We start from the raw sequence: 57,671 nt of genomic DNA on the forward strand, positions 1-57,671 counted from the left end.
ACCCAGTCTGGGGCTGCTTTTTTACTGCATCTACTTAATCACAATCAATCCCAGAATTCAAGCCCCGCAACAAATGTCACTTCTTATACCTATTCTGTTTCTGCTATTTTGATTAGCTATTTTTAACATTTTTACATAACAAGTTCGGTAGAGCCTTTACTATTAGCCATTAGTTGCTGACAGATAATGTTGTAATAATCCAATTACTAACTCAGGCTGCTCTAAATGCGGTAGAACTCCTGTTCCCGGAACTGGTTGAAACACGGAAATTGCTTGTTTATTTAGCCCAGCTAAACGCCGCCCCAGTCGAAGCTTAGTAAATTGCGCTTCCTCCCCCCAAAGAACGTAAGTAGGAACTGTCAGCTGTTGAATATATAGCGACAGGTCAAAATAAAGGTCGCCTCGCAAAAATGCTAATGCCGCATATTCTGCATTCGGCTGTTGCGCTGATGCCAAAAAAGCCTCTACCATATCTTGAGAAACTCGCTCTGGCTTGGCAAAGAGAAACCGTTCCAAAAAGTTCCTCACCGCCACTTCATTCGTCGCCCCAAGCGTATAAATCAACTTATCTAATATGGGAGTGCCAATTACCTGAAGCGGTAGTCTGCGCCCCGCATCTTGCCCAAAGTCAGCAAACCCAGACGGACAAATCAAAAACAGAGTCTTAAATAAATCCGGGCGTTGAATAGCAAGGCGAATAGTAATAGCAGCCGTCAGAGAAGAAGCTACCACCTGTAGCGGCGCAAAGCCTTGCTCTCCCGTCGAGATAGAAATCTTTTCCAGAAACTCGGTTAGCGTCTTCAGATAGTCTGCAACTTGGTAATCTCGGACTGGATGAGCCGACTGACCCCAGCCTATCAAATCTGGAGCTAAGACGCGGTAAGTGGTAGCAAAAGCTGGGTACACCTTCGACCACTCATAAGCAGACGACCCTCCACCAAAGCCATGCAGAAAGATTAACGGCGGCAAATCTGCACCTTGTCGGGGTAATGACCAAGGTTGGTCTAGTGCGCTGTAGTAAACCATTGACCCCAGTGAGGTTTCGATAACTTTTTGTTCAAAGCCGAGAGGTTGAAACTGAAGCATGGTTTGCAATGAATGATCTTACTGACATTTTGCCTCAGTAAGATAGCGATCGCTACCCCCAGAGTGCCAATTACACTTTTCTGTAGCTACTATAAAGCGCCGCGATGCAATTTTAAAATTAGTATCGCGAGCAAGCAAAATTGAAAAGAATTATATTTTAGACTTAACGGGAAATTGCAGCTGTGCAGTTAATTGTGGAAAGCGAAGCTACAGCGATTAACCGAGGCAAAGAGTTGATTTTGCAAGCGCGTGAGGAACTTGGGGATGAAGTAACCAGGCGAAAAATTTTAGAATTAATAGAGACTATTTTGTTGTACAAATTTACCCGGCTAAGCCGCGAGGAGTTGGCGCAGATGTTGGAAATAGACGACGAATTCAGGCAGACAAGGATGTATCAATCCATCAAGCAGGAAGGCAAAATAGAGGGTAAGTTAGAATCCGTGCCAGGGTTATTGGCATTGGGGTTGAGTATGGAACAAATAGCAGGCGTATTAGGTTTAACTGTGGAGCAAGTGCAGCAAGCATCCGATAATCAGTCTAGCTGATAGCGATCGCATCCATCTCCCAGCAGTTCAAAGATCAGCATCGCCATAGGTTTGTCGCCAGCTTTGGGCTTGCTGAAATTTTACGCCTGCTTTTGCAGCTGCTTCTCTGTCGTCACTGCGATCGCCTACCATTAAAACTGAGACAGGCGAATATTTTTGGATAACCAAATTTAGCATTCCTGGGTTTGGTTTGCGAAAATTTCCAGACTCGGGATGCTTGCTGTAATTAAGAACTTGGTTTTTCGTTACGCAAAAACACTTTTTACCATCAAAATCTGGACAAAAATAAATTTCTTCGATTTCTGGCAATAACTCCAGCGTGTACTGCTGTTCTTTGATGCAACTTTGGAGAGATTTTTTACCACTGGCGACACCAGCTTGATTGGTCACGCCGACAATTTTCCAACCAGTAGCGGCGAAATATGTGATCGCATTCTCAACACCTTCGATAATCTGCTGATCGCGCGGACGCTGGATAAACTTATTACTTGAGAGCGGTTGCCTCACAGTACCATCCATGTCCAATATTAATAGGCTTATATCTGCGGTTATTTCTCGATCTTCCTGCTCCATGCCTCAATCTTATCTGTTATCAAAAAGATATATGTGCATTTGAGAATAAAATGTCAAATCAAAACAATCGTTCTAAATGGGATTTTGGCAGATTTTGGCAAACCCTTGTCTATTTCGAGGTTATCCCTTTCCTCAGTTGTCTACAGCGGTTATTTCAAGGTGGTGCCAAGGATAATAAGGACAGACCTACTGGAGAAAAGCGCGTGGGAGTGATACTGGTAGCAGGGGCAACAGGCGGTGTTGGTAAGCGAGTAGTGCGACGACTGGTTGAGCGGGATTATAAAGTGCGATCGCTTGTCAGAGATACCCATAGAGCAAAGGAAATACTTGGCGACAACGTAGAACTGTTCGAGGGAGACATCACCATTCCAGAAACTCTCACTTCCGCAATGATGCAAGTAACAGCCATTGTTTGTTGCACGGGTGTCAAAGTGCAGCCAGTCGAAGGCGACACGCCAGATCGAGCTAAGTATTATCAAGGTATCAAATTTTATATGCCTGAAGTCGTGGACAAGCCCGAAATTGTGGACTATCAAGGCATTAAAAATTTAGTACAAGCCGCCTCTAGGCAATTTTCCTCCAATAATAAAGGAGGAGCTGACGAAAAACTGATATTTGATTTTACCAACCCATCGAATGACATCAAAAATACTTGGGGTGCAGTGGATGATGTCGTCATGGGTGGTGTGAGTCAGAGCGGTATCCAACTGGTTGAAAACACTGCACTATTTGCTGGAAACGTGTCAACCGAAAACTCCGGCGGCTTTGCTTCAATTCGGACGAAAAACTTCGAGTCACCGATTGATTTAGCTGGTTACGAAGGTATAGAATTGCGCGTCAGAGGCGACGGAAAACGATATAAATTCTTTCTCCGTACAGAAGCTAAATGGGATGGAGTTGCCTACAGTCATTCCTTCGATACCGTAGCAAATACTTGGATTAATGTTCGCGTACCTTTCGCGGACTTAATTCCTGTATTTCGTGCCAAAACTTTGACAGATGGAGAGCCAATCAATCCCACTAAAATTTGCTCGTTTCAATTCATGTTGAGCAAGTTTGAATACGATGGTGGGCTAAATCCAAAATTTTCTCCTGGTGGCTTTGCCTTACAAGTAGAATCCATCAAAGCTTACGGTGGTGAGACTTTACCTCAATTTATCATGATCAGTTCAGCGGGTGTAACTCGTCCCGGCCGCCCTGGAATTAATTTAGAAGAAGAACCGCCAGCGGTGAGAATGAACGAGCAACTGGGAGGAATTTTAACTTGGAAATTGCGCGGAGAAGATAGCGTCAGAGAAAGTGGAATCCCTTACACAATTATCAGACCTTGTGCGCTGACAGAAGAACCAGGAGGCAAGGAATTAATTTTCGAGCAAGGCGACAATATCCGGGGTAAAGTGAGTCGGGAAGATATTGCCGAGTTGTGCATACAAGCCTTAGAACAACCCAAAGCGTGTAACGTAACTTTTGAGGTGAAAGAGGGAGAAAATAGCGCTGACTCCCTAGACTGGCAAAATCTATTTTCCAGCTTGCAACCTGACAGATAGGAGATTACGACAAAATCTTCACAGGACTATTTCCTTCTATAGTTTCCTGTCTTTCGTCTGCCTTTTCAGCGCATGGAATGGCTCGTTTTTCTTGTAATCTAAACCTACCCACCCACAAAATCTCAACCCTCAAAAAGAAAACCCCAGGCTTATCGCCTGGGGCAAACATCAGGGTGCATCTACTAATCTTTGTTTCCATTAGCAAGGTAGTCTCCTCCGGAAAACTCCCGATTTATTTTTTGCAGATGGTTCACCGGATGCAGGAAATGGTTGCGCCTGCGGCTTGAATATAGCGGTAGTCTTATCCTCACCGTTTAAAGGGCTAGAAACCGCAGAGGATTGGGAGACGCTGGAATTATCCGTTTTTGGCTGGGAGTTGATTCCATATAAACCCAAAAATACTCCTTGCTTCTAAAAAGTCGTTAACCTTTAACGCCGCTGCCAGTATCTGTCGCCACAATGTAACGCTGCAAGAATAGAAAAACTAGCAGTACAGGCGCAATTGAAATAACACTCCCAGCGGCAATTAATCGCCAATCTAGAGAAAATGTCCCGGCAAGATTAGCAACACCCAACGGAAGAGTGTAATATTCGGGCCTATCGAGGACAATCAAAGGCCAAAGAAAGTCACTCCAAGAACCAATAAAAACAAAAAGAGCCAAGCAAACTAATGCTGGACGAATTGCTGGAAGCATTACGTGCCACCACAAGCCTAACTCAGAACAGCCATCCATCCGGGCAGCTTCTTCGAGTTCTTTGGGGACTCCTTGAAAAGCTTGGCGCAGTAGAAAAATCCCAAAGGCAGATGCGACGCTTGGCAAAATAACGCCCAAATAAGTGTTTCTTAAACCCAGTTGCACCGTCAAAATATACAGGGGAATCATCACTATCTGGAACGGAATCATGATAGTAGAGACAACTCCGGCAAAAATCATGTCGCGTCCCCGAAAGTTTAGCCGCGCTAATGGGTAAGCGGCGAGAGAGCAAAACAGCAAATTTAAGCCCACTGTCAGGACTGCAATTAGGGTACTGTTAAACAAATACTGCCCAAAGGGATTTGTTTGCCAAACTTGCACGAAGTTCTGGAATGTCGGTTGGCTTGGCACCAACTGGGGCGGAAATTGAAAGATGTTTTCTGATGGGGATTTCAGGGATGTGCTGATGAGCCAAATCAGAGGGAAAAGCATAATCAGCGCGATCGCTCCCAAGCTCCCATACATCCACACAGTTGTTATTTTTGAGTTCTTAGCTTGGTTCTTCGGTTTTTTAGCCTGGTAATTATTCATCTACAATTACAATTTATATTTCCAATTAATGGTCAATTTCTAAATTATCAACTATTGGGCATTTACTGCCGAGAAATCACCGCTCATTTTTCTACAAACCCTTGCAATTAACATTATTGTGTCATATTATGTGAATGTATTGGTCTAACCAAATGCTTGCTAAACGTAGTTGGTAGGAGCGCAGAGGACAATGTCCTCTGCGCGGAAATCAGAAATTTAGAGATTGGATTCATCGTATCATCCTCAAACCCGTTTCTGTACAAACGCCATGTAAGGGTTTATCCCATTCATCAATAGGTAATTCGGGCGAAAAAGCAAATTCAAATGCAATCCCTATAGTCGGTTTGTCCGCCCACAGAGATGAACTGAGCAAGCGATCGTAATAACCACCACCATAACCTAAGCGATATCCGCGAACATCACAAGCCACAGAAGGTACAAGAATTAAATCAACTTCATCTGCTTGCAAAATGGGAGCATCTGGGCGCGGTTCAAGAATCCCATAAGCTCCTTGGCTCGTCGATTCTCCAGGTGTGCAGATATGCCACATTAGGGAATCGCCAACACATCGGGGAAATCCCCATCTGCGATTATCTACAAATAAAGGGCTGAGGTCTGGTTCCTGTCGAAAGCTGAAGTAAGCGAGGACAGTTTTAGCGTGGATAAATAGAGGCGAGGATTGCAGGTAAGTGCAGATGCGATCGCTCTTTTCTCTCCATTCTGACACTGACATAAATTGCCGTGCTTTGAGAAGCAATCGCCGTAATTCCACTTTATCCAGTTGATTATCAACTTTGTTCACAAGTTCTATGGATAGGCTGGTTGTGAGATTATATTAGCTTCCATCTTAGTGTCTCCCTATCCCAGGAGGCTTGCTGTACGCTCGGTAAGAAGATTTTGGATACTAACAACACAAAAACCCGTTTTGTTAAACAAAACGGGTTTTTCACACTCAGATTTTTTTCAGACCTACTCTGCGTGTTGCCGATACCACTCAATAGTATTTTTTAGACCTTGCTTGAAGTCAACTTTGGCGGTGAAGCCAAATTCTCGGCAAGCTCGTTCGGTATCTAAACAGCGGCGCGGTTGACCATTGGGCTTATCTGTTTCCCAAACAATTTCGCCCTCATAGCCCATTAGTTCGCAAATCAGTTCCACCAACTCTTTGATGGAAATTTCATAACCTGTTCCCAGGTTCACGGGTTCTGTACCATCGTAGTCCTGCGTACCCATGACGATACCCAAAGCAGCATCAGTTGAGTACAGAAACTCGCGGGTAGGACTACCATCGCCCCATACAGGTAGATGCTTATCTCCCCTAATTTGAGCTTCGTGTACCTTGCGAATCAAAGCTGGGATAACATGGGAACTCTTGGGGTCAAAGTTATCTTCTGGGCCGTACAAGTTTACTGGCAACAGGTAAATGCCATTAAAGCCGTACTGCTGTCGGTAAGATTGAAGTTGGACTAATAAAGCTTTCTTCGCAACGCCGTAGGGGGCGTTGGTTTCTTCCGGGTAGCCATTCCAAAGGTCATCTTCTTTGAATGGCACTGGCGTAAACTTGGGATAAGCGCAGATGGTGCCAACACAGGTAAACTTTTGGACACCAGCTTGATAGGCGGCGTGAATCAGCTGAGCGCCCATCATCAAGTTGTCATAGAATAATTCAGCAGGTTTTACCAGATTCAAGCCAATGCCGCCAACGTGGGCTGCGAGGTGAATCACGACATCCTGGTGTTCGACAGCGCGTTGGCAAGCTTCAAGCGATCGCAAATCATAATCGCGCGATCGCGGTATCGTAATCTTCTCTTGGTCTGCTCCTGCTAACCTCAGCTGTTCCACCACCTGACGCCCCAAAAAACCAGCCCCGCCCGTAACTAGAATCCGTTTATTGCTCAAATCTAAAGTAGCCATATTTCTTACCATCCTCCCCTAAATTTTTGGATATCTGCTAAAAATTATGAGTTATGAATAAACTCATAACTCATAACTCATAACTCCTAACTTTTAACTCTCTAGTCGTGCCTACTACCGGCAGTCTGGCGAATCGTAGCCATATCCAGAGGGGAGTGGGAACCGTTACCGTTAGGTGAAGTTAAGCCTAAAGCTTGCATATCCCCTTCCACCATCAAATGAACTAATTCTTCAAAAGTAACAGAAGGTTTCCAGCCTAGTTTCTCTAGAGCCTTAGTAGGATCGCCGATGAGTAACTCCACTTCTGCTGGACGCAGGTAGCGTTCGTCAAACTCTACATAGTCATGCCAATCCAATTTGACGTAATTAAAAGCAACATCTAGGAATTGGCGAATTGAGTAAGTTTCTCCGGTGGCTACCACATAATCATCTGGCTCCTCTTGCTGGAGCATCAGCCACATTGCTTTTACGTAGTCTTTAGCATAGCCCCAGTCCCGCTTGGAATCGAGATTACCCAGGTAGATTTTTTTCTGTTTTCCGGCAATGATGCGAGCGATCGCTCTGGTAATCTTTCTTGTTACAAACGTTTCGCCCCGGCGCGGACTCTCGTGGTTAAATAATATCCCGTTACACGCAAATAAGCCGTAGGATTCCCGATAATTCACCGTTTGCCAGTGAGCATAAACCTTGGCACAGGCATAAGGACTGCGGGGGTAAAACGGTGTCGTTTCCTTCTGAGGCACCTCCTGCACCTTACCAAACATCTCAGAAGAACCCGCCTGATAGAAACGTACCTCAATCCCGGTACGCTGCTGGTAGTCTCTAATTGCTTCCAACAAGCGCAGCGTCCCCATTCCCACCGCATCGACAGTATATTCCGGCGAGTCAAAGCTGACCCTTACGTGAGATTGAGCGCCCAAATTGTAAATTTCTACTGGCTTGACTTCCTCTAAAATCCGGCGCAGGGTGGTGCCATCAGTTAAGTCACCGTAGTGCAGAAACAACCGCACGCCCTCTTTGTGAGGGTCTTCGTACATATGGTCTATGCGGTCTGTATTAAAGGTAGAAGTCCGGCGGATGATACCGTGAACCTCATAACCTTGCTCAAGCAATAACTCACTTAAGTAGGAACCGTCTTGTCCAGTAATACCCGTGATTAGCGCGATCTTGCGTTGCGTCATACTTAATCTTCCCTATAGCCTCTGACCAAATAATCGTCTTGACAACAGCTCTAAATTCTCTTTTGATTTTCTCTCGCCATCTACGAGAGCGAACAGCACCCAATTTTGTGAAAAATCCCTCTATCAGTAGAGGAAATCCTTAAGTCACTACTTAACTTAACTCAAAATTTCTCGGAGAACATCAGGAATATACGTAGAGTATGCCCGCAATCAAAATAAAACTTACGTATTTCGACGGTAGACTGAGAATTTTCCAGGTCTAGGGTGGAGGAGAGATCAGCACAGGGGGGAAAACGTTAGTTATAAGAATGCAACTTGGTATATAAATGCCCACACTAAAATCTACAGCCCTTCTGCGGCAAGGAGAAAAGCTGTAGCGGTCAAAAGCAAGCACCACCAGCAAAGTAATAAATTGCTGATAATCAGCTAACGCCATGTGTAACTAAGATAAGCCCCCTGTTTTGCCCGAAGATTTGGGGAAAGCGATCGTCCCTACACCCTGTCTTTCGGGCGTTTTTTAAGCTTTTTTGGGGCAGCAACACATGAGTTGCTCTGTTCTTTCAATTTCCCCTAGCCCCCCATAAATTGGGGGGTATGAGCTGTATTGCACATCGCGTCAGCTATTTTTCAGTAGGCACCATTGTCTTTGGGGGATATGACAACGCCAATCGTTTTTATCACCACGCACAGATCCAGCCAGAAATTCCTGGCGTTGACGTAATAGACATCTATCTGCACTCGGCGGGGATAGGGGATATCGTTGCGTCCAGAAACTTGCCACAATCCGGTAATTCCAGGGCGAATCATCAGCACTTTATCAATTTGATTCCCGTATTTTGACAGTTCCTCTGGAACTAGAGGTCTTGGCCCGACAACGCTCATATCCCCTGTGAGAACGTTCCAGAACTGGGGAAATTCATCCAGGCTAGTTACCCGTAAGAATTTACCAATCCAGGTGATCCGAGGGTCATCTTTGAGCTTGAAATTGTCCTCAAATTCCTGACGCAGATCCGGTGAAGTTGCCATCATTTGCTCCAACACCTCGTCTGCATTCACCACCATCGTTCTGAATTTGATACACCTAAAAGGTTTATAGTCTTTCCCCACCCGTTCCTGAATATAAAAAATCGGCCCTTGCGAGCTGAGGGCAATCAGCAAGGCCAACAGCAGGTAAACCGGAGAAAACAAAATCAAAACCGATAGCGAAAACACAACATCAAAACATCGTTTAACGGAATCTCGGTCTAGACGTTGTAGGGAGAGGTCTCGGTGTTTGCTCAAACCTCTTTGTCTACCTGTCGGCGTCAGTGGGTGAAACCCTCGTTTCACCAGCGCCAATAACGTCTTGCCGGAGATAAGTTGGCTCTCGGCAGTCATCTTACTCCTTCACATCACACCACACAGTCCCGATCATAAAGCCACAAGACACCGGAAGACAGCGAATTGTGTTCTAAGAAGTGGAATTTAAGTCACCAGTCACTAGATATTAGTCATTAGTCCTTGGCAATAGCGTAACTAACTAAAGACTAATAACTGCGGACTAAGGATGACTGAAATTCCTGTAAACAGCGCCCCACAAAGGCTAGGTATAACTCCTGAAAGGCTGGAACAGCGAACTGGGCAGCGTTTAACCGAGCCTTCTGAGGATTAAACGACTTCTGAGAGTCCTCGAAAGTTTCTACTGCTTCTATCAAAGCCGCTTCTGTTTGGGAGGGGAAAAATAAGCCAGTTCCCTTTGTCGGGTGTTGCCGAATATCCAAGACAGTTTCTAGCGCCCCACCAGCACCGTAGGCAATTACTGGAGTGCCGCAGGCTTGAGCTTCTACCAACGCTATGCCAAAATCTTCACAGGCTGCATACACAAACGCTTTTGCTTGCGCCATATACCTCTCAACAACGTCATCTGGCTGCGGCCCTAACACTTTTACATTTGGTTGCGCTAGCTGGCGCATCTTGTCAAGTTCGGGTCCAGTGCCAATCACTACTAGCGGGTGTCCTAGTTGGTTAAACGATCGGATGATTAAAGATACTTGCTTGTAGCTCACCAGCCGGGAAACGGTAAGGTAAAAATCTTCTTTTTGCGGCTGAAAGGAAAATCGCTCGATATTGACTGGTGGATAAATTACTTCCGAAGGTCGGCGGTAGCAGCGCCAGATGCGACGAGCTGTGTGTTTGGAGTTGGCAATAAAGTAGTCAACGCGGTTGGCTGAAACTACGTCCCACTGACGCAGCTGGTGGAGCAGATACCGCGTCAGGATGCCAGGAACGCCGCCTCCCAGTCGGCTACTATTCAGGTAGTCAAAGGTCAAATCCCATGCGTAGCGCATGGGCGTGTGGCAGTAGCAGATGTGCATCTGTTGCGGACTGGTGAGGACTCCTTTGGCGACGGCGTGGGATGAGGATAGGATTACGTCATAATTGCGTAAGTCGAGTTGTTCAATGGCTAGGGGCAGCAAAGGAAGATATTTTTGTACGCCACTACTAGCCTGTGGAAGGTGTTGCAGGAAGGTTGTACCTATGGGGCGCTTGAATAAATAACTTTCGGGATTGGTAGATTCAAAGTCAATTAGGGCGTAAAGGTCGGCATCTAGTGAAGAGAGGATTTCTCTGACAACGAGTTCCGATCCTCCGGTGGCTTTAGGGGTCAACCACTCATGGACGACGGCATATTTCATAAGTTTTCACTTTTGAATTTTGAATTTTAACTCAAAACTCATAACTCAAATTCACGGCTAGGGCCATAAAAGATATTGACTTGATATTCGTTTTGTGCAGGAAACAAGCGATCGCTACCTGAAGTAAAGCATCGCTCTTGATTTCGGCAGTATAAACCGATGCAATTACATAAGTGCGAATGTTAGTACCTGGAATGCCCCAGAAAAGGCAAGGGGCGAGTCCACTCTAGCCACGTTAGATAAAGAACGAAAAACTCTGCTCCAGCGTCGGATTGAAATTCAAAGTCAAATAGAGGGCGATAGGCGCGAACTGCAACAAACTCAAACGGAACTGAAAAAAAGTGTGGTGCGTTCTCCCGCATCTGGCACCATCCTACAATTAAATCTGCGAAATGGGGGTCAGGTAGTGCGGGAAGCAGAACCGATTGCCAAAATTGCGCCCAGCAACACAACTTTAGTAGTTAAAGCTCGCGATCGCCTGGAGGATGTTGGTAAAGTTGCAGTTGGTCAACAGGTACAGATGCGATCTACCTATCCTTATCCAGATTACGCTACGCTCAAAGGGAAAGTGAGTGCGATCGCTCCCGATGCCACGACTCCTCAAAGGAACGAAACTACTACATCTGGTGCAGTTTTGCCTTTTTACGAAGTGACCATTCAGCCTCTAAAAATAGAATTCAACAAAGGCGATCGCCAATATTCCGTCCAACCAGGGATGGACATGACAGCAGATACTATTTCTAGAGAAGAAACTGTACTTACATTTATCCTGAGAAAAGCAAGTTTAATCACAGATTTATAATGAATTTTTCATCAGCACGTCAATCTTTTTACCAGGAAATCAATCAGCCAGATGAGCAAATCAATCTGGCAAAAGCCGCTTTGGATATTGCACAGGAAGAGTATCCAGACCTCGATCTAGAGGAATATCTTAATGCTCTGGATACTATGGCATCTGAGGTACAAGAACGCCTACCTGCCGAACGGTATCCGATGCGGACGATCCAAACTATCAACCGATATCTTTACGACGACTTAGGTTTTATCGGTAATACAGATGATTACTACGATCCGCGCAACAGCTTTTTAAATGATGTCATCGACCGACGCACAGGCATCCCACTTACCCTAGCGCTAGTTTATCTGGAGATTGCACGGCGGATAGATTTTCCGATGGTGGGTGTGGGAATGCCGGGACATTTCTTAATTCGCCCAGAATTTGAGGATGTAGGAATTTTCGTGGATGCTTTTAATCGCGGCGAGATTCTATTTGAGCAGGATTGCAAAGAGCGACTTTCCCAAATTTATCAGCAGCCAGTGGAGCTACAAGGTAATTTTATCGCACCAGTGAGTTCCCGGCGCTTTTTGACGCGGATGCTGACGAATCTAAAAATGATTTACATGAACCGCCAGGATTTGCCAAAAGCGCTTTCTACAGTGGAGCGAATTTTGCTGTTGTTTCCAGATGCACCAGTGGAATTGCGCGATCGCGGTCTTTTATACTATCAATTGGGGCGTTGGGCAGAGGCATCCCAGGATTTGAACATTTATTTGGCAATGCTTCCCAATGCTGAGGATGCGCCTTTGATTCGCCAGCTGCTGAAACATTTGGGCGGTGATGGCTAATAGCTATTAGCTAATTTAATTTTTAATTCCCTCTGCAACTCGTTTAAGGCGTTGCAGTTGAGCTTGCATATCTTTTTGAGTCCAAGTAGTAGCAAAGGTGTTAAAGCCAAAGCGTACTAAGGGGTTGGGAATTTCAAACTCGAAGCGATTTAGCAAGAGGGTTTTCTGGGAGACGGGTTGACATTCCCAGCGATCGCGTCCTTTAAAATATCCTTCAAATCCCCAGACTATCAGCCCCGGTTTCCGCTCAACAACTGTACAATTTAAGCCTAACCGCAACACCGGAATTTGAATAATAAAGCGACATTTACTTCCTAAATCCGTTCGCCACTCACCCACTGGTTCGCAACGCAAAACTGGATTCAACCATCGGTGCATCAGGGCGTTGTCAGTAATGCACTGTTCAACCACAGTTGCACTAGCATTAATTTCGATAGATTGCTCGAATACTTGGGAATGTGTCATATTATACAGCTTACTCTTTGATGAGTATAGCGATCGCGCTTTAGTATACAGCGATCGAAAAAAAGCGGAAAATTTGCCTATTTTTAAGCATTAATTATCTATAAAGATAGATTCATAACATCTGGTGGTAACTTATATCTATCTCATCCTGTGTTAAATGGTTCTTTACGAACCAAGCAGCAATCAGAGAATTTACCAGTGTATCGGGTAATTCTCAGCTATTCCTGCTAAACGTAGTAAATTATCGTACATTTGCCTGATCCGAGGTTAACCAAAGACACCATGAATGGAACTTGGCAAGGAATTACACAAACTCTTTGGCTCAATCTGCCAGTCAAGTTAAATGGATTGTTGGCACAGGTTACACCAGTACCTGTGGATGAACCAGCACCAGCCAGAGGGTTTTCGTTTGATAGTATTTTCGCCAATCTTGGCCTGAATCTGGGCAGTTCGCTAGTGGATCTGCTCAAGGCGATCCTGACGCTAGTGGTTGGCTTGATCGTGGCTTCACTGGTGGCGGCGGCGGTAAGAGGACTGTTGAACCGCACCAACATCGACAATCGCATCGCCAGTTGGGTAACTGGTCGTCAAGGGGCTGACGCACCACCAGTGGAGAAATGGGTCTCTAGTCTGGTGTTTTGGCTAATTATGCTCTTTGCCATAGTTGCCTTCTTACAGACTTTGAGGCTGACAGCGGTTGCAGGCCCCCTCAACACTTTGTTAGAGCAAGTAACCCAGTTCCTGCCCAAGTTGGTAAGTGCAGCGATTCTGGTGGGGGTAGCTTGGTTGCTGGCAACTCTGGTAAAGCTAGTAGTGACGCGAGGGCTGCGGGCGCTGCGAATAGATGAACGTTTGGGCGAGCAAGTGGGGGGAACTAGCAGGGGAAATCTAGGTGATCCCGCAGTGGAGACTCCAAGAACAAATCCGTATGCTCTCAGCGACACCCTCGCCAACGCCTTGTATTGGTTCATCTTCTTGCTGTTTCTGCCGCTGGTTCTGGATGCCCTACAGCTACAGCAGGCACTCGGCCCAGTTAACAATCTGCTAAATCAAATTCTGGGGGCAATACCAAATATCCTGACAGCTGTAATTATTGGTGCAGCGGGATGGTTGTTGGCTCAGGTGGTGCGGCGAATTGTGACAAATTTGTTGGCAGCAACTGGGACAGACAGGTTGGGTGCTAGGTTTGGGATTTCGCGGGCTACTGGTGGGCAGTCGCTTTCGTGGCTAATTGGAACAGTTGTCTTCGTTTTAATTTTGATTCCGACAGCGATCGCGTCCCTAAATGCTTTGGGAATTGCGGCGATTTCAGTTCCAGCGATCGCGATGTTGACGCAGATTCTCAACGCGATTCCGTTAATTTTTACCGCTGGGTTGATTTTAGCGATCGCTTACGTAATTGGACACTTTGTCTCCGAGTTAGTTACCAATATCCTCACCAGTATTGGTTTCAACAACATTTTCTACTGGCTGGGAATACAACCGAGACCCTCAACCCGTAGATCAACCGGGGTTCTGCCTCCCGCAGTTGAGGGACAAACGCCTCCAACTGGACAAGCAACTGTACTTCAGCAACCAACAACGACTACTACCACCCGCACACCGTCGGAAATCGTCGGTATTGTGGCGCTGGTTGGGATCATGCTGTTTGCTACTCTTGCTGCTGTCCAGGTCTTGAATATTCCGGCGCTGACAGCACTGGTGGGTGGCATTATCGTAATTTTGGGGCGCATTCTGGCTGGGTTGGTGGTATTTGCCATTGGTTTGTATTTGGCAAATTTAGCCTTTAACCTAATTAACAGTTCCGGCAATCCCCAAGCACGGATACTGGCACAGGCTGCTCGGATTGCGATTATCGCTCTTGTTTCAGCGATGGCGCTGCAACAGATGGGAATTGCCAGCGATATTGTCAATTTAGCTTTTGGTTTGTTGCTAGGAGCTATTGCAGTAGCGATCGCGCTTGCCTTTGGTTTAGGCGGTCGCGAGATTGCTGCTGGGCAAGTTCGAGAATGGTTGGGCACGTTTAAAGATAAACAACCGCCCAGGTAGATTCTAACTACACTTAGAGACGCGATATATCGCGTCTCTATAATGCACTATTCAAAATAATATATTGACTTAGAATATAAATAATACATCTCTCTAAAACAGCTTTATGTTAAAAACATTTGTTATCACAACATCTTTAGCTTTTAGCTTAATTTTATTGACAAATAAAGCAACTTTTAGTAATCCACAGCCTCAAAGAACTCCATCCTCAAACCTAATTAAGCATGATGTTAATGAGCCAGTGTGCTACCTAAGAACTTCCGATGGTAGAACTCTGGATCTTAGTAGCTTATGTGGGACAAGACCTGAAAATATAGCTATTCGTAAATATCCCACTCCGTACAACACTACAGCTATCAAAAAATTTGACGATGACCTTTATGGCAAAGGAAATTAAAAGGAAAAACAATAGCAGAGCTGGTAACTCGCTAGTTATATCCAATGGCAGCACCCGTTTTTGCAAATATAAGCCCACAGGCTAGAAGCTTGGAGCCTACCAACGCAAACGCTAATATAAAGCGTTTGCGTTGGTAGGCTTTGTTTGTTTAGCCGCGACTTTAGTCGTCGGACATTTTTACTCAAACAAACCCATTTGAATGGGTTTGAGCTTTGAGTCGGAACTTTAGTTCACGGCAAGTGCGTAAGTTCTGTCCCTATCAAATTCCGTTGATTACTCATAATAAAAGAACCCCACCGCGCAAGCCAACCGGGAAGCCATAGCTGCAAAGATTGGTGGGGTGAGGTTCTGGGAAATAGCGGGTAATTAACCGGATTTAATATTACTGATTAGTTGCTGTCTGTTGGCTATCAACATTTGCTGGGTTAGCAGAGAGTTGGGCTGCTGTTTGATAGTCTTGATTTGCACCGCTGCTATCTCCTAGCTTGGCACGGACATCACCCCGATAAGTGTAGGCGCTGGCATAATTGGGATTCCACCGAATCGCTTGAGTAAAGTCCTCAACCGCTCCTTGATGGTCGCCAAGTTTGTAGCGGATTTCCCCCCGATTAAAGTAGCCAATCCATTCTTCAGGATAAATTTGAATTGCTTGAGTAAAGTCCTCAATGGCTCCCTGAAGATCGCCTAGATGAGCGCGAACTTCTCCGCGGCTATTATAGAGGTGAGTAAAGGTGGGATTTAACCGAATTGCCTGGTTAAAGTCCTCAATCGCTGCCTGATGGTCGTGTATTTGATTGCGACTATGAGCGCGATTGATATATGCCGTTTCATGAGTAGGATCTAACCGAATCGCCTCGGTAAAGTCCGCGATCGCGCCTTGATAGTCCTTTGCTTGAACCTTCTCTAGACCCCGGTTATAAAATTTCTCAGCATCGATCTGGGTTGCCGATTTTTCAGGTAGCGGCAATTTAGTTTTTGGTGACGAATGGTCGTGCGATCCCCCAGGTGATGACGAATGGTCGTGCGCTCCCCCAGGCATTGCATAACTAGGAGCAACTAGCCCTCCCAATGCAGTAGCTATAACTATGGTAGCGATCGCTTTTTCAAACAAGTGCATTGCTTCTATTCTGAGTTCTTTGATTGGTTTATTCAGGTATTGAATGCTACAGCGCCGGTGCTGGGAGATTCTTCGCTGGTGCTGTAGTAATTGGATCTGGCCCACCTTGACCGACTTGGAACTGACCCATCATGTCGTGGTCTTCGTGAACCGAATTATGGCAGTGAGTCATATACTTACCCGTGTGGGGGCCAAATTTCCCTATCACACGTACTGACTCGTTTTCGCCAACATAAAAGACATCCTTCCAGCCTTTCTCATAGGCGAAAGGCGGCTTACCGTTACGGTCAAGAATTTGGGCATCAATAAGATGAAGGTGTATAGGATGAAACCAGCCCCCACTGTTGTTGTATAGACGCCAAATTTCGACATCGCCTATTTGTGGATTAGCATCGTCTCGGTTTCTATCCCAAGTCTTGCCATTAATCACCCATAACCCATTAGTACGCTCATACCTAAATTCGCGGGTTCGCACAGCCGAAGATGCGGAGATGGGCTGTACATACCGCAGAGTGCTGGGAATAGAGCTATCATCGTTCTCTCGACGCACCACATCAAAACGCATGATTTGGTCGGTTCCGTCGTAGTCGTCGTTATTGGGAAGTCCGAGATTTTGCAGAACTACTTTGGTTCCTACTGGGTACTTGGAAAAGTCGATAATAACTTCGTAGCGTTCTGCCATGCCAAGCCGCATATTTTTAACCCTAGCAGGCGCACTCATCAGCCCAGCATCAGTACCAATTACAACCAAATCATCGCCCGTGCTTAGTGCCAATTTGTAAGAACGCGAAATCGACCCATTTAAAATTCGGAAGCGATACTTGCGGTTTGCCACCTCCATGCGCGGCCAAGGCACACCATTGACTACGATAATGTCGCCCATTTGACTGTCCTCGCCTTGGTCGTCAAATATCAACCTGCCATCACTCCCAAACTGCTTATCCTGAATGATTAGCGGCACATCGTAGTCGCCCTTAGGTAGAGGCAAACCAAGTTCAAGGTCATCTTGAACTATATACAGTCCCGCCAACCCCATGTATACGTTCCGAGCAGTTTCGTGAACTGCATGGTCGTGATACCAAAGTGTAGCGGCGCGGTTATTAGGATAGATATAGTCCTTATATTGTCCCGGATAAGTCAAATCCTCAGCATACCCATCGTACTGCGGTAGGGATGCCATCCCGTGTAAATGTACTGAGGTTTCCGTACCGACATCATTGATAACGCGGACAACAGATTGCCTATCTTTGCGTTGTTTAATCGTCGGGCCAGGACTTATACCGTTATAACCCCAGACCTGGGTGGATTTCCCAGGTAAAATTCCTGCCTGTCCCTTTCGCATTGTGATTTGGTAGTAATCTGTAGTCGAGTCACTGCGTACAGGATTAAGAACCGGAGGAGTGCGGAAGGGAAGCGAAAAAGGCGTTACCCTCGGACTACCGGCATCTCCCGCGAAGCTACGACCTTGGAGTCCTATGGGCAGTAAGAGGGAGCCTCCTGCTAGCGCTCCCAGTTTTAACATCTCTCGTCTACTGATTCTTTTCATCATGTTCCTTTGGTAGTGTTCTCCTGACTGAAGCAATCCTGGTAAATGTACTGACTATGGAGGTGAGTAAAACTACCTATATCAGCTAAGTTATGCCAGCATTTACTTGGCAAACCTAGTAATCTCACGGAAACGCAAATCTCTTATTCGCGGAACTTACTAAGTAATTTCACAGTCTTATTCCAGCTTTGCAGCCGGATGTTAAAGAACAGGTATGAGTAGAGGTACGAGAGGCTGTAAAAGTTGTGTAAACTTATGTAAAACTTATGTAAACTCATGTAAAGGGCGTATAAATACGGGTTTATGGTATGACGGGAAGAGTCAGGCGATCGCTTCAGGCATCTACCCAAGGTGTTGAAAAAGCAAAAAAAGCTTTAATCCGCGACTCCTTATCGCAGAATGCTTTAGCAAAAGAGTTACTAATCACTCGTCAGACAGTTAGCAAATTTTTTAAAGGTGAGCGAGTTGATCGGCAGTATTTTGTGCAGATTTGCGAAAAGCTAGGGCTAGAGTGGGAAGAGATAGTGGCTAAGCCAAGCGTCGCGCTTGAACCTCAGACAGATAAGCTTGAGCAAAATGCTTCTCCTATTGACCTTATAGTGCAGGATTTGCGCCAAAAGGGAAGCGCCAACATTCAACAAAAATGCGGGACGATGCGAGTGTTAGATATGTCCCAACCGATTAATTTGAATAACATTTACACTAGCGTCAACGTCTTAGAAAAAATCTCTGGGCATAGACGGCTAGAAATTGCTAACCTAATAAAAATTTGTGTTCCAGAAGACTTTGATCGTCCAGGCTTTGGCAAAGTTTGCGAAGAACGAGTTTCAGGGATACGAGCTGTCGAAAAATATTCAAAACTGCTGGTTCTGGGAAAACCCGGAGCGGGAAAGACCACCTTTTTGAAGCACCTAGCAATTCAGTGCAACTTAGGGATAATTCAAGCTAATAAAATCCCAGTTTTTATCAGCTTGAAAAACTTTGCAGAAGCGAAAAATAAACCTAATTTATTGGAAAGCATAACTCAACAAGTTTCCGGGTTTTTAATTAATAGTGAGGAACTAATTAAAAAAATATTAATTCAAGGTAGATTTTTCATTTTACTCGATGGACTGGATGAAGTTAGAGAAAAGGATAGTACCAGGATCTTTAAAGAAATTTGTTATTTGTCCGAACATTTTTATGAAAACAGTTTTGTTATTACCTGTAGGCTGGCGGGGAAAGAATATACATTTGAACAGTTTACAGAGGTAGAAATTGCTGATTTTGACGATCAACAAATTTTTGCATTCGCTAAACATTGGTTTCAGCATAAATCTCCATCAAAAGCTGAATTATTTATCCAAAACATCAAAAGAAACCAGGCAATTAAAGAACTAGCTACAAATCCATTGCTTTTAACAATGCTATGCTTGGTTTTTGAAGAATTAGACAAATTTCCCTCAAATTACTTAGAAGTCTACAAAGAAGGAGTAGATGTTCTGCTGAAACACTGGGATGCTAAGCGAAATATTGAACGAGATAAACTATACAAAAATCTATCATTACAGTCCAAGGAAAATTTACTAAGTAAAATCGCCCTAATTACTTTTAAGCGTGGAGAATACTTTTTTAAACCAAAAGAGATAAAGCAACACATAACGGATCATATTCGGAATTTACCCGGAACTAATACTGATCCTGAAGCATTACAACTCGACAGCGAAGCAGTTTTGAAATCTATTGAAGCGCAACACGGGCTACTGGTAGAGCGTGCTAAAGGAATTTACTCTTTTTCTCACCTAACATTTCACGAATATTTTACGGCCAGAGCGATCGCTGATAATTTGGAAAAACTAAATTCAGAAGACACTTGGAAGTTTTTAGGGGAAAAAATCACTTATAAAAGTTGGCGGGAAGTTTTTTTACTAGCAGTCGGTATGTTGTCAAGTGGAGACAAGCTATTGCTGTTCATGAAACAAAATATTGATGCGCTCATCGCTCAAGATCAGGATTTGCAAAAATTCCTAGCTTGGGTAAACAAAAAGTCTTGTGCAGTCTCTTCAAACTTCAAACCAGTAATTGTTCGAGCATTTTATTTTGACCTTGACCTTGCCCGCGCTCATGGCGTTATTTGTGGTAGCCTTGACCTTGCCCGTGGCTTCGACAAGACCCTTACTCGCGCCCTTAGTCCTGACCTTAGCCTTGACCTGGCTCTTGACCGCGTTCTGTCCCTTGACTTTACGCTTGACCTGGCTCTTGATCCTGCCCGCGTCCATTCTGATGTGTTTAAGCGTGCGATTAATCATGCTAGTGCTATTGATTTTGGACGTGAAGGAAACAAAGATTCTCATAAAGTAGTTTCGCTAACATCATTAAGTGAATCGCTAGAGCAACTCAACAAGCAATTACCTCACTTTGATAAAGATAGAGAACAATTTAGAGCTTGGTGGAAAGCTAACGGTGGGGCTTGGATTGAAAAATTAAGAGCTGTGATAGTTAATTATTGCGACATAGGACATCATTGGCAGTTTAGTAATCAGCAAAAAGAAATGCTGAAGAAATACTATGAGGCTAATCAGTTGCTAGTGCATTGCCTAAACCGTGATTGTTATGTAACTCAGAGAGTGCGGCAGGAAATTGAAGAGACGATGTTGCTGCCGATTCTAGAGATTGAGCAATATAAAACTTCTTTATTGGAGCAGCGGCTTCCTTGAATATTAGTATAAACATGATAATACGGCATTCCTTGGGTAAGTAAACGATTCTTTTATGGGTAATAGAGCTTGCTTAAAATAGCATATATAAAAAAATCTAAAAACATAATATTTTTTTTAAGACTCAAGATTAATTTATACACATACATGAGATTTTTAGCCGTAAGTCTTAATAAGGCTCAAGTAGCGCGATAAAAAAAATGTCATTGGGTTGTATTTAATGACAATATGCTGAGGATTTGGCAAAAAGGTAGATATATTATAAGTAGAGAAAATCCTATCTTGAAAACAGAGAGAAGCATTACTGCGCTGGGGTTACTATCTGAAATTATGACTGTTGAGAAAAATGAAAAAAAGAATACAAAACCTAGCGTTTTTTGCGATCGCGTTTCTAGCAGGACTTAACCGACTCGGATCGAGGTTGTCAAAGAGAATTAAAAAAAGCATGGTAATGGTAGCGATCGCTGCAATTATCGTCTTAGCTGGACATACCGTAGCGGCGCAGGTATCGCCACCTGAACAGTCGCTAGCTTCGCTCAAAAGTGTACCGATCCCAGAGCCGGACAATCTGGGAGAATTTGTTAAGGATAAAACAGCTGCGATCGCACTCGGAAAAACTCTTTTTTGGGAGATGCAGGTAGGAAGCGATGGCCTCCAGTCTTGTGCTAGTTGCCACTTCAATGCCGGAGCTGACAACAGAGCAAAAAATCAGCTTCACCCAGGGCCATCGACAAATTTCACTTCCGGAACAGGGCCTAATTACACGCTGAAGCCGGAAGATTACCCATTCCACAAGCTGCAAAACCCAAATAACCGTTCCTCGAACGTTCTAGCCGACAGTAACGATATTACTGGTTCTCAGGGTGTCGATCTTACCAAATTCAACGACATCATTCCCGGTAGTGCTGTAGACAATGTAACCGTGCAGCCAGATCCAGTTTTCAATGTCAACGGAATCAACGTCCGTCAGGTAACAGGTCGCAACACACCAAGTACAATTAATGCGGTGTTCAACTTCCGCAACTTCTGGGATGGAAGGGCGCAAAATGATTTTAACGGAGTAAATCCCTTCGGATCGAGGGACAAAAATGCCTTTCTTTATAAAGCACCCACAAAACAGTCTTCGCTACAGCAAGTGAAAGTCAGCCTTAAGAATTCCTCTCTAGCATCGCAGGCGGTAGGCCCGCCACTCAGCGATGTTGAGGAATCTGGTACTGGTCGTGTTTTCGCCGATGTCGGACAGAAGTTTAATAGAGTCAAGACCAAGAAGCTTCCTAGAGAAACTGGTAAAAAGCTAAAGTTCTTACCTCCCCTGGCAAAGCAACTTGTGCATCCTGAAGACAGCGTTCTCGGTAAATATAGCAACTGGCCGCAACCAGGTTTGAAGCAGAAGAGCTACGAAGCTATGGTTAAAGAAGCCTTTAAGCCGGAATGGTGGGACTCTCAGCAGATTATCAAAGTTGATACTGACGGTAGCCGGATCTTAAAACAACCGCAGGGAGCTTTAGCTACCGACGAGTTCACGTTGATGGATTACAACTTCTCGCTGTTTATGGGACTTTCCATTCAACTGTATGAATCAACTCTAGTTTCCGATAATACGCCTTTCGACCAATACATGGAAGGAAATAGCAATGCTTTAACTTCCCAGCAGAAACTAGGGAAACAGCTGTTTGAGGGTAAAGCTAAGTGCGTTAATTGTCACGGTGGAGCCGAGTTCACCAACGCTTCTGTAAGAAACGTGCAGAACGAACGACTCGAACGTATGGTGATGGGCGATAACGGTGTTGCTGTTTATGACAACGGCTTTTACAACATTGCTGTTAGACCTACCCAGGAAGATTTAGGCGTGGGCGGTAAAGATCCGTTTGGAAACCCGCTTTCAGAGTCGCGACTGGCTCAGAATGGACAGTTCAACGATCCCAATCTGAGTCCGCCTATTAGTGCGACTGAAAGAGTGGCTGTCGATGGAGCTTTTAAAACACCCGGACTGCGGAATATAGCGCTTACAGCTCCTTACTTTCATAATGGTGGGCAACTGACTCTGCGGCAGGTAGTGGATTTTTACAATCGGGGTGGAGATTTCCACGAAACTAATATCCAAAACCTAGACCCAGATATCGAAAACTTGGGGCTAAGCGAATCGGAAAAAGATGCGCTAGTGGCTTTCATGAACGGTCTAACTGATGCGCGAGTTCGCAATCAGAGCGCACCTTTTGACCATCCACAGTTGTTTATTGCTAACGGACATCCGGGGGATCAAAACTCTGTTACTAATGACGGTTCTGGGAAAGCAACGACTGCTTTGTTGGAACTCCCCGCTGTTGGGCGTAATGGCGGTAGTCCTCTAGCAAGTTTTCTGGAAAATTCTGCTCCCACTGCTGCCCAAAGTCCGACTCCCGTTCAACCAACCTCTAATCCGCTTGAGGGTAGTATAACTCAGCAGGACTGTCCTCCTAACTCTACTCTGCAATTTGTAGCTGGAGGCTATGTTTGCATGAGTAATTAAACTATCTGTGAGAATTCCTGTTAAAGGTGCAGGAGTTAAGGTAGTAGATGCCCAGTTTCTCAACGAAACTGGGCTTTGTGTTTAATAATGGGGTAGGCAGGAAAAACTGTCCTTATTTAACGAAACATTAAATAACGTGATTAAAGTTAAATTTAACACGTTGTGTACGGTAGTTTTCTCTTTTTCCTCTAACTTCTACTCGATGAATTACGGCGTAGGCAAGTTCTAACTTATCGTCAAAGATTTGCCTTCCTAATTCATCTTTTTTAATGTGCTGCACTCTAATTAAATAGATGTATTCTCTGTATTTACTTACTTTAATATAGTTTTATTTTTTCGCGCCGACTTACTTAATAACACGCTTAGCCCAATCAGTTATAACTAATTCATAGTTTTTAGTTCTAGCTTAGGTGAGGCTCCTCAACCCAACAAATCTTAAATTTTAGATTTTTAACTCTAAGTGAACCCGATTGCAGCATTAACTTACTGGTTACAAAATCTAGCAGTTCCTTTATTAACTGTAAAATTTTATGCTTCCGAGACGTTCTATAAACGTCTCGGAGCAACGGCAGACTCGCCAGAACCTCTACAAGGATTGCTAGTTCACAAAGCAGTTAATAACTGAAGTAATTCAGTAGATAAATCTACCGCATTCTTCTGCTGCTTTGTAAATAAAACTCCAGCCAAAAGATAGATATCTGACGAGTAAAAAGCCAGATTACTTTTTTGCATCTCAGCAATCCAATTTTTTACCTTTGGTTCAGAACTGTAATAGCCAAACTTTAGGGGAGAAACAATGAAATTAGAAACCGAGTAATCTATTGATCTCGCATAATTAATCAAACCTATTGGATTTGAATAACTAGAAGCCATGACTAATACGTTTGTGTAACCAAGCTCTAAAAGCTTTTTGGTTACAGTTATTCCATCAATCCCTCCATGTAACAGAGGTTGATAAATGTTGTTATCTAATGCAGGTAAGTAGGGCGGATTGGATATTAAAAATTCCGCTTTTGGTTGGGAAGCATCAAACAAGCATTTATTGTGTATCTTATAGTGTTGGCTAACTTCATATTTATCAATTTTTGCTTGCGCCGCTTCACTAGCCAACCTATTTAGTTCAAATCCATGTATGACTCCCTCAAAGTTTGTTCTCAGCAATGCCTGAATAACTGGACTTCCGTCTCCTGAACCAAATTCAACAATTGACTCTGACGCAATACAATTATTTAAAACTAATGTTTCTATCGAGTGTGCATAAAAGTTAGATTCTTCTGGGCAGAAGAAGATATCTTTCAACGGCTTGGATGAGAGGAGCATTTAAGTATTTATTAAGTAAACAACTATTACAAAATCTAAGATGTTAAGAGTTATACTGCCATCTATCGTTCGGATTATACCCAAAGGTATTACCATTACTTATACTTTTAATGTAAATTTGTTATTAGGCTATTAATTAAATCGAGCTAATATAAATTTCAAAGTATATTTTAAATAAAAAAATATCCAAATAATAGTTGCAGATTTTTGGACAATATTTCAGCAGCTTAGTATTTTAGTAAATCAGCGAAATTTATTTTTTTAATATAAATTAAATACTTTTTGCTTGGGTTTCCGTGGGTATTATGATGAAAAGGTTCTATACCTACTGCCTAAATTACGCCCAGAGATGCAATAATACCAGCATAATTACCCTAACTAAAAAGGTGTTTTTATGGGCAATAAGGACAGAAATCAAGAAATTGCGGAAGTTTATCGTAGCCTTTTCATTCAACACGGAGCCTCAGCGCATGGGGTTCGTTGGGATGACGAATTCCAGCAGATGTTAAGGCTGAAAATATTGCTGGGAATTGCGGATATATCAAATACAAAAATTCTTGACTTTGGCTGCGGGTATGGTCAGATGCTCAATTATTTAAAGCAGCAGAACATCAATGTAGACTACACGGGGATAGACCTAGTTGATGAATATCTGGAATTTGGTCGGCAAAACTATCCTGAAGCCAGATTTTGCCAGCAGCAAAACATCGAAAACGAAACTTTTGATTACATTTTTTTAAGCGGTTTGTTTACAGCCGACAGAGGCGACGACTGCCGAAAATTTTGGCAAGATACAATTCGCTGGTGCTTTTCAAGAGCCAGTAAGGGAATTGCCTTTAATATGTGGTCTAAATATGCCGAGTTCCATATGGAAAAACGTTATTACGAAGATCCGGGTGAAGTCTTCCGGTTTGTCAAGCAACTGGATATTCGCTGCAACCTGACGATTCGCAACGACTACATTACCCCGCAAGATCGTTTCTCGCCCCACGATTTTACAGTGTATTTACAAAAGTGAGTAATTGCCTAGTGCTATTGGTATAGATTCCTACCTGTCAACCTTAAGACTGATGTAGCCCGGTTTGTGCTGAATTAATTTACTTAATAAAAGTACACATTTCCAAAAAATGTAATTCACCTGTAGAGGTGAAGGGTTTTTCATTAGCAAATTTAAGGAGTAGCAGCAATGCAATTGAAGCAAATAAGTGAGCAAGTTGTCGCCGTAGTTGGGGCGAGCAGCGGTATTGGGCGGGAAACAGCTTTGCAATTTGGTAACCGGGGTGCAAAACTGGTAGTCTCGGCTCGCAGTGAGTCAGGGCTAAAGTCTTTGGTGGAAGAGATTAAGAGCTTTGGCGGTGACGCAACATTTGTAATTGCTGATGTCAGCGATTTTGAGCAGGTAAAAGCGATCGCAGACTATACCGTTTCACATTATGGGCGACTCGATACTTGGGTGCATTGTCCCGCCACCGCCGTCTTTGCCACCTTCGACAACACAACACCGGAAGAGTTTAAGCGTGTCATCGATGTTACCCTGATGGGGCAAGTATACGGCGCAATGGCTGCACTACCCCACCTGAAACGCGAGGGAAGGGGAGCGCTGATCCACGTTTCCTCAGTGGAGGGCAGGCGAGCTTTACCATACCAGAGTTCCTACTCCTCTGCAAAGCACGGTGTTGAGGGCTTTCTGGAAGCTTTGCGCGTTGAGTTAGAACACGAAAAATACCCTATCAGCGTCACGAGTATCAAGCCATCGGTAATTAACACGCCTTTCTACAACAACGGTCGTACCAAGTTAGGCGTGAAGCCAACGGGGATACCGCCCTACTACGATGCCAGTATTGTCGCCGATGCCATCCTCTACACTGCCGAAAACCCAACTCGTGATTTCATCGTGGGCGATGTCGGCAAGATATTAGATGTGCTTCAGCGCCTCTCCCCCGGATTAGTGGATCAAATTTTGCTGCTCGTTGGGTTCCAGTTCCAGAAAACCAACGAGCCAAAGTCTGAAGACGCGCCAGATAATCTCTACGAACCCATCCCAGCTCACGACAAAGTTGAGGGAGACTTTGACAACCTGGAGATACCAAGCTTCACAGACTGGCTGGATAAAAATCCGCCGCTCAAGTGGGGCGCTTTAGCAGCGGCGGCTTTAGGAGTCGCAGCAGTATTAGGGTGGCATCCAGGGAATGATGTTTAAACAAAGTCGCCGTAGCAGTTACTAAATTTCTCCCCTGACACATAGCAATTTAATACCCCCGAAAGAGTAAACCTCGATACTAACTGGGCTACTGTCATAAAAAGAAACATCACAATCTAACGAAAAAACAGTTTGTAGCAGCAACATATTTTTTGCCTACAGACTGCCCTCAAATTTTAAAAAAAGTAGGAGCAAAAATCCATGAGCGACGGACAAAATCCAGTGCTACCAGAAGAGCCAAAAGAAGCTGAACCTGGAAGAGGTGCGCCAGGAGATAATCATGTTGGTGTTCAAATGGCACAAAACCCATTTGTTAATGCCCCGGATGCCGTGATTCCTTCTAATAATGACATCGAACTCAATAAACATCAAATTGAGGCTTTCCACGAGCAAGAAGAAGGTACTGGATTAGATACTACTGGTGGCTATGTTATTGATGAGGCAGGTAAAATTGACAACTTTGCAATTGAGCCTCAGATGTATGTAGAGGAAAAGTAGAATTATCTAACAATAGGGTGCGTTAAACGCTTAACGCACCCTATTGATTAAGCCGAAGCTCTCTCAAAGCGTTTATTCACTTCATTCCAATTAACTACATTCCACCAAGCATTTAAATAATCAGCTCGCTTGTTTTGATATTTCAAATAATAAGCGTGTTCCCAAACATCATTACCCATAATGGGATACATTCCTTCCATCAAAGGACTATCCTGATTTGCCGTACTTACAACTTGCAATTTACCATCTTTTCCCCTCACTAACCAAGCCCAACCACTGCCAAAACGTTTACTACCCGCTTCGTTGAATTGCTTTTTGAAAGCATCAAAACTGCCAAAAGTTTGATTAATCGCATCGGCAATTTTTCCGGTTGGCTCTCCACCCGCATTCGGTGCCATGATTTCCCAGAACATTGTATGATTCACATGACCGCCGCCGTTGTTGCGAACTGTTGTACGAATATCCTCTGGTACGGTGTTGAGATTGCTAATTAATTCTTCAGCGCTTTTGCCTTGAAGCTGCGGATACTTATTCACAGCTTCATTCAGATTTTTCACATAGGCAGCATGGTGTTTATCGTGGTGAAATTGCATCGTCGCTGCATCAATGTGGGGTTCCAGAGCTTTGTAGTCATAAGGTAAAGGCGGCAGGGTAAAAGTATCTTTTGTTTGAGCCGTTGGAGACGCCGGAGCCTGCTTTGCATTGCTTTCTTGGGTGCTTTGAGCTGAGCAAGCAGATGGGAAGGCTCCTATGGCAACTGCGCCCGTAGTGGCACCTAACAAAAATAGAAAATTACGACGATTTAGAGCCATAGTTGTGTAAACATTGAGAGTTTATTAGGTCTTTTATTCAAATTTACAACAACTTGCTGCCTGAAGTACCTCTATTTTAAGAATTTATATAATAAGTAAACTTTTCCCAAACTTAAAACGTAGACTCTACACCGATGCGGAAAGTTAAACCGGGTTGATAAATTCTATTTGCTTTTTCGTAACTCACATCTGCTAAATTTTCTAGATAAACTATTAAACCCAAGTTTCTAGTCACTGGAATTCTACCGCTTAAATCCAAATTCAGGTAAGGTGGCGAGAAATCTCTTGGATTCTCACCAGCATTATTAAAGAAGGCTCTACGTGCGCCACTGTAGTAACTCGCATATAGATTAATCTGCCACCCGCCAGAGTTATAACCTACACCTAATTGCCCTACAGAGTAGGGAATCAAGCCTAATTGTAAGCCTTTTTCTACACCTGTCTCTATTCGTGCATCTGTATAAGTGTAATTAACAAAGGTTGACCACTCGCGATTTATTTGCCACTTAATTGCTGCTTCTAAACCATTGGTGTTCACCAAGCCAATATTAGCCCATCTGCCTGCTATGATTCCCAATCTGTCATTTAAACTACTACCGAAGTAAGTAAACTGTCCTGTCAAATTTCTAGAAAAATTAATATCTACTCCAGCCGTCCAAGATGAGCCTGTTTCGGGATTCAAATCCGGGTTAGGCAACCAGTTATGAACTGTGTCGAAAATATACAATTGATCTAATCCAGGATTGCGTTGTACAGATGCCCAACTACCGCGTACAGCAACGGCTGGAGTTATATTCCAACGTACCCCCGCGGTGGGGTTTAAATAACTGCCAAATTCACTATCAAAATTTTGTCGTATTCCTAAGTCTGTTTGAAATGTATCGGTGATATTCCAAGTATTTAAAGCGAATAAGGCTGTATGGAACCTGTCTCTATTTTCAGTTTCATTCAAGGCGCTTAGATTAGGGGCTGTACTCAAAGAATCACCAGTTAAATAGCTATTTTTTACATCTAATCCCCAAATTAGTTTATTACTAGGAGATGTTTGCCACTGATGTTCTACTCTCCCTGTAACTGCTTGGGAATCTAAGGTGCCAGTACGATAAAAAATGTTTTGGGTTGGGCCATAGGTGTTGAAGTAATCTCGGTTGTATCCTAGAGTAGCTCTGAGTACAGAATCTTTGTTTTCTCCTAATAAACTTCTCCAAGATAAACCTACATTTAAGACATCATGATCTAGTCTGTCTCTTTGTAAAGGAAATCCGAAATAAAGTAGGCCGCGACGACTGCTAATTGCATAAGCGTCTAAGCTAAGGGTGTTTCTGGAATCTAAATCAAGGGCGATACCACCGAAGTAATTGCTAGTAGCAGTGTCTCCATTAAATAAAAGACCTTCTGCATCACGATTCGCTGCACCTTTAGGGACAGGATAACGGTTATCTGCTGCGTATTTTTCATATCCAAGGTTGAATCTTAAATTCGCAGCAGAACCGCCATAGCTGACGCGATAGTTAGATTGATTGTAAGAGCCATATTGGACTGTAGCATTGAGTCTGGGAACTTCTTGAGCTTGTTTGGTGACGATATTGACAACTCCTCCAAAAGCTTCTGAACCGTACAAGGTGGTACTGGTGCCGCTGGATAATTCTACTCTTTCAATTGCCTCTACCGGAATGCTGTTTAGGTCAGTAGTGCCATGATAAGTATTAATATTATTGCCAATTGGTCTACCATTCAGTAGAAAGACAGACTGATTAATGGAGTGTCCCCGGTAGTAAGTTCCTGTGTGAATATCTGCGCCATAACCAGCATCGTTGACGGCGAATCCAGGTAGTCCTTTCAATATTTCCGCTGCACTATTTGAGCCTTGTTTTTGAATTTCTTCGGCGTCAATTTCGTATATTGGTGTAGACTGAGGAAGATTATTTTCTTCTGTATCGTTGATTATTACCCGTTCTGGTAACTCATTTTTGTCAGTTTGAAGTGGAGGCTGATTTGCTGTTTCAGTAGTTTCTTCGTTTGAAGCGGTGGTCTCTGGGGTAGCGGTAAAGCTGAAAACAAAATTGCCCTTATTCTGCTTTATTTCTCCTTTAGGTACGCCATTACTTCCAGTTACAACTACTCGGATGCTGTTAGCATCGAGAGGAGTAACGGATACTAATGTAACTTGGTTGGTAGGGTTGGAAATGCTAAAGCGATCGCTATCTCGTAAACGCAATTTTGCATTAATAATATCAGCTACAAAAGTTTCCCCATAGGTGGAGGTTAGCACTTGAGAAACCGTGCCACTTTTGGTTTCTAAAATAACCTCAATGCCGCTAGATATTGGCTGAATTTTAACGCCAGTTACTTGCGTAACCTCAGCATGAATCGGTGCTATCGATAATACTATAGCTCCGGCTATGGACAATCCATTAAATAATAGCTGATTTTTCACAATGTATCCTCACACAAAAAGACCATAAATAATTTGGGGCAGCTTTAAAAGTTAGGAGTTAGTAACTCCTGATTTTTAACTTTGATAGCAATGCTAAGTAAGACAGGCAGGTGAGCTTTTCGCCGGAATCTCGCCTGCGCTACAAAGAAATATTTCACAGTTCCTGCAAGGACTGTTATATTACATCCAGCCTTTTTCCGATTTCTCTAGAACGTAAGCGGCTACGTCTTCTATCTGTTCGTCGTTTAAGCGACCTTTAAAAGCAGGCATGGCATTTTTTCCATTCTGTACCTGAGTGACAATAGCCTCAATTGAATTCATGTTGTACTTCTGTAAAGCCTCTTTCTGTAGAGTTTTGGCAGCAATAACAACATTGCGCCCTCCCTGATGACAGGCGGCACAATTGGCACTAAAAATTTTGGCTCCGCTAGCCGCGTCTGCTGCGAAAGCAGGACTAGCGAAGGCAAGGAGAATAAATGCCGCTATAACTATGACTGAAAATAACTTTCTCAAGCTGCTCCTCCTCACTCGGCGCGTGCCAAAGCACTGATAATGCCCATATTTTTGAGGAGAGCGGCTTGCTATGTCAAAAGACAGGTTGTCATACTTCGAGATGAACCTACAATTATTCTGCGGGCAAATTGCTGCCCTTAGCTGAGAACTTCCTTTAGCTCGTGCTGGCTCCAAAGTGAGCGGTAAAGTCCAGCTTCTTGCAAAAGTTGCGTATGAGTACCAGCTTGAACAATTTCACCTTTTTCCATTACAAAAATTCGGTTAGCAGTGGCAGCAGCCGATAATTGATGGGAGATAAAAATAACAGTTTTGCGCTGGATACCTTCGGAAAGATTTCTTAAAATGGCGGTAGCTGTTTGATTATCTACGCTTGAAAGTGCGTCATCCAAAATTAGAATTGGCGCATCTATTAACAAAGCACGAGCAAGCGCAGTCCGCTGTCTCTGTCCGCCAGAAAGGGTGATACCGCGCTCTCCGACAATCGTTTCGTATTGTTGGGGGAAGTTAATAATTTCTTGATCGATTTGTGCTTGCTTGGCAGCATATTCAATTTCTGACTGTTCAGCTAGGGGATTGCCGTAGCGAATGTTGTTTTTGATAGTGGCGCTGAAGAGAAAGCTGTCTTGAGGAACATAAGCGATCGCACCCCGCAAATCTTTTAATTTCAACTTGGTGATATCATAGCGATCCAGAAACAAAGTATCCCTATTGATATCCAACAGGCGGGGTATGGCATTTGCCAGCGTCGATTTTCCAGAACCAATGGAACCGACAATCGCCACAGTTTCCCCTGGTTCAATTTTAAAGTTGATATTATTCAGGGCTGGTGTTGCGGCTCCCGGATAGGTAAAAGTGAGGTGACTCGCCTTAAGTTGACCTCTGACTTCTTCCTGTGGCAATGCGATCGCATCTGGAGCATCTTTAACTTTCGCTTCTGCCATTAAAATTGACTCAATCCGGTCGATACTAACTTCACCCCGTTGGTAAGCAGTAATCGTAAATCCTAGTAAAGCTGTGGGGAAAACTAATCGCTCAGCATAGAGAATTAGTACCAGAAAGTCCCCAATCGTAATCGCACCAGCAACAATTGACCTAGATCCCAGCCACAGCAAGAGCAATATGCTGATAAAAGCTAGACCTTGAATGAAGGGAAACAAGGTATTTCGCGTTTTCGCCAGTTGCAGATTTGCTTGCAAAAGACGGTCGTTCAGCCTTCCGAAGGCGCGACGCTCGTTTTCTTCTTGGGCATAAATTTTAATCAGGGCGATACCACTCATATCTTCCTGAATCAATTCGCTGATGCTGGATAATTCTTCTTGCAAAACCAGCTGTTCGTTACGCAAGCGATCGCTAAACATCTGCACAATAATCAGCATAAACGGGTAAACTGCGATCGCTACCAGAGTCAACCGCAAATCTATCGACATCATCACTGGCAAAGTTAGCGCATAAGCAAAAATCGTATTTGCTAGACTCAAAACTGCAAACCCCAACAACCGCCGGATATTCTCCACATCACTTGTCGCCCTGCTAATCAAGTCTCCAGCAGTGTTAATGGAAAAATAAGACGGTTCCAGAGTCAGCAGATGCTGAAAAATCTTTTGCTTTAGGTCAAATTCTACCTGTCGCCCCAGTCCAAACAGCAGGATACGCGACACCATTCGCACCACCCACATCACCGAAGCCAGCAGCAAAATTAGCACCACAAAGTGCTTGATTTGATCGAAATCAAACGCTAGGCGAAGTTCGTCAATACTATCCCGAATCAGCAAAGGGATATAAACGCCCAGTCCATTGACAACAAACAGGGCGATGATGCCTAGAGTAGCCGTCCGCCAGTGCGGACGCATATAAGCGCCTAATTTTTGCAGCCGTGAGTGAGCCATGTTAGTCGTTAGTCCGTTGTCCGTTGTCCATAAAGAATGGCTAATTGCAACCTTGTTTAGTGCCATTAGCCATTAGCCATTAGCACGTGGCTAATGACTACTTTAAAGTAATTGCTGATACAGCTGCTTCTACAACAAGAGTGGTGTCAACCAGCCGCGCAAGAAGTAATAGATTGAACTGAGAAACTCTTCCACAATGCGAGTTGTGATCGTCAGCGCTTCCACACTGGGAAGAAAATCTGAGACTTGCAAGCGTCGCACGGGTGTCGCCCCACCTTGAAACGTATAAAAATCTGTAGGTCTGGGAATAATCGTGATACCCAGATTAGAAAACGTTAGATTAGCGCGACGGATATTTAAGGCAGAGGAGACAAGGATAACGCGACGCGACCTGATACCCCGCTGTCTTAAAATTTCCTCAACCCTCTCAGCACTGGTGCGGAGGTCAACACCTCTGGGTTCTACAACAATTCGGTCTGACGGCACATCTAGCCGACGCAGCACCGTAGCAATATCGTTACCCTCATTAATAGTATTTGTATCTCCTTCCAGGTCAGGTCTTGGCCCAGCGCTGACAACTATCAGAGGGTCATTTCCTCGGTTTCGCTGTTCCCGGTAAAGTTGAGCAGCATAGAGAATGCGATCGCCTGTATCAGTTAACTGAATTTGTGTACGATAGGGCAGGTTAGCTTGCGTAGTTCCCCGCCCTAGCACCACAATCGCCCCAGCAGTCTCAGCCCCCGCAGGTGTCACGTCAACCGGACAATTGACTTGACAAATTGCCGCCCGTCGTTGCTCTGATAAAATCGCCTCTTGTTCCGCTTGCTGCGCCAGCCAATATGCAAAAATTGGCAAACTGGAAATCAGCAAAATCAAGAACGCTGCCCTAAATTGCCTTACAGCGATGTTTGATACAGCATTCTTGTTTATCCCTCCCAGTCCCAGCAACAAAAGGAAAATCGCCGCGCCTACTGGCTTAAGCGGAAACGAGAGAATATTCCATGCAGCTGAGACAACCCTGTAGTTGGGATTGTAAAACGACAGCAGGATGACGAGAAATATAATTACTCCGCCAAACCAAGCCAGATATTGCTTGGGAATCCATCTCGTCAGCAAATTGTAGACAATGATGCTAACCAACAGCCAGAGCAGAACCCGCGTTAGTAATAGAAACATAGGCGGTATTAGGTAATGGGTAATGGGTAATGGCTAAATGGTAATAGGTAATGGGGACTGGGAAATGGGGGAATGGGGACTGGGGACTGGGGAATGGGGACTGGGGACTAGGGACTGGGGACTAGGGACTGGGGACTAGGGGCTAAATAAGACTTTTTCCCAATTCCCAATTCCCAATTCCCAATCTCCAATTCCCAATTCCCAATTCCCAATTCCCAATTCCCAATTCCCAATCCCCAATCCCCAATCCCTTTCTATCTGCGTTTCAGCTGTGAGTTAATCGCCTCTGCCACCGACTGAATTACCTTAACACGGGCATAGTATTTATCATTCGCAGCAATAATCGTCCAGGGAGCGTTAGGGGTGCTGGTGCGCTGAATCGCTTGATTTACTGCCACTTCATACAAAGACCATTTTTCCCGATTGCGCCAATCTTCATCGGTGAGTTTATATTGCTTAAACGGGTCATTCTGGCGATCGCAAAACCGTTTGAGTTGTTCTTCTGGACTAAGATGCAGCCAGAACTTAACCAAAACGTAGCCAGCAGTGGTAAGCTGAGCTTCAAACTCATTGATTTCTTGGTAGGCTCTGTGCCATTCGAGTTCTGTAGCAAAGCCTTCGACACGCTCCACTAGCACTCGTCCGTACCAGCTGCGGTCAAAAATGCCAATCGTCCCGGCTGTGGGCAACCAGCGCCAGAACCGCCACAGGTAGTGATGGGCTTTTTCCTCATCTGTGGGCGCGGCGAAGGGATGAACAGTGTAACTGCGGGGGTCTAGAGCATCAGTTAAGCGTTTGATGGCTCCACCTTTACCCGCAGCGTCCCAGCCTTCAAACAGAACCAACACTGGCACTTGAGCTTCGTGAATCTTCATCTGGAGTTTACGCATCTCGATTTGTTCGTGGCGTAACTGCTGTTTGTACTCATCCTTTGAGAGGCTGAGATTGAGATCGACGCGGGCTAATAAGTTTGGTTCTGCTGGGTTAAGGTGTTCTTGCGGGGGTAATGCTGGGATTACTGGTGCCTGAATGTGCAGTCTGTCGAGTGCTTCTGTGAGGGTAGCTGCCATTTGGGTGAGGACTTTTACCCTGCTAAAGCGTTGACAGTTGCCTTCTACTAATGTCCAGGGTGCGGGGCCAGTGCTAGTTTGGACAAGCATTTTCTCGGCATAATTAATATACTGGTCGTAGCGTTTTTCTTGCTGCCAGTCTTCCGGACGCACTCGCCAAGCTTCTAAGGGATCTGCTGCATATTTTTTCAGTCGGTGCTTTAACTCTTTGCGACCCAGATGAATCCAGAATTTAGCGATCGCACTTCCATCATCCACCAACTGACGCTCAAAAGCATTAATCTGCGCCATCACTGTTGGTATTTCCCCAGAAGATGCTCTTTCAAATAGCCTGTCTTCTAAAACGCGAGTGTACCAGCTGTGATAGAAAATCCCAATGCTGCCGTTGCTTGGTAGTTTCTGCCAAAAACGCCACAAAAACGGGTATTGTTGCTCTTGCTCGTTGGGAGGCCAAATCGGGTGAACGGTAAAGCCTCGCGGGTCCATGTAGTTTACCATTTTCTTCACCAGGGAACCCTTACCCGCCGCTGCCCAACCTTCCAGCACTACAATCATCGGTAATTTTTTTTCCCAGCAGGATTTTTGGAGCCATCGCAGCGATCGCATCAAAGTCTCCATCTGAGACTTATAAGTGCTTTTATCCAGGGAACGTTCCAGATCCAGAGTGTCTAACATGGCGTTAAATGGGTAGCAACTGTACTTTCCTCGTCCCTAGGCTGCGGCCTAGGAACGCAATTCAGGGAGGGTCAGCCTCTCCTAATCTGTACAAAGCTTACGCTAAGACCATTAGCATTCCCTAGCTCTAGGCAGGTACAAGAATCAACCTGAATTATTTAACTTTATTACTTGGCTTCAAAAGCTCCAATATCACAAGCGCTACCCTGCGGCCTTGCAACACCTCGCTGATCAGTCATTATACAAGTAGCATTATTACCTGTATTAATCGCTGGGCTACCTGTTAATAGTGGCACCGTCGGAGTAGCACCGCCATTATTTACCAATGCCCCCAACATAGGATTAACTATTCTAATGCCAGCAGCGCAATTTTTATCACTGGCATCATTAGGGTTCTTCGCCGGGAATTGAATATTATTTCCGCCATTAATCATCTCATCAGAGCAATTCTGTTTAATATTCCAAGTATTGCCACCATTAGCCGCATTATTGTTGGCAATAATAGTATTCTTTAGCGTCACCTCACTATTACCACCAACAATTCCCCCACCAATAAAGCCAGCAAAATTATTAGCAACCGTGACGTTAGTAAGATTCATCTTCCCGCTTGTTCTCATGATTGCACCACCTAATCCCCCTATTCCATCTGGACTCGCTGCTTTATTGGCATAAAAGGTACTATTAATAATATCTGCTCTAATATTATTACCTGTCCACAAACCCCCACCCTGATTAAAAGAAATATTATTAGCGAAAGTGGTATTTTTTACAGTAAACAGAGTATTATCTATCCCTCCACTATAAGTAGGAGCAGTAGTTGTCCCCCCAACCACAAATATCGCGCCTCCAAAACCTTGCGAACCAGTACCTGTAACCTTATTGCCAGAAAAAGTATTATTCTCAATAGTCGTTGTATTGCTATTGTAGAGTTGGTTGAAAAAAGCACCGCCTTGATTGGTAGCAGTATTATTAGTGAATGTGTTACCGCGTAAAATAATTTTGCCAGTATTGCCATTAGCACCATCATTATAAATTGCACCGCCAGCACCACCAGGAGCCACAATTCCAGCGGTATTATTTGTGAAAGTGCTGTTGCTCACAGTTAAGTCGCTTAGCAAGTCATAAATTGCACCGCCAAGACTGGCTTCATTCCCAGTAAAGGTACTCTTATCTACAATGATTGTACTTTCACCCTTACTGTAGATAGCACCGCCTCCAGCTTCTCCAGGCTTGACGGATTTATTGTTATTGAATATACAGTTAATTACAATTAACTTGCCTCTGTAGCCACTAAAAACACCTCCTCCATCCTCAGCGCTATACCCATTAGCAATTGTCAAGTTTCTCAAAGTTAACTGTACAAGGCTATTGGTATAGAAAACTCGACTTTTGCCACCCCCACTCAAAGTAATTAAATTTCCTCCATCAACAACTGTGTTAGCGCTAAGAACTTTCTGGCTAGTAAATGTAATAGTATGCGGATTTGCACCGCAATTAAAAGACACGTAACCCCCACCAGCTAATGCAGAATTTAAGGCGGCTTCAGTGCAGCTTCCAGGGGTGCCATTACCGACAATTCCAGCAGCAGAGGCTGTATGTTGTGGGGGAACAATCAGTGTAAGTCCAACAACAAAAGTTAGGAAAGAGAGAGTGCGTCTCATACCAAAATGTAAATTACTACTCATTTTTTGGAGGAGGATAACGAGCGCTACAAGCAAATACAAGCGCAGCTTATACTTGGGACACCACTTCCGTAGCATCATTTGAATTTTTCAAGAGTAACTACAACTACTGCTTTGTTCTTCAAATTAGTAGTTGTTTGCTCCTGTTAATATAATTCTTTTATTTCTAAACAAACCCGGAGTCATGTTAGAAATTCAGTAAAAACACTGAATTTCAAAAGCTGGTAATATCCTTATCTGTGGAAATTACTTTTTTTGCTTAAACAAAATTTTTTACTATAAACAGTTGTTTTCAAAGTTGGTTATTTTTACGTAATTTTTGATTAATAAACTTGCGCCACTATGCCGTATGAATTCCGTAAATAATCTTGATTGATAAATAAATTAGTTCTGTCGAGTTTTCAGGTCAAAAAACCTCCGGATAACCATATTTAGATTGGTAATTTTTGACAGAACTGTGAACCAGGCTGGTAAAAATATTATGAAATTAGCTTTAAAAAGTGCTGGGTTGTTGCTGGCACCACTTGCCTTTCTACAAGGCATTGGTACAAAACAGGCGCTTTCTACACCGATTACTCCCGCTAAGGACGGCATTGGCACCGTCGCTACTCCCCAAGGGAATACAATTGAAATCACAGGCGGACGACTTTCTGGTGATGGAAGAAATTTATTTCACAGTTTTGAAGAATTTGGTGTCAGCACTAACCAAACAGCTAATTTCATTTCCACTCCCCAAATCAACAACATTTTAAGCAGAATTGTTGATGGTAAACCCTCTACAATCGATGGTTTAATCAAAGTCACAGGAGGGACTTCTAATCTGTATTTAATGAACCCTTCTGGGATTGTATTCGGTGCTAATACCAGACTGGATGTAGCAGGTGACTTTAATGCTACTACCGCTAATAGTATTGGTTTTGGCTCTCATTTCTTTAATGCCAGTGGGGATAATAATTATGCGGTATTATCAGGAAAACCTAGCAGCTTTAACTTTACTACTCCTCAACCGGGTGCCATTATCAATTCTGGCAATCTCGCTGTTAACCAGGGAAAAAACCTCGTTTTAATTGGTGGTACTGTTGCCAGTACCGGAACTTTGTCAGCACCAGGCGGTAATATTACTGTGGCAGCCGTACCAGGTCAAAATATGGTACGTATTAGTGAATCTGGACAGATACTAAGTGTAGAACTTCCAGCGAGTAAAGTCCCTAATTCGACACTCGAAACAGAAGCAGAAGCATCGTCTTTACCCCAGTTGCTGACGGGTGGAGATATTAGTCATGCTAAGGGACTAAGCACTAATAGCACAGGAGAGGTGATACTAACAGGTTCTGGAATTAAGGTAGAACCTGGGGATGTAGCAGTACGCCAGTTAAATTCAAGAAATGCTACACTTTCAGCCGACCGTAATTTAACGCTGGTGAATAGCAATTTGCGAACATCTAGGGATATGAACTTACTCGCCAAAGATACTGTAGTAGCGCGGGATAGTGTGGCGAAACCTTTTGTCGCTAAAGCTGGTGGTAATCTAAATATTCAAGGCAATAAGAGTGTTGATATTCTAGCTTTGAATCATCCGGAAACTACTCCATTTGAGAGCGATCGCAACCTTACCATAGCCAGTGACGGTACTATTTCGGGTGATGCTCATTATACCGCAGGCGGTGACTTCTCGATACGCAACTTATCAGGTGGTGCTGGTAAGTTTGTAAGTATCTACGATCCAGTTATTACTTCTGATGGCGATGTCACTCTTGGCGATTACACGGGTGCTTCTCTTAAGATAGTTGCTGGAGGAAAAATTAATATTACTGGCAATGTTTTAATCAATGCTATAGACCCTGCCTTAGATGCAAATACTCGTGTCTTTATTTTACAAGCAGGTGTTCCTGGTACAACAGATAATGTACCTTTTACGGGTACTCCGGCAGAATATTTTGATGATACAGGTTCTTATGCAACGTTTAGTAAATCTCCGGCGACAACACCAGCGACTATTACAGTTGCCGGAACTATCGACTCCGAGGATTCTCAACCTTTGCGAGTAAACGTGTCAGCCACAGGTGATATTAGTACCCAAACTATCAGGTCTTATGGTGCGGATATTGATATTAACAGTAGTAACGGATCTATAAATACTTCTGATCCAGTGAATCAAGTTTACAACTTGGATTCTCGTAATGGCTCAAACAATGCGGGGAAAGTGACTCTAACTGCTCCTAACGGCAATATTACCAGCGGGGATATTTATTCTTCTGGAAGTGATTATGGCACTAGCACAGCTGGTAATGGTGGTGATATTACTCTCAAAGCAGGAGGAAATATTGTTACAGAAACTTTAAACTCTAGTTCGATTTGCGAAGGTTGTACTTCTTCTGGCAATGCAGGCGCGATCGCGCTTCAAGGGAAGGATATCGAAACCAAACTGATTGATGCTCGGAGTATAGGTAGTGGTAAGGGTGGTAATGTCGATATTACTGCTGCGGGCTATGTTCGAGTTACTAATGCTTCTACAGCTTTGAATTCTACCAACTTCAGCATTGCTACTTCTGGAAGTGGTGGCGGTGGTGCAGTTACTATTAAGCATCAAGGCGGAGTCGCCACACCTCCTACTCCTTTCGTAGTGGGCGATTCAACTACTAACGGTACAGCTAAATCCATCACTACTGGAACTTCTACAATTTCGCCACCCGAATCTATTCCTGGTGTTTACACTTCGGGCAACATTAATATTAATAGCTCTTTGCCAGAGCCAACGCCTAGTCCTACCCCAACGGTGACGCCGCCATCTCCTACCCCAACGGTGACACCGCCTAGTCCTACCCCAACGGTGACACCACCATCTCCTAACCCGAATCCGGTGACACCGCCTAGTCCTACCCCAACTCCGGTGACACCACCATCTCCTACCCCAACTCCGGTGATAATGCCATCTCCGAATCCAGTGATATCGCCATCCCCGAATCCTAGCGACAATTTCCAGTTAGATAAAGGAATTGATAAAGACCTTCAAGGAAAGACGCGATCGCAAGTACCAATAGTACGCCCAAATGACGAAAAACCGCTTCTATGTGCCGCAGACAGTCTCGCACAAGAAGAGCGCCTGGTTTTACAAAAATTGGCACGCTGCCAAAATCCTCCAGAATTGCTCCCTAAGCCAGCCAAACTCAATAATCAGAAGCAATTAACTCCATAGCTGATGGTGAGGAAATTCTGATATTTTGTACAATTGTCAATAATAAGAGGCGATCGCCTCCGGGAGCATCCTTCCTTTGGTGTTGCAGGGAATACGTCCGGAGCTACTGTCAGGGAAGAAAACAACGGATAAAATTACTGAGAATGTGACTTGCTGCACGCAGCTGGTTATTCTTTAAAAGCAAGCCATTCTAAATTGTGAGAAGGTATTGAACGTGTCGCAAGCCAAACAAACGATTTTAGTAACTGGTGGAGCTGGATATATCGGAACCCACGCCGTACTAGCTCTGTTAAAGGCAGGCTATGAGGTGGTAGTGCTGGATAACCTGGTGTACGGACATCGGGAACTGGTGGAAAATGTACTCAAGGTAGAGCTAGTGGTTGGAGATACAAGCGATCGCGCTCTCCTCGACAACCTCTTCGCCACTCGCAACATTGCCGCAGTCATGCACTTCGCCGCCTATATTGCCGTGGGAGAGTCTGTAACCAACCCAGCCATATACTACCGCAACAACGTCAACGGTACACTCACCCTGCTAGAAGCAATGGTGGCGGCAAACATCAACAAGTTTGTATTTTCTTCGACTTGCGCCATCTACGGAATGCCGCAGGAAGTGCCGATGACCGAACATCATCCCCAAAATCCTCTCAGTCCCTATGCGACGAGTAAGTGGATGGTTGAGAAAATTCTCGCAGATTTTGATTTCGCCTACGGCTTAAAATCAGTCGCTTTTCGCTACTTCAATGCCAGCGGTGCTAACCCCAACGGGTTACTAGGTGAAGATCATAACCCGGAAACTCACCTGATCCCTCTCGTGTTGCAGACAGCTTTAGGGAAACGGGAATCGATCTCAATTTTAGGCACCGATTACGATACACCTGATGGAACTTGTCTTCGAGACTACATCCACGTCAGCGATCTAGCAGATGCCCACGTTTTAGGCTTAAAGTATCTGTTGGAAGGGGGAAAAAGCGATGTGTTTAACTTAGGCAACGGCAACGGCTTCTCAGTCAGAGAAGTGATTAACACAGCCCAAACTGTAACTGGACGTGAGATCAAAGCGATAGAATGCGATCGCCGTCCCGGAGACGCTCCTACTTTAGTTGGCAGCAGCGACAAAGCCAAAAGAATTCTCGGTTGGTGTCCTGAATACGCAGACTTGAGTAAAATCATTGCTCACGCTTGGCAATGGCATCAGCAGCGACATGGATAATTCTGGAGTAGAAGTCAGATTAAGGCGGTTAGAATCGATTGTTGAACAAATCGCGGAAGCGGTACTTGCCACAACCGAGACAATTGACCGTCTTACTGACCGGGTGGATGCTCTGACAATTCAAGTACAAGAACAAGGGCATCAAGTGCAACAACAGCACTATCAAATCTTTGCCTTGAGTGACGCAGTGCAAACTCTAGCAGAAACTCAGGATGATTCTCTAATGCGGCTAACGCAGCTTACAGTAGCTTTACAACGCCTTGTCGATGCAATCGTTGCATCCGAAGACCATACCGAAGCATAAAATCGGTCAACTTCGTTACTGCGTCCCGATTGGCACTGGGGCAACGGGAAAAAAGTGGAAGTACCAATATACTCCAAATGGAGAGTTTTCATGCACTTTCTTCGCAGGTATGCTGTCATACTTCCTATAACTGCTGTCGTTAGTTTTTTGAGTGTTAGTTGTAGCGGCAACAAAATTACCCAGTGTCAAAAAATCTTCCAGATCACCAATGGGACGGTTAATGAAATAAAAACCGTCACCGATGGTGGTAGAAATAGCTCTTCGGAAGCTCTACTCAAAACAGCTGATATCTGGAACAAAGCGGCTCAAGAAATGGAAGCTGTCAAAGTCAACGACGAGCAGCTAAAAAAGTTTAAAGCCGATTTTACCAAGATGTATCGAGATAGTAGTAAATCCACCCGCGACTATGTTGCTGCTCTTAAAAAAAGAGATTTTACCGCAGTTGATGTCGGGTTTAAAAACTTGCAAAAATCCTATAATCCAGAGAAAGATTTGGTGAATAGGATTAACAACTACTGTTCTGGTAGCTGATAATAAACCGTCCCTTATCGCACCAGCTTCGGATGCCCCAAGGTAAATATATAGCAATGTGAGCTTGATACGTGTCTCTAGAGACGAATCCCAGTCGGATGTTCTTGTACTTTAAGTAGCAAAGAGGGTTTCTCATCACTCAAAAACTGATAAATCTCTTGATCAGTTGATAAGTAGGTAGACATAATTAAACTAAACATCTGGTATAGGCTGGTTTGCTGAGGAGTCGCGTGTCCTCCCCTCAGCAATCTGCTAATATTCCCATTGGCATCTACAATAAATTAATTTCTCGTTCCCAGGCTCAGCGTGGAAGAATATAACGTTTCTCAGTTGAGTGAAATATTGTATTACGGTTCTGACTTTTCCGCCACCTTAGTAGGGACATGGCAATGCCCATTGGTGTCAACTTAACGTTAGCTTGGCGGTTGTAGACGCGATAGCGGCTTCCCGTAGGGTAACCGCAGCTATACAAACAAAACCCGCCTGCGCGGGTTATAAGAATCTTGATCCGTTAGTCCGCGCAGGCGGACTTCGTTTTTGTAGCCGCGAATTCCATTCGCTAGGGCTTAAATTGACACCGATGGGCAATGCCATGTCCCTACAGATTTATGGCACCTAACCCTTAAATGGCTATAAAACTATTAACTGTAAAAACTTAATAATTGAATCCCAGAATTTCTCCAATTGCTTTCACAATATCTAGATAAAAGTTTCCTTGCATTCCTCGAAATACTTCAAACTCTCCAGCAGAACCAAAAAATGGTCTAAGCGTCCAACCCAGTTGGCAGCCAACTAAGGCATAAAGTACCAACCAAAATTTCAAAATGTTTGTCCGGGTATCTTGCCCTTCTTTATCTGGTTCAGACATTGACTGCATACCTTGATACAAGAAAGCAATGCCAATAAATCCGGTAACGGCAAACATGAAAACATTTAATAATTTAAAAAATTGGTAATTGTAGGCGGTAATCATAAAAAATAGCGTGACTGGTGCCAAACTAAATAAAAGAACGCTAATTACCGCTACACAGGTCATCAGTATGGCAAAATACTGTCCAATACTTTTGCTTGAACCGAAAATAATACTAAAAAAGTACAATGTCGGCAAACAAAGTATCAGCGTCATCAAGTAAAGGCATGGGAGTTTCAAAGCTGACGATAAGGCTTGTAAAACGCTATGGGATGAACCAATGATCGCGCCGTAGAAGGCAAAAAATATGGAGCTGCAAACGAGGAGGGAGATGATTTTGCTGGGAAGTCTTACGCCTTGGCGAATTTCTTCCATAAAACTGGAGCGATCGCGCAACAACTGCATTAACACACCAAAATATTGTGTCGCCTGAAATTTTCGCTGAATCATGTTCTTATCCCTTAAGCTCATAATTTTCCCTAGCCCTGTTATAACCGATAGACAAGAAGCGGCAACAATATTTTATCCAACAGCAGCAAATAGCCTGATTCCGGTGATGGCAACTATTTTCTGTAGTCGCTTCCGGAACCATACTGCCAAGCTTGCACAAAGCGATCGCAGTAATATCTGCCGAGGGGCGGCAACTTCTTGTGCAACGGTTCTAAGGCTGTTCCCAGCCGATATAAGGCGGTGTAGACTCCCAGGTTAATGTAGTGAACCATCCAATCTAGCAGCGTCACCAAGCCCACCTGGGGAATGATTTGAACCACTATTCCCGGCTTTGTGAATAAGGTTTTAATTAGCGTTTTTGTCAAGGCGGGAAACTGGACGACATCTTGCAAAAATGGGCGTAAAACGTCGTCCCCCAATTGTTCCATCGCCTGAAATACTCCCGAAAGCAGCTGATTTATTTGATTTGGATCGACTTTTTGATCGACACCTACGCCCATCGTTCGCTGAAACAGCCACGTTACGGCAATATTTGGCTGATAAGGTTGCAAAAGTGCCAAAGCATTCTGCGAAAGTGCATCTGTTTGTAAAGCTTCGTGAATGCCTTCTGTTAACCGTTTCAGGTGTCGCACCATCGCCCCAAATCCACCAAAGCTTACGGGAGATTGGTTTCCGCTGCTATCTCCCACTGGCAAAATGCGATTCCAAGGCATCCTAATTGGGTTTTTGCGATAGGAGGGAAAGAAGCCAAACAGAACTCTTTCAAATTGCAGTTGGGAAAGTTCTACGCCTTGATATTCTGGCAACAAACGCAGGTATTCTTCAAAGAAAAATTCTAAACTGGGGCGGCTGTTGTCAGCATCCAGATAGGTAAATAAATACGTAGTTCTGCCGTCTCGTGCTGGAAAGGCTTCCCAAAAATACTGGCATTGGTTCTGAATTGGGGTGAAAGATGCGATCAGATCGCCTGTTTCATTCTGGGGATATCCTTTGGCGCAGCTACCTACAACTAAGCAAACACCATCTGGTTTTTCTCCTTGTCTTACTTGCTGGACAATGGGTGAAAAATTTCCCATTGCATCTAGTAGTAACCGCGTTCTTAAGCCACCAGCAGCCTCTACTATAACGCCATTTGGATGAACAACTGCTCCTGAGAATGGGGTGTTTTCAAAAAGTTTACCACCAGCAGCAAGAAATTTTGATTTGAGAATGTCTAGGAGAAAAACGGGGTCAATGCCGATGTTTAAAACGTCGCGCACCCAAACTTCAGAACCACCCATGAAGCTGACGCGGGCGGGGTTATATTGGGTAGCGATCGCTTTCTCTAATTCTTCCTCGGAAAGCAGACTCAATTCCAAAAATACTTCTAATTCTTGCCGCGAAGTATTCCATTCTTGCTCTCTGCCGCGCAATGTTCCCTTTTCAATTAAGGCAACTCGCCAACCTAACTTTGCTAAAGCTGCACCGACTAAAATACCCAAGGTGCCGCCGCAAATTACCACGTCCCAGTCTACAGTTTCTATTAAAACATTGCTTTCTTTTACTACCATTGGAATTGGTAGTGTATCTTCTTTGATTGCTTGCCAGAGGCTATCGGCTTTACGCAGTCCGTCCAGAGGATTTCCAGGTAGTTGAGAGAGAATTTGTTCTGTTAAGCTCATGGGTGTTTGTTTGCACAATATACTCCCATTCAATCGTACTCGGTAACAGTTCTTTTAAGGAGACGAGCCACTCCAAGCGCTCCAGAAAGCAGAGGAAAAGAGAGGGCGATCGCGTCTTTTGAGAAGTGGTCTGCTAGGCTAGATGCAAAGGTACTGGTATATTATTATGCAGTTAACAAGCATTGACTCAATGGGCAAAATTACTACAACGCTGGTAGTCACGAATCGTGCAGATCAGGTTTTAGCTGAACGGGGTTATATTAAGGCGGATGAGGTGCGATCGCTTGTCGTGAAAAATGTGCTGGTGGATACTGGTGCTACCACTTTGTGTCTACCACGGAATATTATTGCCCAACTTGATTTAAAATTACTCAAGGAAGTACCTGTTGCAACTGCAACAGGCATAGGTCAAGCACGCATTTTTGAAGATGCAAAAATATCTTTACTGGGACGAGAAGGAACGTTTGAATGTTTAGAATTGCCTGGAGGGTCAGATCCTTTGTTGGGAGTGATTCCACTGGAGGCTTTGGGAATTGAATTGGATTTACAAAATCAGCAGTTAATCCTCTTACCTATGAGTCCGACAGCAAGTTATTTAAGAATATAATTAGGACAAAATGGGAAAGCGATCGCATTCGGTATTTACCCGAACCGATAGCCAACGAAAATTTGAGTAAAATGATTGGCGATAACTAACACTCGAACGCGATCGCATAATGCAAAAGCCATTTCAAGAGCCTAAATTACCGCTTCCTCCACCACTAATGATGTCGGAGTCCGGCTCTTTTGCTCACTATACGCTTACCTCGCGGCTACCAGCGATCGCGCGGCGAGTAATTGCTGAAAATGACTTTACCGCAAAAATCGTCAATAATCTGGAAACGCTGATTCAGGAATTACCTGACGGGATTGTGCGATCGCTTCAAGATGACAACTCACCAGATTTAACATCGTGGAATACATATTTAGAACCTTTTGTCGGGAAGCGATGGCTAGATATTCCCTGGTTTTTTGCGGAAGCATACTTTTTTCGTCGTATCCTTGAAGCAACGCATTACTTCTTACCAGGATCTTCCCAGAGTATAGATCCGTATGCAGTGCAAAAATATAGAGGTTTGGAAACTGCGAATGATTCTATAAAAGCAATCAGCGCTAAAATTAACAATAGTGAAAAAGACACAACAAGTTTAATCGCACTGCTCTATTTTGTGCTGTGGGGAAATCGAGCCGATCTCAGTCTTTGGCCTGTAGATGCGGTTGATTCTAACTATAATAGTTTGGAAAATCACCCCGAACAGACACAGGTTTTAGTAGATGATACATTACTAATCTCGGATACAATTGCCAAGTTTGATAAAGTACGGATTGACTTTATCGTGGACAATGCTGGTTTGGAACTTGTCAGCGATTTGTGCTTAGCAGACTACCTGTTAGATACAAATGCTGCAAAGACTGTTTACCTGCACCTCAAGCCTTATCCTACTTTTGTTTCTGATGCGACAATTAAAGATGTCCACAGCACTCTAAAAATTCTGGCTACTGATGAGAATAGGGAAGTGCGATCCTTAAGCTTTCGCCTGCAAGATTACATTAATTCCAATCGTTTGTGTTTTGTAGACGATTTATTTTGGACATCCCCTTTAGTCTTCTGGGAAATGCCAGAATCATTGCAACAAGACTTAGCGCAATCAAGTTTAATTTTTGTCAAAGGAGATGCTAACTACCGCCGCTGTTTAGGCGATCGCCAATGGGATTTTACCACCTCTTTTGCAGATATCACCTGTTACTTTCCCGCCCCCTTTGTTGCTTTACGCACCCTAAAATCAGAAATCGTGGCGGGGCTACAACCAAGTCAATTAGAATCAGTATCGCGTCAAGATCCGCAGTGGTTGACAAATGGGCAGTGGGGGGTTATTCAGTTTGTTGATATAAAATAAATTATCTCAGTATTGAGCAGGCAGAGCCAGCCGGAATGCGTTCCCAGGCTCAGCCTGGGAACGAGAAACTAAATCGACATTCTCTTCTCTTGTCCCCCCTCTCCGCTTGCGGAGAGGGGGCTAGGGGGTGAGGTTCTTACCGCGACTTCATATCTGCGATCGCGCCCCTCGTAACGCCAGCGATCGCCGCATCTGTCGCTTTGGGTAAATGATAATATTTCCCTCCCGCCGATTTAGCTAATTCCTTGGCGAAACCAGTCGAAATAAATTTATTTTCCGTGTCAATTACTAACAGTTGAATCCTCAAACCTCGAATCCGGGCAGCAATTTCCAACAGTTCCCCTTTAATATCCGGCTTTTCGCCAGCTTCAAGCGGTTCGCCCAAAGAACGAGCTAAGGGAATATTCCCGCGCCCATCGGTAATCGCTACAATTACCACCTGACCAATATCCCCAGACATCTGAGCATTCATCCCGACTCGCACCGCCTGAGTCAAACCATGCGCCAGAGGCGAACCGCCGCCGCAAGGCATTCTCTCCAAACGCCGCTTTGCAGAAGCGATAGAACGAGTCGGCGGTAGCAGCACTTCCGCCTGTTCTCCCCGGAAAGGAATCAGCGACACTTGGTCGCGATTCTGATAAGCTTCCGTCAGCAGGCGCATCACCGCACCTTTAGCTGACTGCATCCGGTTCAGCGCCATTGAACCAGAAGCATCAACGACAAAAACCACCAAGGCTCCCGCTTTGCGTACCAAGCGTTTCGAGCGAATATCTCCTTGTTCAACAAATACCTGTTTTTGAGGAACTGGGGATTGGGGATTGCTCCGGCTTCTTTCCCGTCTTGCCTTTTGGTATGGTGCAGCTGCTCTGAGGGTGGCATCAACAGCAATTCGGCGCACCTTTCCTTTAGGCAACATCGGCTTAACGTAGCGCCCTCTATCTTCTGAGATGATCAAACTGCGACTTCCAGACTTACCGCGACGTTGCGCCATCTGAGCAAAGTAAAGCACAGTGGGGTCGAGAATTACACCTTCAGGATCGAAGACGAATTCTTCGGGAACACTCGCTTCTTCCTCTTGTGGTTCTTCCGGTTCTTCTTTCTCTTCCTCCTGCTCCTCCTGCTCTTGCTGAGATTCATCTTGGGGGGGTGGTGGCGGCGGTGGCGGTGGCGGCGTTTCCTCTGGAGGTGTCTGCACAACTGTCGCACGCGGCACAATTACCAATTCCACAGCACGACGCAAGTCGTCAGCAATAACATTTGTGCGCCCTTCCAATGCAGCAGCAGCTTTGGCAACTCGCACGGCGAATAATTCGGCTCGATGTCCCTGTACGCCGCCGCGAATTGCTTCATCAACTAGGTAAGCGATTTGTTCGCGGGTGATACGAACATCTTTGAGCCATTCTCGCGCTAAGACAATCTGAGTTTTCAGGTTGTCGATGTCTTCGCGATACATTTGCAAGAATTCTTGAGGAGATTTGGCGTATTCGAGAGCTTGTTCTACCGCCTCCACTCGTTCATCTAAGCCTAGTACACTATCCGCCGAAAGCGCGATCGCAATTCTATCGAGCAAATGTTCTCGCAGCGGCCCTTCTTCCGGGTTGTAGGTGGCAATAAATAAAGACTTACAAGGATGCTGAAAACTAATCCCCTCACGCTCAATCAAGTTGCGTCCCTCAGATATTACTGAGAGTAGTTGATTGCTAATTTGGTCATCTAGCAGATTAATCTCATCAACATACAAAACGCCCCGGTTTGCTGCCGCCAGCAACCCAGGCTGAAACACTGTTTCCCCCTGTTTCACCGACTTTTCCACATCCACCGAACCTAAAAGTCTGTCTTCTGTAATTCCTAAAGGAATTTGCACAAAGGGGGCTGGAATTATCTCCGTTGTCACCTCTCCGTCCACGGTTAGGGAGGGGTTATTACTGGCAATTTCTGCCAAAAGTGTGTCATCCCACTCGCTGGGCTGATTCGGATCGCAGTTACTAATGGAACCTTTGACAACTTCAATTGGAGGTAAGAGCGAGTGTAAGGCGCGTGCCATAACCGATTTAGCCGTCCCGCGACGACCAGCGATCGCTACCCCTCCCAGTCCGGGATCAATTGCTGCCAACAGCAGCGCCATTTTTATTGCTTCTTGCCCCACAACAGCAGCGAGGGGGAAGGCGGGGATAGCTACAGATGCAGGCATAGTTTTAAAGCGATGCAAGTCCAATTTTTCAGCATAGCGCAAAGTTTGTCGCCTTCAACTAAGTCCCCCACTGAAAATCGACCCAAGGAACATTGACAACCAATTTTGCCAGTGAGCAATTCAACGCAGACAGTACAAAAATCTCGCATTAAAAAGCCCGAAGTTTTGAATGCTGTCTCAGGTACAGAATTTTTTAGTTTTCTACTGAGCGTCTAGTCAACCATTTGGCTGAACATTCAGCCTGATGTTAGGTCAATTCACCGATCAAACCTTGGGAAGGATGACTAAAAATATCGCTAAATGTCCGGTCAACTGATTGACAGCACGTTTAGTAGGAAACTAAAAAATTCTGTGGCTGAGACTACAAACTCAAAACTTATCTGACAGAAAAGTTGATTCAGGCTATTAATTTAGTTGGGGTTTATTTTATCTTTCTTAAATCCCTAGATCGGCTTTTTGCTAAGCCTAGATGCACGATTCGTTGATGCTGTCAAACCAACAAATTATTTTGAGGTTTGATAATGAAAGTGACTCATCTAGCCCTCCAGTCCCAAACAAGCAAGCAAAACCCGTTTGTTTCGACTTATGTCGATTCTCAAAACGCCTATTTACCTAAGGCGAATATCTCTATCGTCGTCACCCACAAATGGGAGAAGACCAGATGACTCGTAGGCGTTCCGCCCTGGTAGATGAAAAGCAGCTAGCAAAGTTTGCTACCGAGATAAATTTAAACTTCAAAATGCGGTTAGGTCAAGGTGCTATTCGTGAGGGAGGCTACCACAATCCAAATTTACTCAGCAGCACTTTTAAAGCCGTCGTCGGCGCTTATTATCTGGATAACAATTTAGATGTTGAGAAAGTCCGCGATTTTGTAGAACCGTTGTTTGATTCCGTTCCGGAGGATATTGTAGTGTCTCTATCCAATGTGGACTCGAAAAATCGGTTTCAGCAATGGGTACAAGCAAACCCTGAGCTTGGCTCCACCCCACCTAAGTATGTCACACAACAAGCAGGCGGAACACCCCACGCCCCAGAGTTCATCGCCACAGTGTGTGTGGGCGATAAACCCTATGGGGAAGGTAAAGGTCGCAGCAAAAAAGATGCTGAGAAAGCTGCTGCTGAAGATGCACTGTTCAAACTGAAAAAACGAGGGCTGATCTAAGCTGGAATTTTGGAGAAATTCTAACTTTCGGGTCTTTTGGCTTCTAGGCAAAGCATTGCAAACTCTAAAGAAGAGTGGTAGCGCAGGTTAGAAGTTAAAAGTTATGAAGCCAAAAGATATACTAGGACTGCTTAAAGAAACGTTTACCGAATGGCAAGAAGATAAAGCGTCGAGGCTGGCGGCAGCTTTAGCATACTACACCGTTTTCTCACTTGCGCCACTGGTAATTATCGCGATCGCGATCGCGGCTTTGGTATTTGGGCAAGAAGCTGCCCAAGGTGGAATAGAAGAGCAACTTCGAGGTTTACTCGGTAGCCAGGGTGCCGAAGCTGTCGAAGAAATGATCGCAAATTCTCGTAAGGCAGAGCAAGGCACAATTGCTACCCTGATTAGCGTTGGTCTCCTCATGTTCGGTGCTTCCGGCGTTTTTGGTCAGCTGCAAGATTCACTCAACACCATCTGGGAAGTTGCGCCCAAGCCTGGACGCGGCATCATAGGCTTCATCAAAGACCGATTTTTATCCTTCTCGATGGTACTGGGAATTGGCTTTTTGCTCTTAGTTTCGCTGATCTTGAGTGCTGGGTTGTCAGCAGTAGGCAATTATTTCGGTCATTTGATGCCCGGTTTGCCATTCCTGCAAGTTTTAAACTTTCTCCTTTCCTTCGGTGTCGTAACCGTGCTGTTCGCATTTATTTTTAGAATTTTGCCAGATGCGAAAATCGCCTGGGGTGACGTTTGGATCGGTGCCGCGATCACCTCGTTGCTGTTTACCATTGGTAAGTATTTACTAGGGCTGTATCTAGGGAATGGCAGCGTCGGGTCAACTTACGGCGCCGCTGGCTCCTTTGTGGTGCTGCTGCTGTGGGTGAATTATTCTGCCCAGATTCTCTTTTTCGGTGCGGAATTTACCCAAGTCTACGCCAACAAGTACGGCTCCCGGATTGTCCCTGCTAAAAATGCCGTACCCCTTACCGAAGAAGCGAGGGCGCAGCAGGGGATACCCCGGACTCAGGACATCAAAAAGGCAGCAGGTGAGCAAGAACAGACAAGCGATCGCATATCCAGCTCCTCTACAGGCACAATAGAACGAACGGATCGCTCAAAATCCAGACACCCGATGGTTAACATCCTCGCCTTAATCATCGGTGTCACCCAAGGCTTTGCCCACTTGGTGGGAGGCAAACGGAGGCGGAACAACCGACCCAAATAAGGGCATCTGTAGCCTTTTACATCTAGTTCTCAGACAAGCATTAATGGCGATCGCCATTAATGCTTTATATAACTTTTTGTAAACTTAGTAATTCCTAAGATTTAATAAATTTCAACCACAAAATCCTATTAATACCATTTACCTTTACACTGGCAATATTGGAGTTTTTGTCAATAGCTGCTTATAAACTTCCACAATTTAAACTCATTGCAATCTTGTGAAGTCAAACCAGCTACCGAAAAAAGATTTTTTAGATTTCCGGTACAAGTAGCGCTAAGATTGGCAACTTGGATAAAGTTAGAGACCTTATTTTCGGCAACCAGATGGCGGAAACCGAAAAAAGTGTTAACCCCTTGCAGGAGCATCTGGATAAAAAATGCCCTAAATTGCCAGATTGCACATACAACACTTCAACCTTGGGTTATTTTAGGCTTAAAATCTCAGTAAATAGCTGAATGGCTCCCACCCCCTCACCTGACGTAGCCAATTAATCTCAATAGTGAAACGGGGGATTTGAATAATGACTGACTCTTACACCCAAAATGACTCCAGCGAGACTCCAAACAATAATAATTCTGCATCGCATGAGGAGCTTGCTCAACTCCGCAGTCTGCTCCTTGGTCTTGATAAAAGCGAACTTGACAAACTGTATGAGCGATTAAACAACCCCAACATTCAACCAGAGGATTTAAGCAAAATGCTTCCGGAAGCAATTATCCTGCGCTCAATGCAAGATAAGCAGCTATCCGAAGCAATAGTTCCTACCATAGAAGAAGCCATTCAAACCTCTGTTAGAAAAGACCTCACTGTTCTTGCAGATGCCATTTTTCCTGTAATCGGGCCAGCCAGCCGCAAAGCTATTGCGACAACGCTTGAAGCAACCATCCAATCGCTTAATCAAAGCATTGAACACAGCCTATCCCCACAAGGCTTTAAATGGAGATTGGAAGCTTTACAAACAGGTAAATCCTTCGCCGAAGTTGTGCTTCTCCGCACACTTCTCTATCGAGTTGAACAAGTCTTTCTCATCCACAAAAAAACTGGATTATTGCTGCAACACGTAGTAGCTAATTCGGTAGAGGCTCAGGATGCAGACTTAATTTCAGCGATGTTGACAGCTATCCGGGATTTTGTCCAAGACTCCTTCAGCGTGCAAAGAGGCGAGTCGCTGGATACGTTGCAATTTGGAGAACTGACCATTTGGATTGAACAGGGGCCGCAGGCGATATTAGCTGGTATTATCCGGGGAAACGCTCCCAAAGAATTAAAGTTTGTTTTCCAAGAAGCGATAGAAAAAATTCACCGCCAGCAAAGAAAAGAACTTTATGCTTTCGACGGGGAAACTTCTCCTTTTCAAGCCAGCCAACCTTATCTTGAAGACTGTCTCCAGACTCATTATCAACTAAAAAAAGAAAAAACTTCTCCTTTTTTATTGATATTTTGGGGAGTTATCCTGTTAGCTTTGGGAAGCTGGGGCTTTATTTCCTTCCGAGAAAACAGACGTTGGGAAACTTATCTAGAAAAACTGAATGACCAGCCGGGAATCACTGTGAGTAGTTCCGAGAAGCATTGGGGTAAATATTATATTTCCGGGCTTCGCGATCCGTTGGCAGCAGATCCAACAGCCTTGATGAAACAAGCAAATGTCAACCCCAAGGCAGTTATCAGCAAGTGGAAGCCTTACCTATCCCTTGATTCACAATTTGTAGTCGCCAGAGCCAAACGATTGCTCAAACCTCCTGAAACTGTCTCTCTGAAAGTTGACGAAAATGGCATTCTTTATGCTAAAGGCTTCGCTTCTCGTCAATGGATTGGAGAAACCCGAAAAATGGTGCAGTTCATTCCCGGAATTACTAAATACCAGGAAGAGAATCTGGTTGATACAGAATCAGCAAAACTGCTCTCTGCAAAGGCAGAGATTGAAAAACAAGTGATACTTTTCGGAGAAGGAACTACACAACTTATACCTGGGGAGGAGCAGAAAATACAGAACTTGATTCAAGCAATTAAAAATATTACAAATACCGCACGAGTTTTGGATAAGGCTGTCAGCATTGAAATTTTAGGACACTCGAACGCGGGCGGTTCGGAACAGAGAAACATAATAATTAGCTCTGCGCGTGCAAATGCGATCGCATCTATTTTGACCTCACGAGGGATTGAAAACGTCAACCTGAAAAATATAGGTGTCGGTTCAAGTCAACCTTTAGCCAATAGTTCTACTGATCCGAATCAAGCATTGAACCGCCGCGTCTCTTTCAAAGTAATTATAACCAATGTCCCCAACCGAGGGATTAACTAACCATGATCCAGAAAAAAGTTTGCATGGTGGGTGCCTTCGCTACAGGAAAAACCAGCCTTGTTGCCCGTTTTGTCCACAGCATTTACTCAGACATTTACCAAACTACCGTAGGCGTGAAGATTGATAAAAAATTAGTAAAAGTCGGACAACAGGAAATAAATTTCATTCTCTGGGATCTCTATGGAGAAGACGAATTTCAAAAGGTGCGAATGTCTTATTTGCGCGGCTCATCCGGTTATCTTGTAGTAGTAGATGGAACCCGTCGCACTACCCTTGATAAAGCCTTTAACCTCCAAAAAAGGGTAGAAGATACTATCGGCGCAGTTCCTTTTATTCTTGTCCTCAACAAATGGGATTTAAAAGATGAATGGGATATTGACGACAGCTCAATGGATGAACTAGCAGAAAGGAACTGGACAGTAATTAAAGGAAGCGCAAAAACAGGTTTAGGTGTAGAAGAAGCTTTTCTGACTCTTGGACAACAAATCATGGAGGGATAGATGCTTGACCTTCCGTATCCGATACTTGATTACCTTTATAAGCTGACAATACGAAATTGTTCTCTTGCTTATCTTTTTGTGGAAAAGAATGGTTGGTTGTCTAATTGGGGAGGGAACTTGGCCGCAAGGCTGGAAAGCCAAGCGCGTCCGAAAGAGATTTTTATCGATGAACATACTTTTCAAAAGATTGATAGGTTACAAGAAAAATTTTCCCAAACTACCCTGCCGTTGACAGGAATAGTTGAACCAATAAAAATATATTCTTGCTTGGTAAAATCATGAATAAATCTATCACAGATGAACTTTTTGCAATTCTCGATACTGTAGTTTTAGAACATCTGAATGACTGTTATTTTCAAGTCGTTGGCAATGTACCAAAATGGTTCATCCAATTTTACCCGGATGTCACTTCGGAAGAGAATAAAATAAATCTACAGACAAAGTTTCCTTTTCTGGAAAATTTTCTCATCGACGCTGAAGATTTTTGGCATGATAATATCCCCCAACCTCTGAAGTCGGGATTGTGGAGTGAAATTGATATGTCCGGCCAGGAATGCCATCTTGAGGCTTCAGCAGTTCGTTTGGAAAATAAGAAAATACTATTAATTGAGTTATTAGGTGTTGCTTATGAAGAGAAACAGTCTCTTATACAAAAGGCTAGGCAAAATAGTTTAACTCATCACTATTTACTCAAAGAAACTCAGAAAAAAGAAATTTTACTTCACTGCATTTTACACGATGTGGCGGGGCAATTAACGGGAATAAATTGCTGTTTTGCACTGCTGGCTATGGAAAATTTGACAGCTAAAGGACGAGATCGCCTGGAAATTGGGAAAAGGCAATCTATCAAGCAAGAGATGCTGATTCAGGAGATATTGAAGGCATTTTCTGCTGAGGTAAAATCCCTTGAGGATTTTACTGTCGATTCTGCCCAAGCTCCAGATGCGGTGAGGTGTGCAAGGGAGGTTGTAGAGGCTTTGTTGCCGACTTTTTCACTAAACAAAAGAATATTGCAATTGGAGCCAAATATTGATTTGGCTCAAGATTGGAAGGTAGTTGGTGAAAACTCACGTTTGGAGAGGGTGCTTTTTAATTTGGTGGAAAATGCTTTTCGTCACAGTCCGTTGGGTTCTACTGTGACGGTTGACGTAAACCAAGACGGCGAATTTATTCTGTTTACTGTGGACGATGAGGGGCCTGGGGTGCCGGAGGATATTTCTAAAAATCTATTTCAAAAATTTTCCCAAGGACGAGAGAAATCTGGCAAGGCTGGATTAGGACTATATTTTTGCCGCATTACGGTTGAACGCTGGGGTGGTAGCATTGGTTATTCAACTCGTCCTAAAGGTGGTTCGTGTTTTTGGTTTCGCCTTCCTAGAGCAGTTTTGCAGGCTCAGGCTGGGAATCAGAATTGATTTTAGATTTGGACTTCTAAGGGAAAAATAACGGTGAAGGTGGAGCCAATGCCGATTTCGGAAACAAGTTCCATTTTGCCTTGCAATAGTTTGACTAACCGAGAGACTATTGCCAGTCCCAGTCCTGTACTGTGAGGGTGGTAAGATTGCTGGCTGGAACCAGCTTGAAAGTAGGGTTCAAAGATGCGGATTTGGTCTTCTGGTTCTATGCCAATTCCGGTGTCAGCGATCGCTATCGCCCATTCCTCTGGCGATACTGTTTGACAGGTTAATTTAATACTTCCCGCCTCGGTGTAACGAATCGCATTTGAGAGTAGATTTGTGATAATCTGCTGCAATCGCAAGGGATCTGTGAAAACTTGATCGGGAGCGGGTGTTGGGCGTAGCCCTTCTCGAAGAGTAGGAAAGCTATCGGCGGTAGCGGAATCGCACTCTACGATCATCTGTAGCTGTTTTGAGTTTGCCAAAGGCTGCACCATCTCGATAACGCTGTTAATTAAAGAGCGCACATTCGTGGATGATGGCTGCAATTTCATCTTCCCAGCTTCATAGCAGGAAATTTCTAAAGTATCGTTGATCAGACGAAGTAACTGTCGCCCGCCCCATAACACTTTATCAATGTGTTCCAAATTGCGAAAGTTGTCGTTTACCTGATCTTTCTTTCTTTGTTGGAGCAAAAACAGCTCTGAATAGCCAATAATTGAGGTCAAAGGGGTTTTCAGTTCGTGGGCTAGATGAGAGAGGCTTTCCTGATTAGCTCTCACTAAGCGAGTCAGTTCCTGATTGTTAAGTTGTAACTGACTTTGCAGCTGCTGTAATTCCGCTAAGCGCTGCTCCATGTAGCTTTTAAAACATTGCGCGATCGCTTCATCCACTACAGCATCGATTAAACGAACCGCTCGCATCACGTCTATCGAAGATGCCTGCTTCAGATCCGCCTCTAAAGTAGAAAATGTCACCTGGCGCAGTAGACGATACTCCCGCGCAATTTCTATTGGCTCAAAGCCTTGTCCAGCCCGGAGAACGCCATGCTCCAAACTCGCCTCTACTAAAGTATTAATATCACTTTCCTGATATTTTGCCAGCACGGTTGCCATCGCCCTGAGAACATCGGGAAGATGATTCTCTATAGCCGTGCGGGATAGATCCTCGGCACTTTGAATCTGCCTATCACTGCGAACGGCTTCAATCCATTTATCTGTAATTGT

The 57,671-nt window shown here is 44.3% G+C and carries 46 protein-coding genes and 1 pseudogene (1 of these 47 running past the window's edge); 24 read left to right on the forward strand and 23 right to left on the reverse strand.

The genetic code is table 11. The features are described 5' to 3' along the window. Positions 1 to 162: 162 nt before the first annotated feature. A complete protein-coding gene (locus H6F74_RS19505) occupies positions 163 to 1,086 on the reverse strand; it encodes an alpha/beta hydrolase (protein WP_190443858.1) in 924 nt (307 codons plus the stop codon). Positions 1,087 to 1,268: 182 nt separating this feature from the next. Between H6F74_RS19505 and H6F74_RS19510 the strand changes: the two genes are divergently transcribed. After that, positions 1,269 to 1,631, forward strand: a complete 363-nt coding sequence (locus H6F74_RS19510) for a DUF2887 domain-containing protein (protein WP_347269532.1) — start codon at positions 1,269 to 1,271, stop codon at positions 1,629 to 1,631. Between the two features lie 27 nt (positions 1,632 to 1,658). Here the strand turns inward: H6F74_RS19510 and H6F74_RS19515 are convergent, their stop codons facing one another. Continuing rightward, positions 1,659 to 2,204 carry an HAD-IIIA family hydrolase gene (locus H6F74_RS19515; RefSeq protein ID WP_199301433.1) on the reverse strand — a complete coding sequence of 182 codons (546 nt, stop codon included), beginning with the start codon at positions 2,202 to 2,204 and terminating at the stop codon, positions 1,659 to 1,661. Between the two features lie 50 nt (positions 2,205 to 2,254). Between H6F74_RS19515 and H6F74_RS19520 the strand changes: the two genes are divergently transcribed. Next, positions 2,255 to 3,751, forward strand: a complete 1,497-nt coding sequence (locus H6F74_RS19520) for a CIA30 family protein (protein WP_190443859.1) — start codon at positions 2,255 to 2,257, stop codon at positions 3,749 to 3,751. 422 nt (positions 3,752 to 4,173) lie between these two features. Here the strand turns inward: H6F74_RS19520 and H6F74_RS19525 are convergent, their stop codons facing one another. From H6F74_RS19525 to H6F74_RS19550, 6 genes are all read right to left on the reverse strand, one after another. Beyond that, positions 4,174 to 5,037, reverse strand: coding sequence for a carbohydrate ABC transporter permease (locus tag H6F74_RS19525; RefSeq protein ID WP_190443860.1), 864 nt, complete (start codon positions 5,035 to 5,037; stop codon positions 4,174 to 4,176). Positions 5,038 to 5,266: 229 nt separating this feature from the next. Further along, complete coding sequence (locus H6F74_RS19530) at positions 5,267 to 5,839, reverse strand: 5-formyltetrahydrofolate cyclo-ligase (protein WP_190443861.1); 573 nt, start codon at positions 5,837 to 5,839, stop codon at positions 5,267 to 5,269. A 167-nt stretch (positions 5,840 to 6,006) separates the two neighbouring features. Then, the gene (locus H6F74_RS19535) at positions 6,007 to 6,951 is read right to left on the reverse strand and encodes a GDP-L-fucose synthase (RefSeq protein WP_190443862.1); all 945 of its coding nucleotides are present in this window, start codon (positions 6,949 to 6,951) and stop codon (positions 6,007 to 6,009) included. Between the two features lie 101 nt (positions 6,952 to 7,052). Further along, positions 7,053 to 8,132, reverse strand: coding sequence for a GDP-mannose 4,6-dehydratase (gene gmd / locus H6F74_RS19540; RefSeq protein WP_190443863.1), 1,080 nt, complete (start codon positions 8,130 to 8,132; stop codon positions 7,053 to 7,055). A gap of 627 nt (positions 8,133 to 8,759) precedes the next feature. After that, entirely contained in the window at positions 8,760 to 9,509 is a 750-nt protein-coding gene (locus tag H6F74_RS19545; RefSeq protein WP_190443864.1) for a sugar transferase, read from the reverse strand. Between the two features lie 149 nt (positions 9,510 to 9,658). Further along, positions 9,659 to 10,807: a glycosyltransferase gene (locus tag H6F74_RS19550; RefSeq protein ID WP_190443865.1), complete on the reverse strand. Its 1,149-nt coding sequence runs from the start codon at positions 10,805 to 10,807 to the stop codon at positions 9,659 to 9,661. Positions 10,808 to 11,096: 289 nt separating this feature from the next. Between H6F74_RS19550 and H6F74_RS19555 the strand changes: the two genes are divergently transcribed. Together H6F74_RS19555 and H6F74_RS19560 are read left to right on the forward strand one after the other, a co-directional pair. Continuing rightward, complete coding sequence (locus H6F74_RS19555; RefSeq protein WP_347269535.1) at positions 11,097 to 11,609, forward strand: HlyD family efflux transporter periplasmic adaptor subunit; 513 nt, start codon at positions 11,097 to 11,099, stop codon at positions 11,607 to 11,609. Further along, positions 11,609 to 12,433: a SirB1 family protein gene (locus tag H6F74_RS19560; protein ID WP_190443866.1), complete on the forward strand. Its 825-nt coding sequence runs from the start codon at positions 11,609 to 11,611 to the stop codon at positions 12,431 to 12,433. The genes H6F74_RS19555 and H6F74_RS19560 overlap by 1 nt, the downstream gene beginning before the upstream one ends. Positions 12,434 to 12,448: 15 nt before the next feature. Here H6F74_RS19560 and H6F74_RS19565 read toward each other — a convergent pair whose 3' ends face one another. Next, positions 12,449 to 12,898, reverse strand: a complete 450-nt coding sequence (locus tag H6F74_RS19565) for an SRPBCC family protein (RefSeq protein ID WP_190443867.1) — start codon at positions 12,896 to 12,898, stop codon at positions 12,449 to 12,451. A 282-nt stretch (positions 12,899 to 13,180) separates the two neighbouring features. Here H6F74_RS19565 and H6F74_RS19570 point away from each other — a divergent pair, with 282 nt between their 5' ends. Both H6F74_RS19570 and H6F74_RS19575 read left to right on the forward strand, forming a co-directional pair. Next, positions 13,181 to 14,947 (forward strand): mechanosensitive ion channel, encoded by a 1,767-nt coding sequence (locus tag H6F74_RS19570; protein WP_190443868.1) that lies wholly within the window; start codon positions 13,181 to 13,183, stop codon positions 14,945 to 14,947. Positions 14,948 to 15,053: 106 nt separating this feature from the next. Then, on the forward strand, positions 15,054 to 15,344 hold the full coding sequence (locus H6F74_RS19575) for a hypothetical protein (RefSeq protein WP_190443869.1): 291 nt from the start codon (positions 15,054 to 15,056) through the stop codon (positions 15,342 to 15,344). Between the two features lie 382 nt (positions 15,345 to 15,726). On the opposite strand, the gene H6F74_RS19580 is transcribed toward H6F74_RS19575, so the two are convergent. Both H6F74_RS19580 and H6F74_RS19585 read right to left on the reverse strand, forming a co-directional pair. Then, a complete protein-coding gene (locus H6F74_RS19580) occupies positions 15,727 to 16,461 on the reverse strand; it encodes a tetratricopeptide repeat protein (protein WP_190443870.1) in 735 nt (244 codons plus the stop codon). A 46-nt stretch (positions 16,462 to 16,507) separates the two neighbouring features. Further along, complete coding sequence (locus H6F74_RS19585; protein ID WP_190444097.1) at positions 16,508 to 18,007, reverse strand: multicopper oxidase domain-containing protein; 1,500 nt, start codon at positions 18,005 to 18,007, stop codon at positions 16,508 to 16,510. Positions 18,008 to 18,315: 308 nt separating this feature from the next. Between H6F74_RS19585 and H6F74_RS19590 the strand changes: the two genes are divergently transcribed. Further along, positions 18,316 to 20,703 (forward strand): NACHT domain-containing NTPase, encoded by a 2,388-nt coding sequence (locus H6F74_RS19590; RefSeq protein ID WP_190443871.1) that lies wholly within the window; start codon positions 18,316 to 18,318, stop codon positions 20,701 to 20,703. A 346-nt stretch (positions 20,704 to 21,049) separates the two neighbouring features. Continuing rightward, a complete protein-coding gene (locus tag H6F74_RS19595) occupies positions 21,050 to 23,212 on the forward strand; it encodes a cytochrome c peroxidase (RefSeq protein WP_190443872.1) in 2,163 nt (720 codons plus the stop codon). 603 nt (positions 23,213 to 23,815) lie between these two features. On the opposite strand, the gene H6F74_RS19600 is transcribed toward H6F74_RS19595, so the two are convergent. Next, positions 23,816 to 24,532 carry a methyltransferase gene (locus tag H6F74_RS19600; protein ID WP_190443873.1) on the reverse strand — a complete coding sequence of 239 codons (717 nt, stop codon included), beginning with the start codon at positions 24,530 to 24,532 and terminating at the stop codon, positions 23,816 to 23,818. A 394-nt stretch (positions 24,533 to 24,926) separates the two neighbouring features. Between H6F74_RS19600 and H6F74_RS19605 the strand changes: the two genes are divergently transcribed. From H6F74_RS19605 to H6F74_RS19615, 3 genes are all read left to right on the forward strand, one after another. After that, on the forward strand, positions 24,927 to 25,550 hold the full coding sequence (locus H6F74_RS19605; RefSeq protein ID WP_190443874.1) for a class I SAM-dependent methyltransferase: 624 nt from the start codon (positions 24,927 to 24,929) through the stop codon (positions 25,548 to 25,550). A gap of 168 nt (positions 25,551 to 25,718) precedes the next feature. Continuing rightward, the gene (locus H6F74_RS19610; RefSeq protein WP_190443875.1) at positions 25,719 to 26,732 is read left to right on the forward strand and encodes an SDR family oxidoreductase; all 1,014 of its coding nucleotides are present in this window, start codon (positions 25,719 to 25,721) and stop codon (positions 26,730 to 26,732) included. A gap of 201 nt (positions 26,733 to 26,933) precedes the next feature. Next, positions 26,934 to 27,230: a hypothetical protein gene (locus H6F74_RS19615; protein WP_190443876.1), complete on the forward strand. Its 297-nt coding sequence runs from the start codon at positions 26,934 to 26,936 to the stop codon at positions 27,228 to 27,230. A gap of 47 nt (positions 27,231 to 27,277) precedes the next feature. On the opposite strand, the gene H6F74_RS19620 is transcribed toward H6F74_RS19615, so the two are convergent. From H6F74_RS19620 to H6F74_RS19650, 7 genes are all read right to left on the reverse strand, one after another. Further along, positions 27,278 to 28,042 carry a superoxide dismutase gene (locus H6F74_RS19620; RefSeq protein WP_190443877.1) on the reverse strand — a complete coding sequence of 255 codons (765 nt, stop codon included), beginning with the start codon at positions 28,040 to 28,042 and terminating at the stop codon, positions 27,278 to 27,280. 112 nt (positions 28,043 to 28,154) lie between these two features. Next, on the reverse strand, positions 28,155 to 30,479 hold the full coding sequence (locus tag H6F74_RS19625; RefSeq protein ID WP_199301435.1) for a TonB-dependent receptor: 2,325 nt from the start codon (positions 30,477 to 30,479) through the stop codon (positions 28,155 to 28,157). 180 nt (positions 30,480 to 30,659) lie between these two features. Next, positions 30,660 to 30,992 (reverse strand): cytochrome c6 PetJ, encoded by a 333-nt coding sequence (gene petJ, locus H6F74_RS19630; protein ID WP_190443878.1) that lies wholly within the window; start codon positions 30,990 to 30,992, stop codon positions 30,660 to 30,662. A gap of 137 nt (positions 30,993 to 31,129) precedes the next feature. After that, positions 31,130 to 32,878, reverse strand: coding sequence for an ABC transporter ATP-binding protein (locus H6F74_RS19635; protein WP_190444099.1), 1,749 nt, complete (start codon positions 32,876 to 32,878; stop codon positions 31,130 to 31,132). 129 nt (positions 32,879 to 33,007) lie between these two features. Next, positions 33,008 to 34,054: a YdcF family protein gene (locus H6F74_RS19640; protein WP_190443879.1), complete on the reverse strand. Its 1,047-nt coding sequence runs from the start codon at positions 34,052 to 34,054 to the stop codon at positions 33,008 to 33,010. Positions 34,055 to 34,308: 254 nt separating this feature from the next. Further along, positions 34,309 to 35,799: a polyphosphate:AMP phosphotransferase gene (gene pap / locus H6F74_RS19645; protein WP_190443880.1), complete on the reverse strand. Its 1,491-nt coding sequence runs from the start codon at positions 35,797 to 35,799 to the stop codon at positions 34,309 to 34,311. 167 nt (positions 35,800 to 35,966) lie between these two features. After that, positions 35,967 to 37,484, reverse strand: a complete 1,518-nt coding sequence (locus H6F74_RS19650) for a choice-of-anchor Q domain-containing protein (protein ID WP_190443881.1) — start codon at positions 37,482 to 37,484, stop codon at positions 35,967 to 35,969. 478 nt (positions 37,485 to 37,962) lie between these two features. Here H6F74_RS19650 and H6F74_RS19655 point away from each other — a divergent pair, with 478 nt between their 5' ends. The 4 genes from H6F74_RS19655 (at position 37,963) to H6F74_RS19670 (ending at position 42,725) form a co-directional block, all read left to right on the forward strand. Next, positions 37,963 to 40,677, forward strand: a complete 2,715-nt coding sequence (locus tag H6F74_RS19655) for a filamentous hemagglutinin N-terminal domain-containing protein (RefSeq protein ID WP_190443882.1) — start codon at positions 37,963 to 37,965, stop codon at positions 40,675 to 40,677. A 214-nt stretch (positions 40,678 to 40,891) separates the two neighbouring features. Then, positions 40,892 to 41,890, forward strand: a complete 999-nt coding sequence (gene galE / locus H6F74_RS19660) for a UDP-glucose 4-epimerase GalE (protein WP_190443883.1) — start codon at positions 40,892 to 40,894, stop codon at positions 41,888 to 41,890. Next, positions 41,883 to 42,194, forward strand: coding sequence for a hypothetical protein (locus H6F74_RS19665; protein ID WP_190443884.1), 312 nt, complete (start codon positions 41,883 to 41,885; stop codon positions 42,192 to 42,194). The genes galE and H6F74_RS19665 overlap by 8 nt, the downstream gene beginning before the upstream one ends. A gap of 90 nt (positions 42,195 to 42,284) precedes the next feature. Then, positions 42,285 to 42,725 carry a hypothetical protein gene (locus H6F74_RS19670; protein ID WP_190443885.1) on the forward strand — a complete coding sequence of 147 codons (441 nt, stop codon included), beginning with the start codon at positions 42,285 to 42,287 and terminating at the stop codon, positions 42,723 to 42,725. Between the two features lie 655 nt (positions 42,726 to 43,380). Here the strand turns inward: H6F74_RS19670 and H6F74_RS19675 are convergent. Both H6F74_RS19675 and H6F74_RS19680 read right to left on the reverse strand, forming a co-directional pair. Next, a complete protein-coding gene (locus H6F74_RS19675; protein WP_190443886.1) occupies positions 43,381 to 44,085 on the reverse strand; it encodes an actin-binding WH2 domain-containing protein in 705 nt (234 codons plus the stop codon). 113 nt (positions 44,086 to 44,198) lie between these two features. Further along, complete coding sequence (locus H6F74_RS19680; RefSeq protein ID WP_190443887.1) at positions 44,199 to 45,746, reverse strand: FAD-binding oxidoreductase; 1,548 nt, start codon at positions 45,744 to 45,746, stop codon at positions 44,199 to 44,201. 166 nt (positions 45,747 to 45,912) lie between these two features. Here H6F74_RS19680 and H6F74_RS19685 point away from each other — a divergent pair, with 166 nt between their 5' ends. Both H6F74_RS19685 and H6F74_RS19690 read left to right on the forward strand, forming a co-directional pair. Further along, the gene (locus tag H6F74_RS19685) at positions 45,913 to 46,353 is read left to right on the forward strand and encodes an aspartyl protease (protein WP_190443888.1); all 441 of its coding nucleotides are present in this window, start codon (positions 45,913 to 45,915) and stop codon (positions 46,351 to 46,353) included. 109 nt (positions 46,354 to 46,462) lie between these two features. Beyond that, positions 46,463 to 47,683, forward strand: a complete 1,221-nt coding sequence (locus H6F74_RS19690) for a damage-control phosphatase ARMT1 family protein (protein WP_190443889.1) — start codon at positions 46,463 to 46,465, stop codon at positions 47,681 to 47,683. 136 nt (positions 47,684 to 47,819) lie between these two features. On the opposite strand, the gene bchD is transcribed toward H6F74_RS19690, so the two are convergent. Next, positions 47,820 to 49,874, reverse strand: a complete 2,055-nt coding sequence (gene bchD, locus H6F74_RS19695; protein ID WP_190443890.1) for a magnesium chelatase ATPase subunit D — start codon at positions 49,872 to 49,874, stop codon at positions 47,820 to 47,822. Positions 49,875 to 50,395: 521 nt separating this feature from the next. On the opposite strand from bchD, the gene H6F74_RS19700 reads away from it, so the two are divergent. The 7 genes and pseudogenes from H6F74_RS19700 to H6F74_RS19730 all read left to right on the forward strand — a co-directional run bounded on the left by H6F74_RS19700 (position 50,396) and on the right by H6F74_RS19730 (position 56,463). Next, positions 50,396 to 50,539 carry a hypothetical protein gene (locus tag H6F74_RS19700; RefSeq protein WP_190444123.1) on the forward strand — a complete coding sequence of 48 codons (144 nt, stop codon included), beginning with the start codon at positions 50,396 to 50,398 and terminating at the stop codon, positions 50,537 to 50,539. Next, positions 50,491 to 51,036, forward strand: a pseudogene (locus H6F74_RS19705) (putative dsRNA-binding protein); the annotation flags it as partial. The gene H6F74_RS19700 and the pseudogene H6F74_RS19705, both read left to right, overlap by 49 nt. A gap of 103 nt (positions 51,037 to 51,139) precedes the next feature. Then, positions 51,140 to 52,246, forward strand: coding sequence for a YihY/virulence factor BrkB family protein (locus H6F74_RS19710; protein ID WP_190443892.1), 1,107 nt, complete (start codon positions 51,140 to 51,142; stop codon positions 52,244 to 52,246). A 520-nt stretch (positions 52,247 to 52,766) separates the two neighbouring features. Next, a complete protein-coding gene (locus tag H6F74_RS19715; protein WP_190443893.1) occupies positions 52,767 to 54,548 on the forward strand; it encodes an OmpA family protein in 1,782 nt (593 codons plus the stop codon). A gap of 2 nt (positions 54,549 to 54,550) precedes the next feature. Continuing rightward, on the forward strand, positions 54,551 to 55,048 hold the full coding sequence (locus H6F74_RS19720; RefSeq protein WP_190443894.1) for a Rab family GTPase: 498 nt from the start codon (positions 54,551 to 54,553) through the stop codon (positions 55,046 to 55,048). Then, positions 55,049 to 55,330: a hypothetical protein gene (locus H6F74_RS19725; protein WP_190443895.1), complete on the forward strand. Its 282-nt coding sequence runs from the start codon at positions 55,049 to 55,051 to the stop codon at positions 55,328 to 55,330. Beyond that, positions 55,327 to 56,463 (forward strand): ATP-binding protein, encoded by a 1,137-nt coding sequence (locus H6F74_RS19730; RefSeq protein WP_190443896.1) that lies wholly within the window; start codon positions 55,327 to 55,329, stop codon positions 56,461 to 56,463. Before H6F74_RS19725 ends, H6F74_RS19730 begins: the two co-directional genes overlap by 4 nt. A 2-nt stretch (positions 56,464 to 56,465) precedes the next feature. Here H6F74_RS19730 and H6F74_RS19735 read toward each other — a convergent pair whose 3' ends face one another. Next, on the reverse strand, positions 56,466 to 57,671 hold the 3' portion of the coding sequence (locus tag H6F74_RS19735) for a sensor histidine kinase (protein ID WP_190443897.1). Its footprint extends 36 nt past the window's final position; only the last 1,206 of its 1,242 coding nucleotides appear in the window; its start codon lies beyond the right edge, outside the window; its stop codon occupies positions 56,466 to 56,468.

The sequence above is a fragment of the Trichocoleus sp. FACHB-90 genome (assembly GCF_014695505.1).
GTDB classification, from domain to species: Bacteria; Cyanobacteriota; Cyanobacteriia; order Cyanobacteriales; family FACHB-T130; genus Funiculus; species Funiculus sociatus.

Excerpts from the sequence above, each read along its gene's own strand:
- H6F74_RS19580 (WP_190443870.1), bottom strand. The coding sequence starts at position 16,461 with ATGCACTTGTTTGAAAAAGCGATCGCTACCATAGTTATAGCTACTGCA.
- H6F74_RS19575 (WP_190443869.1), top strand. The coding sequence starts at position 15,054 with ATGTTAAAAACATTTGTTATCACAACATCTTTAGCTTTTAGCTTAATT.
- H6F74_RS19635 (WP_190444099.1), bottom strand. The coding sequence starts at position 32,878 with ATGGCTCACTCACGGCTGCAAAAATTAGGCGCTTATATGCGTCCGCAC.
- H6F74_RS19595 (WP_190443872.1), top strand. The coding sequence starts at position 21,050 with ATGAAAAAAAGAATACAAAACCTAGCGTTTTTTGCGATCGCGTTTCTA.
- H6F74_RS19570 (WP_190443868.1), top strand. The coding sequence starts at position 13,181 with ATGAATGGAACTTGGCAAGGAATTACACAAACTCTTTGGCTCAATCTG.
- H6F74_RS19590 (WP_190443871.1), top strand. The coding sequence starts at position 18,316 with ATGACGGGAAGAGTCAGGCGATCGCTTCAGGCATCTACCCAAGGTGTT.
- H6F74_RS19730 (WP_190443896.1), top strand. The coding sequence starts at position 55,327 with ATGAATAAATCTATCACAGATGAACTTTTTGCAATTCTCGATACTGTA.
- H6F74_RS19535 (WP_190443862.1), bottom strand. The coding sequence starts at position 6,951 with ATGGCTACTTTAGATTTGAGCAATAAACGGATTCTAGTTACGGGCGGG.
- H6F74_RS19615 (WP_190443876.1), top strand. The coding sequence starts at position 26,934 with ATGAGCGACGGACAAAATCCAGTGCTACCAGAAGAGCCAAAAGAAGCT.
- H6F74_RS19720 (WP_190443894.1), top strand. The coding sequence starts at position 54,551 with ATGATCCAGAAAAAAGTTTGCATGGTGGGTGCCTTCGCTACAGGAAAA.
- H6F74_RS19600 (WP_190443873.1), bottom strand. The coding sequence starts at position 24,532 with ATGCTCCTCTCATCCAAGCCGTTGAAAGATATCTTCTTCTGCCCAGAA.
- H6F74_RS19605 (WP_190443874.1), top strand. The coding sequence starts at position 24,927 with ATGGGCAATAAGGACAGAAATCAAGAAATTGCGGAAGTTTATCGTAGC.
- H6F74_RS19620 (WP_190443877.1), bottom strand. The coding sequence starts at position 28,042 with ATGGCTCTAAATCGTCGTAATTTTCTATTTTTGTTAGGTGCCACTACG.
- pap (WP_190443880.1), bottom strand. The coding sequence starts at position 35,799 with ATGTTAGACACTCTGGATCTGGAACGTTCCCTGGATAAAAGCACTTAT.
- H6F74_RS19665 (WP_190443884.1), top strand. The coding sequence starts at position 41,883 with ATGGATAATTCTGGAGTAGAAGTCAGATTAAGGCGGTTAGAATCGATT.
- H6F74_RS19690 (WP_190443889.1), top strand. The coding sequence starts at position 46,463 with ATGCAAAAGCCATTTCAAGAGCCTAAATTACCGCTTCCTCCACCACTA.
- H6F74_RS19670 (WP_190443885.1), top strand. The coding sequence starts at position 42,285 with ATGCACTTTCTTCGCAGGTATGCTGTCATACTTCCTATAACTGCTGTC.
- H6F74_RS19610 (WP_190443875.1), top strand. The coding sequence starts at position 25,719 with ATGCAATTGAAGCAAATAAGTGAGCAAGTTGTCGCCGTAGTTGGGGCG.
- gmd (WP_190443863.1), bottom strand. The coding sequence starts at position 8,132 with ATGACGCAACGCAAGATCGCGCTAATCACGGGTATTACTGGACAAGAC.
- H6F74_RS19585 (WP_190444097.1), bottom strand. The coding sequence starts at position 18,007 with ATGAAAAGAATCAGTAGACGAGAGATGTTAAAACTGGGAGCGCTAGCA.
- H6F74_RS19515 (WP_199301433.1), bottom strand. The coding sequence starts at position 2,204 with ATGGAGCAGGAAGATCGAGAAATAACCGCAGATATAAGCCTATTAATA.
- H6F74_RS19545 (WP_190443864.1), bottom strand. The coding sequence starts at position 9,509 with ATGACTGCCGAGAGCCAACTTATCTCCGGCAAGACGTTATTGGCGCTG.
- H6F74_RS19525 (WP_190443860.1), bottom strand. The coding sequence starts at position 5,037 with ATGAATAATTACCAGGCTAAAAAACCGAAGAACCAAGCTAAGAACTCA.
- H6F74_RS19680 (WP_190443887.1), bottom strand. The coding sequence starts at position 45,746 with ATGAGCTTAACAGAACAAATTCTCTCTCAACTACCTGGAAATCCTCTG.
- H6F74_RS19560 (WP_190443866.1), top strand. The coding sequence starts at position 11,609 with ATGAATTTTTCATCAGCACGTCAATCTTTTTACCAGGAAATCAATCAG.
- H6F74_RS19520 (WP_190443859.1), top strand. The coding sequence starts at position 2,255 with ATGTCAAATCAAAACAATCGTTCTAAATGGGATTTTGGCAGATTTTGG.
- H6F74_RS19550 (WP_190443865.1), bottom strand. The coding sequence starts at position 10,807 with ATGAAATATGCCGTCGTCCATGAGTGGTTGACCCCTAAAGCCACCGGA.
- H6F74_RS19675 (WP_190443886.1), bottom strand. The coding sequence starts at position 44,085 with ATGATTCAGCGAAAATTTCAGGCGACACAATATTTTGGTGTGTTAATG.
- H6F74_RS19710 (WP_190443892.1), top strand. The coding sequence starts at position 51,140 with ATGAAGCCAAAAGATATACTAGGACTGCTTAAAGAAACGTTTACCGAA.
- H6F74_RS19505 (WP_190443858.1), bottom strand. The coding sequence starts at position 1,086 with ATGCTTCAGTTTCAACCTCTCGGCTTTGAACAAAAAGTTATCGAAACC.
- H6F74_RS19655 (WP_190443882.1), top strand. The coding sequence starts at position 37,963 with ATGAAATTAGCTTTAAAAAGTGCTGGGTTGTTGCTGGCACCACTTGCC.
- H6F74_RS19685 (WP_190443888.1), top strand. The coding sequence starts at position 45,913 with ATGCAGTTAACAAGCATTGACTCAATGGGCAAAATTACTACAACGCTG.
- H6F74_RS19725 (WP_190443895.1), top strand. The coding sequence starts at position 55,049 with ATGCTTGACCTTCCGTATCCGATACTTGATTACCTTTATAAGCTGACA.
- bchD (WP_190443890.1), bottom strand. The coding sequence starts at position 49,874 with ATGCCTGCATCTGTAGCTATCCCCGCCTTCCCCCTCGCTGCTGTTGTG.
- H6F74_RS19650 (WP_190443881.1), bottom strand. The coding sequence starts at position 37,484 with ATGAGTAGTAATTTACATTTTGGTATGAGACGCACTCTCTCTTTCCTA.
- H6F74_RS19700 (WP_190444123.1), top strand. The coding sequence starts at position 50,396 with ATGAAAGTGACTCATCTAGCCCTCCAGTCCCAAACAAGCAAGCAAAAC.
- H6F74_RS19715 (WP_190443893.1), top strand. The coding sequence starts at position 52,767 with ATGACTGACTCTTACACCCAAAATGACTCCAGCGAGACTCCAAACAAT.
- H6F74_RS19565 (WP_190443867.1), bottom strand. The coding sequence starts at position 12,898 with ATGACACATTCCCAAGTATTCGAGCAATCTATCGAAATTAATGCTAGT.
- H6F74_RS19640 (WP_190443879.1), bottom strand. The coding sequence starts at position 34,054 with ATGTTTCTATTACTAACGCGGGTTCTGCTCTGGCTGTTGGTTAGCATC.